This is a genomic window from Ruegeria sp. C10 (assembly GCF_056537805.1).
Genome location: NZ_JBQFSC010000001.1, coordinates 400,639 through 457,702, shown reverse-complemented (window position 1 = coordinate 457,702; position 57,064 = coordinate 400,639). Strand labels below are relative to the sequence as shown.

The window sequence follows — 57,064 nt, the reverse complement described above, 5'->3', positions numbered from 1 at the left end:
TTTCAAAGCTCACCTCACCATCGGCCATATTGTATTCACCACGGGCTTTGACATCGCGGCCGACATAGGTGCCGCTGGTGTCATGCAGATGGGTCCCATATTTATCCCACCAACCGCTGTGGCCATCGCCAGGTGATTTACCACCGGTCCAGACGGGAATATCAGGTTTGTTGCTGGCCACAGTCTCGTCGTCCGAGGCTGAATCTTCCCAGACGTAGTCCTGCAATTCGCTGCTTTCTTCCGACAGCAGACTAACCGGCGGGATCACGATAGGATCGTCATCCGTTTCACCAAGACCAACCGATATGTTGAGCGTGCTCGCCGAGTTGGGCTGGAATTTTGATTTGCTAACATGTTTCATGTCTTTCCTCCTGTTTCCTGGATGGTCGACACCCGAGGTTCGGGCCCATACGCATCACAGATCATAGGAAAGATGTGGTTTTTCAGGCTGTTGATCTCAACAGGTGAAAGCCAGTTAAGTTGTTACAAAGTATGACTAAAATGGAATCCACAGCCTGAGAAAACCAGCAATCCGGCTGGCGCCTGTTTCAGGCCCCAGCCGGTGAGTTTGGTTTTCCCTCTGTTTGCCCGGGCGTCCGTTTCAACAGGAACTAAGACGCCCGGATTTTGGTTGTGGAGCGATAGATGATCGCTGAGTTTTCGCCCCACTTAGGCAACCATATCGACAAAGAAGCTGTCGGTCGGAACGGGGGTTCCGCAGATGTCTTCGCCGCCTGCAGTCGGTACGATTTCGCACAGCGGCGGAGGCGCCATTTCCGTCAGGTCATACTCATCCTCCGGTACTTCGGTGCCGCATTTGGGCAGCGGCAGGATCGGGGGTACAGCGATGACGTCATCACCCTGATCCAGAACGATCGGATCAAAGGGCAGCGGGTTCACTGCAACCAGATCTTCATCGTCCTGAGGCACTTCGGTGCCGCATCGGGGATCAGGCATGATCGGGGAAACTGCGGTCACATCGTCACCTTCACCAGCAGGAACCGCACCATAAGGCAGCGGGGCTACTGCGATCAGGTCTTCACCATCCTGCGGAACCTCGGTACCACACCGGGGGTCAGGCATGATCGGGGAAACTGCGGTGACGTCGTCACCTTCACCGGCAGGAACCGCACCAAAAGGCAGCGGGTTCACGGCAACCAGATCTTCGATGGGATCGGCAACCAGCGGATCAATCGGCAACGGATTTACAGCCACCAGGTCTTCACCATCATTTGGCACCTCGGTTCCGCACTTTGGAAAAGGCTGAATCGGGGGCACGGCGATGACATCGTCGTTGGCTTTCTCGAAGCTCGTAGCGGTTACATGTTTCATTGTATTTCTCCTTGTTACACACTTTGTTTAGCACCCAAAAAAATCTTAGAAACTTCCTCCTCGGGTATAACAAAAAGGTGGTTATCCGGCCCCTTCATTACAACGCGAAAAAGGGGCTAAATTGTTACAAAGTATGACAAAAATAGGCTCTTAAGCCGGGCATCATCTCTTTTCAGACAGGACGCGCTTCCAAGATGTGGACCAGCACCCGCTCAGGTACCACCTTCGCCCCTCCTCGCCTTCAGGATCGAAAAAACCAGCGCCATTTCTGGCGCTGGTTTTAGCTGTTTCTTCCTATTGGGCAGCTCACATCATGCGGTCGATCAGACCTCCCGGAACGTGGTCCGGATTTGTTTACTGAGAGGATCAAGAAGGTACTGGAACAGGGTACGTTCGCCGGTTTCGATGAAGACGTCAGCCGGCATACCCGGCAGCAGGCTCAACTGGCGGTCAGACAAAAGTCCGACAGCCTCCTCGCTTAGTGCAACCCGCGCCTCGTAGTAGGGTAAGCCAGTCATCTGATCTGTTTTCAAATCAGCCGAGACAAACTCAACGTGCCCATCCAACCGAGGGGCAACATGTTGATCGAACGCCCCGATCATCACGCTCGCAGCCTGGCCCAAGGCGACATTGTTGATGTCCTGTGGCATGACACTAGCGGTCACCACCAACCCGTCATCCTCGGGCACGATCTGCATCAGCGTTTCGCCCGGAGACACTACGCCGCCGATTGTATGTACACCCAATTCATGCACGATGCCATCCGCCGGAGCCCGAAGGTCAACCCGCGCCAACTGCAACGCGGCCGCGCTCCGACGTTCTTTCAAGCCATCCAGTTCGACCTCCAGCGAGGAGATCTCGTTCATCACCTGCTCGCGGAAGGTCTTTTCCAGTTGCAGGATATGGATACGCGTCTCGCTGATACGACCACGGGCGACTGCGATCCGAGAGGTCAGGCCGCCACTATTACCGACAAGACTGCTTCTTTGACGCTGCAAAGTCGTCACCCGGGTGCCAGGCACTAAACCCTTTTCAAAGAGCTGCGTCAGACCCTCCAATTCGCTATCGATCAGTTTAATCTCTTCTTCGGAAGCTTCGCGCTGCGCCTCCAGGCCCACAATTTCCTGCTCTGCCTGTTCGATTTTCTCTTCCAAGGCCGCGACCTCACCATCCTGCGACAGACGACGTGCTTCCATCACCGCGCGCTGCGTTGCGATTGCGCGATCAACCTTGTCTTCGTCTTTGCGGGAAGCAAGTTCTTTGGACAACACTAGATCGTCCAGGCCATCGCGCTCGGCCGTGAGACGAACCAACTGCGCTTCAAGCGCCACGAGCCTGTCATCGACCAAGGCTTGGCTGCCTGACAACAGCTGATCATCAAGTGTCAGAACAACATCGCCAGCCTGAACCCTATCTCCGTTTTTGACGTGAATGGCGCCGACAATACCTCCGTCGGGATGTTGCACAGCTCTGAGGTCGGACGAGACCACCACACTACCAGCCGTCACGACCGCCCCGGACATCGGGGCTTTCATCGCCCAACCACCGAATCCTATGGCGAGCACTGCAATTGCGACCAGACCAAAGCCGATGGATCGGGCAGAACGATCCCTAAACCCTTCGGTCTTCGTGTTGGAATTCTTGTTGGTTTTCATGACTTCCTCCATTCATTCTGTTTACAGCGCCGGACTGGGTCAGCCCGTGGCGGCAACGATTTCTGTTTGTTGGGGTTGTTCGACGGTCTTCTGTTCAGCGGCAGGCTGTGCAGCTCCGGCGGCGGCCTGATTGCGTTGACGCAACCGCTCCATCACTTCTGTTCGAGGACCAAAATCTCCGGCGCGACCGTCTTCCATGATCAGAATCTTGTCGACTGAACCCAGCACGCTCGCCCGGTGCGCGATGACGATCACAATCGCCCCGCGTGCCTTGGCGGCGAGAATGGCATGGTTCAGTGCAGCCTCGCCCACGGCATCCAGATTCGAGTTGGGCTCGTCCAGAACTACCAGAAATGGATCACCATAAAGCGCTCGTGCAAGGGCAACACGCTGTCGCTGACCACCGGACAAGGCCGCGCCACGCTCGCCAACCGAGGTGGCATAGCCGTCTTTGAAGCTAGCGATCAGTTCGTGAACACCCGCTGCCTTGGCGGCGGCAATCACCATCTCGTCCGTCGCCTCGGGATCAAAACGCGCGATGTTCTGGGCGATCGTTCCGTCAAAGAGCTCAACATCCTGCGGCAGAAAACCGATCTGGGGGCCAAGCTCCTCAGGCAGGTACTGGTCGATCGGCACACCGTCGAGGCTGATGCTGCCTTTGGCCGCCGACCATGCACCAACAAGTGTGCGCGCCAAGGTTGATTTTCCGCTGCCGGTCGTCCCAATCACAGCCAGTGCCTCGCCTGCTTTCATATCGAAACCAACACCTTTGAGAACAGCGGCAGTGGCCATCGGAGGGGCAGCGATCAGGCCGTCAACGGTCAGCGACTTCTGTGCCTTGGGCATAGAAATACGATGGTCAGCTTCGTCACCAGAAAGAGTTTGCTTCAGCTGAGCCCATGCTTGCCGGGCAGCAACCAGATTGCGCCAACTACCGACCAGAGTCTCGATAGGCTGCAAGCCACGGGACATGATGACCGATGCCGCAACGATTGAGCCAGCCGATATATGTCCATGGATGGCAAGATAAGCGGCGACCGCAAGAACGGCGGACTGAAGTGCCAGGCGGAACACCTTGGTAAAGCTACCAGACACTCCGACAGTAGTGGCCGCCTTAGCACTCGCACCAAGGTGGAGATCATTCACATCTTGCCAGGTCTTGCCCAGATTGGACTGCATCCCCATCGCACGAACCATTTCGGCATTCCGGCGGCTGGCTTCTGCCAGACGGTTGCGCTTGGCCGAATGCTCAGACTGAACGCACGCGGCAGCGCGGACCTTGATATCCGTAACGATGGCAATGGCAACCAATGCCAGCGCGCCAATTACACCGACCATACCCAGCCACATGTGCATGGCAAAAACCAATCCCAGATAGACCGGAATCCACGGCAGATCGAACAAAGCTCCGGCACCCTGACCCGACAGGAAACCGCGAATTTTTTCGACATCTTGAATTGCCGCCGCAGGGTTGCCACCCGGACGGTTGCGCGACGGTTCGGACAAAGTGCAATCAAACGCTGTTCGAGTGAGCCTTTGTTCAAAGCGATGCCCCATGGCAACCAGCACACGGGTCCGCGCGCCGTCAATCAAGGCCATGAACAAGTACAGACCGGCGACAAGTGTGCTGAGCGCGACAAGCGTATTCACGCTTTGGCTAGACATCACGCGATCATAGATCTGAAGCATGAAAATCGGCCCTGTCAGCATCAATAGGTTCACAACACCGCTGAAAACGCCGGTGGCAATCAGATTGCCCCTCAGCGCGCGCCGGGCGCTGGCAAGTTGTGGATGAACGGATGAATGCTTTGACATAGCTGGCTCCCAATAAAAACTCTGTGGGTGATACTTGGAGACCAGCCGCCGATGCCCCAAGGGCTTGTCACACTTTGATTCAATTGACGAATTTGGCCGGTTGTTTACCGAGCTGACGAAACCGGGTGCCCGGAAGTGCGGTACCGGTGGGTGAAACCCCTTTGCATCATCAGCGGCATGGCGGTTGCAATTTCCGCTTGGGAATGCGGCGGTATTTGAATTAGCGTCCCAAGTCAGGGGGATGGGACAGGGAGCCTACGCGCAATGCGCTGGAATGATCTGACACTTCGAACACAAGTTATGAGCATCGTGCTTATCAGCTGGACGATTGTCGGTGTGTTCTCGGTAGTCACCGACGTGGTCCAGATCCGAAACTCTCGCGCTGAAGAGATCCGAAACAGGGGCGATGCCTTTCTTGCGCAGGTGGTTTCAACCCTGGCCCGCGTGCCTCCTGACAGCCGCTCCGAAGCAGCGCTTGGTTTCTTTCCTGCAGAATGGAGTGTCAGGGTCGACACGCAGGATGCAGCAACCACTTTGGCCAATGGCCGCGACCGCCCGAATCTGGCTAACTGGCTGACGGCGCGGCTGGAACACCGCGGGATCGCCGTCGCGGAACTGTCCGTGGCAGACACGGTCGTTGACGCCAAACACGACCAAAGCGCGCTGTTGCAACTGTTCAAGAGCCACTCGGGCGAACCTATCGATGCAGAAAGCGTTGACGCGTTTCTGGTGAGCGTTTTTTCGGTCCGGCTCAAGGATGATGACGAATGGCTGAACTGCTATTTGCTCATGAAAAACAAGAACATCGTACCTTTGGTCATCGTTGGCTCAATCGACAGTCTGGTCGCGCTTACCCTGCTTTGCGCACTTGCGTTTCTTATTCAGAAAGTGATGCGACCACTGAGCGCGATGGCCGTCAATGCCGAGTTGATCGGGCGGGGTGAAGAAGTCGGCCCACTCGTCGAGGCGGGTGCCATTGATATCCGCCACACAATTATTGCGTTCAATCGCATGGAAGCCCGGATTGTTTTGGCGCTTGAGTACAAGACAACCTTGCTTCGTAGCCTCGGGCATGACCTGAAGGGACCGATTGCCCGGATGCACGATGCGATCCAGAAATTGGAACCAACAGCACCCAAAGAGCAACTGCTCAAGCGGTTGGAAACCATCAGCGATATTGTAAACTCCGTCACCAACCTCAACCGCGAAACGCATCACGATGGAGAGCTTGCACGCCTGGATTTGCGCTCACTGGTTGAGGCGCTTGTAGATGAACAGGTTGAGGCGGGTCGCGATGTGACCTGCACAATCGAACAATCTGCGGTGGTCAAAGGAAGACATAACGCGCTTACCCGGGTTCTTAGAAACTTGTTGGAGAATGCGGTCAAATACGGGGGTCGAACAAATGTCTCTTTGACCGCGTCGAACGATTTGGCCGCAATTCACATAGACGATGAAGGACCAGGTATCCCAGCCGAACAACTTGAAACAGCGTTTGAGCCTTTCCAGAGACTTGGAGCCACCGAACCCGGCACAGGCCTCGGCCTTGCTATTGTCCGGGCGATTGTTGTCGATCAGGGGGGCACTGTTACGCTTGAAAACCGCCCTAGCGGGGGCCTTAGGGCTAATGTGCTTTTGCCGCTTGATTCCGGAGTTCAGCCTGGACGAAAGATGTAACCCTGCCCCCAGACCGTTCGAATATATTCCGGATTTGAAGGGTCGCTCTCAATCTTCGATCGCAACCGTTTGATCAGAGCATCAACGCTTCTGTCTCCTGCACCGCCATGCTGCCGCGTTCGAGCAACGGCAAGAAGGTCTTCTCGGGTACACAACACGTCCGGGTTTTCAGCAAAGAAGCGCATAACCCGCACTTCGCTTGAGGTGAGTGTGATGAGACGACCATCCTCGCTTTTGAGATGTCGCTCGTTTTCAACAAGCTCCCATTCTCCGAACCGGGTAACCCTGGATTTTCCCTGCGTTCCACCAGCACGCCTGCGCAGCACAGCACGCACGCGCGCGAGGAGTTCCAACTCGTTGAATGGTTTAATGATGTAATCATCCGCGCCCAGTTCCAGCAGGGAAATCCGCTCGGCGTCGTCATCAATCGAACTGATCATGATGATCCCGGCATCTATGCGCGAAGCGATCTCGTGACATAACACCTTACCACTAGTTCCTGGCATCACGAGGTCCAGCAGAAACAAGCTGTAGGTTTCATCAGCCATCATCAACCGCGCAGCGGGTACATCTTGCGCGTGTTCGATTTTGTACCCTTTGTCAGTCAGAAATGCACAAACACCCTGAGCAAACTCGATGTCATCGTCACAAATCAGAATGTGCTCATCATAGCCAGCGGATTGATCCGCGACGTCTTGCATAGCTCTTCTCCTCGGGACGATGCCTGTCGTTACGATAACAACATTTGCTATTCGAAGCTGTCAATGTTGCAGAGAACGATCAAACTGTCCGGTACGCAGCGACCGCAATCGCCACTCATGGCTAAACCAGACAATCATCCACCGAGGCATTCCGGGCGATTGAAAAGTTTGTCACGCCAAACAGCAAATTCCTCCCTCTTCCACCACTTTCCGCAGGTGGCTGAGTGCAACGAAGCAATATTCGTCAGAGACTTGGTAGCAGGCCTTGAATTTAGTGTATCGCGTGTGCCCCGACTTAAGTGCAGTTTTGATCGCGACAGCAGGCTCTGAACCAGATTTGGGTGCTTCAGAAACTCTAAATCGTTACTGCTGCGTCCATGCTACGATAGGGGCTCCAAGTCCGACAGAGTAATATCGTAGTCAGTTTCCACCAGGGCTATCTACGGCCTTGCGGAAATCCGGCTTAGACTGCTTCGATTGTCTCCAGCCAGCGCAGCAGCGCCGCCGTGGTTTGCTGCGGTTGTTCCAGAGTTGGCAAATGGCCCGCGTGTTCGATGACTTCCAACCGGCTTTGCGGCAACAGGTCATGCATCAATTCGTGGCGCTCGACTGGGCATAACGCATCATGACGGCCGCAAAGGACCAGCGCAGATCCCTTGAAAGCGCGCAATGTGTGACTTTGATCCGGGCGATCTCGTAGGGCCTTGGATTGATTAACAAAAATCTCCGGCCCCAAGGCCATAGCCATATCCATGCATAGGTCCAGAATTGCCTGTCGATCAGGGCCATCGGTCAGATAGTTGGGCTTCATTTCCTCGGCCATCACATCGCGTAGCCGACCGTTTTTAACCGCCTCAATCTGGGGCTCACGCCTCGCCTTGACCTGATCCACCTCTGCCAGCGGGTTGGTGTCCATCAACGCCATCCCCGCTACACGCCCCGGTGCTTGCCGCAGTATTTCCATCGCAACAATGCCTCCCATGGAAAGACCGGCCAATGCGAACCGGTCGGGCGCATGACTTATAACCTCGGCGGCCAAAGCCTGCATCGTATCATGCGCACCAATGGGGGCGACAAATATCGGATATCTGCCAGACAATGCACCAATTTGCGGCGAGAATAGCCGAGCATCGCACATCATGCCCGGCAAAAGGACAAGTGGTGTCATTTGACCAGAGCAGCCCCTTCGGCCAGCGCACTCAGTTTGGCATAGGCGATATCAGGATCGACAGCGCCAAACCCCGCAAAAGTGCCAAAACCGCAATCCGATCCGCCAATCACCCGCTCCGCTCCCACGATGTTCACGAACCGCTCAAGACGTTGCAGGACCAATTCAGGGTGTTCGACAAAGTTCGTGGTGGTATCGACCACGCCCGGCACAAGTACCTTGTCATCGGGTATCTCGGACTTGCGGTCGCGGAACACCGTCCATTCATGTGCATGGCGCGGGTTCGAGGTTTCAAACAGCACATAGCGCGACTTGGTTGACATCAAAGTCGAGAACACCTTGTCCATTCCGATATCGCAGCAATGCGGACCTTCGTAATTGCCCCAGCAGATGTGAACCCGAACCTTGTCGGCGGGCACATCCTGCAATGCATGGTTCAGCGCTTCGACATGCATTTCGGCAATACTGACAAATTCCTCGTCAGAAAGATCGGTGAACAGCATATGGCGCGACAGGGCAAGATCGGGACAATCCAATTGAAGATCCAGGCCCGCCGCGACGATGGTTTCATATTCGGATTTCATCGCATCGGCCAGCGCGGCCAAATACGCCTCGCGCGTCGGGTAATAGTCGTTCTGCAGAAAAAGAGAGATCACACCCGGGCTGGCAGCATTCATAAATCCGCGCTCAATCCCGTGCTCAGCCATGGCTCTTTTGAGGTTGTCGATATCCTTCTGCAACTCGCCCTGCCCTTTCGAGCGCACGTCGCCTACGCACATGGGCCGCGCGTATTGCGGAGTTCCGCCATCATTCGCCAAACGTTGAAGAAAGCCCGGAAACATCTTCAGATCAGCCGGAGCGTTGCGCGGGCTGTCGCCTGCAAACCCGGTGTAGCGGTCCTTGACGTAGGTCGCGTAAGAGATTTTCGAAGTCTCGCCATCTGATACAATATCGATCCCCGCTGCAGCCTGTTTGCCTACGGTCTCGGACACCGCGTTCGTCATGCAGGCATCAAAATCTGTCTGATCGAACGGTTCCTCCCGCTCACGCGCGAAGATGAAATCGACGACTTCCTGACTACGCGGCAGACTCCCCACGTGGGTGGTTGAAATTCGGGTCATCATGTCATCTCCAATTCAATTACTTCCCTGTGCCGAGTCCAAAGCGAAGAACGGGTCACATACTGCGCGCCCCGAAGGAGATCGGAGCGCGCAACTTTGCCTTTAAGCACCGGTCCAGGTAGCACCGGCGGGATCGTCCGTTGCCGTGATACGATACAGACCGGCCTCTCCGGTCATTGAGGGCACGATACTGTAGCTTTCACCTGACAGAATCAGCGCTGTGTCGCCTGCGGACAAAGTTGTTTCATAGCCATCGACTGTAATCCGCCAATGACCACTCGCAGGCATGAGGACGACGGGCATATGCGCCGCGACGGGTTCGTTCAAACAAGAGCCGCGCCCGAGGAAATCGACCTCAAACCCCGGCTTATCCTTGATCAGGGCATCTTCGCCAATAACTTTGGCTGGCTTGTTAGCGGAAAGCGCCATCAGATCCCAATAGCGTGCCACATATTTGCCGATAACATCTTCGACCGGAACTTCCGGATAGCTCTTAAGCTCTTCTTCGGTCAGCAGCGGCATGGGGCGCACGTTGTGGGGCAGTTCCTGACCCTTCTTGCTGTCATACAGCACGCCATTGTCGCCCAGCATCAGCCCATGCGCCTGCGCGTCTTCGATCACCTGTGGTGCCCAGGTGACACCGCCACCCGCATCATCGCCGCCCAGGATCGACATGATCATCCCATAATCCTGCCCGACATTTTCGAAACCGCGAAAGATGCCAGTTGGAATGTTAAATATGTCACCTTCCTCGGCAATAAACTCACCCGCAGTGCCATAGCGACCCCAGAAGAACCGCCAACGTCCTTTGGCGACAAAGAACACCTCGGCCGTGGTGTGGCTGTGCAGCGAATTCCGGCATTTCGGAGGTTGCCCCGCCGCGCCAATATTGAAACCGATTTTGTCGGTGATGTGGACATGCTGATCGGGGCTTTCGGATACGCCACCGCCTACGATGGTAAAGTTTTCCTTCTGGTCCGAACCAGGCGTGTGCGCGTCAATAAATGCGGTTTTACAAGGCTGCAGTTCGCCGTAGCGGACAATGCGTTGTTGGATCGTGCTCATAATAGTCTCCGTTCATTGAATTGGTACAAGAGGTCTCGATCCTCATGCACCCGGAGGGCGATTATTCAGCCGCCGCGCCCGCAAGGACGCCCGGTGGCCGTGGTACCGCCGGGTTCCTTCACTGGCATCCAATGCGACGCGCGTTTGAGGCATCAGAGATCCCCGGTTTCCAACAGAAGCTGTTTCCAGACCGCGGTTTCATCGAACAAGGTCCATTCGCGTCGCAGCCTGATGTCGCCTCCAACCAACTCGCCCCATTCGGCATGGCTGATCCCCAGCACATACAACTCAGCACCTGTTGGTTTGCCGAACACGCCCCAACCGTCATGCTTGCCATGCAAGCTCCAGCGCAGGGCCGAGCGGGGTGGCATATTCGGATCATCGCGCCCGATCTGATGATGGATGGTGAAGGTTGCGCTTGGCATGGCTGCACGCAAAGACATCCAGAACCGATCAGCCGAATCCCAGCCATGGCCCGTGACACCGCCGGGATATTCGGTCTGCACGCCTCGGTCATACTCTCGTTCAATCGCGCCCATATCTGCATTCATTATCCGTGTCAGCAGATCCGCGTGGCGGCGTCCCCATTCATTGTCATTGCCGTGCCCCTTGTAGGGGCCTTCGATGTCGTTCTTAGGTGACAGAGGCTTCACACTGGCCTCGGCCCCACCTTCACGCGTTATCAGATCGGCGGCATATTCCTTGGGATCCCAGCCCATTTGCCGGACAATCGCACCCTGATCTCGGATAAGCCATTCGTCATCGATCATGTTGTCGATGGCGTGGCAGTCGGCCAGAATTCGGTATCGCAAGCGTGTTCCGGTGGCTTTGCCATAGACACCATTGCCCCGATGCGTGGCGGTCGACAGGATACGATGCGAGCTCAGCATGCCTTCTTCCGGGGTGCCCGACCAGATCACATCCTCGCCCAGCAGCTGACGGTCGGGGAACTCGGCCAACGTGGCCATTGTTGCACCAATGACATTCTGGTTACCCAACACAACCGAACCGGGCGAGCGGACGACGATGTCTGGGCTGTAATATTGATGCAGAGTCGCAATGCCACGGTCTTCCCAAATCTCTTTGGTGATGCCGATGATATAATCCGGGAAATCTTTGAATTTGGGATCAAATCCCTTCATGTCTTCCATCCTTCAGGTATGCGGGCGGAGCCGCGAACGATCAAAGGTCCGTCAATCTCGGTGCGGCGGGGCGCAGCAGCGGGATTTTCGATCTTGCTAAGTAGAATATCGACGGTTTCGGCAACCATCCGATTGGCAGGCTGACGAATAGTTGTCAGATTGTAGGCTGGCCAAGAGGCAACGGCGACATCGTCATATCCCAGAACCGAGACGTCGGCCGGAATTTGCAGGCCCAACTCGAACCGCAGCGTGTCCATCACAGAGATCGCCATGTGATCATTGGCCACGAACACAGCGTCCGGTGGATCGGACGCGAACATGCGTAGCGTTGCCTCACGCGCCTGTTCTGCGATGAAGTTTCCGGCTCCACGGGCGTGCAGTTTGACACCCGCCTCTTGCAGGGCCGCTACGAATCCCGCTTCACGATCGCGCTGGGTCGAAGCGCCCTCCCACCCGGCGATATATCCGATCTTCTCATGACCGCCAGCCAGCAGAAACTCGGCTGCCTTTCGGCCACCGGCGACATTGTCGGATGTAACCGATGACATAGTGAGGTCATCCTGTGCCCGATTGAACAACACCATCGGTACACCCACGGTCCGACAACGTTCATACAAGGTCGACGACAGGGCCACCGATGCCGCGATTATGCCGTCGACTTGAAAGTCGAGCAATTCCTCAACCACGCTATCGACGTTTTCGGCCTGGTTCGACGCCATGAATATCATCACATGGTAGCCGCGCTCCTGCAGCGTATTCGTCAACCTTTCCAGTGCTTCAGGATAAAACTGATTATTCAGATACGCCACAACAAGCCCAATGATCCGGCTTTTGCCGGACACTACGGCACGCGCAAGGACGTTCGGCCGATAGCCCAGTTGCTTGGCGGCCTGACGCACCTTTTCAATCGTCTTCTTCGAGGCTGACGCCCCCGGAGTGAACACACGGCTAACGGCAGACTGGCTGACCCCGGCGAGGCGGGCGACCTCCATGGATGTAACTTTTTGCGCCGCCATCAGTCTGCTGTCCAACCTCCGTCTATCATCAACGCGGTGCCCGTCACCAAAGCCGATGCATCCGCTGCAAGATAAACCACTGCCCCCATGATGTCTTCGATCTCGCCCGGGCGGCCCAACTTGATCTTGTCCAATATCCATGCGCGCTTGTCCGGGTCATCAAAAGTCGACTTGGTCAAATCGGTCAGAATAAAAGTTGGGCAGATCGTGTTGACCCGAATTTTTGCAGGACCGAACTCCAGCGCCATCGCCTTGGAAAAGCCTTCGACTGCGAATTTTGACGCGCAATAGACGGCCCTTTCCCGCCCGCCCACATGGCCCATCTGGCTGGAGATGTTCATCAGCGATCCGGGGCGCCCAGCTTCTAACAGTCCTTTCGCCACCGCTTGGGTCAGAAAATAGGCTCCTCGGACATTGACATCCATTACCGCATCAAAATCCTCGGGCCGTGTGTCCACGGCCCTGCTGTGTCGGGCCAGACCGGCCGAGTTCAGCAGGATATCAAACGGCCCGTTTTGCGCCACAGCATCAGCAGTGCCTGCAACGTCAGAAACATCCAGTTCAAGTATATTCGCCAACCATCCCCGAGCGGTCATCTCTGTTGCCAGATCCTGCAACGCATCCTTGCGCCGCGCCGCCAGTGTCACTTCGGCACCATGCTCTGCCAGTGCTACGGCACAGGCCATGCCGATACCGGACGACGCGCCCGCGACCAATGCGCGTTTGCCGTTGAGATTGAAACTTGGGGTGCTGGGAAATTGGGACATATCAGACCTCGCCAACCGGAAATGGAATGCGGCCCGGAACGCGCGCCTTGTTGAACTCTCGCAAACGGGCAAAGACGTCAACACCCAGCTGGCGATAGGTATCCAGCAGATCAACCAGAACCCAGTTCTCGCGAATCTTGCCATTTTCAAGCCGCCAGAAATCGAGGCTGCGCAGCGTGATCTTCTTGCCCGACGGTGCGATCCCCATCCAGCCATCATTGGTGACAGTCTGGATCATGTTGGGCCAACCCGTAACAGCCGCATAGTCACCGTCGCCAAAGAAATGACAGGTGATGTCATCTACATCCTGCCCGCGATCCGGCATTGCGTTGAGGAATGGAATCTGATGCCAATTACGGAACCCCGCAATACCCCGCCCTGTGCCGATCCCCGAGGGGCCGTACCAGTTCATCCGAGGATGCCAGAACCGCTCCAACTCCATCACCTCCGGACCACCTTCTACGGGATGTTTGGTCAGATGATCCAGCATGTCGACAATGTGCTGGCAGGTCTCTTTGCCCTTGGCCTTGTCATACGGGCCGGGCACCAGCCCGTCCTGCGTCGCTGGTCCCGGAACATGCCATTCCCGCCCCAAACCGGGTGCCATGGGCCAGGCCTGCGCTTGCATCATCACTTCGGGGATATCCCAAAGCGCCTGCACCTCGGCGACTTTGCCATTTTCGATCCGGTAAAACTCGTGAAACCGCATGGTGACCTGATGGCCTGTCGGCGGAATCTCCAGCCATGGCCCCGCGAAAGTGCCGGTATAGTACCCGCCGCATCCAACCCAATCAGCCCCGAATTCATCAGGTCCAGCCATGACGATATAATCGCGGCGCTCAAGATCGGGCCATGCGGTCAGAAGATCGCGATAGCAACAATCGTAATAAGCACTACTCCCATTGGTGTCACCAAACGGATAGCTCAGATGGAACACAGCGTCGGGAGAACAAATCTGATCCAACGCCTGCCGGACACCGGCTTCGGTAAAGTCATACATCGCAGCCCTGATCTGTGCGATCAGGGTCTTGTGCTCAGTATGCCTGTCACTCATTCTGCGGCGTCCCTGTAAGGTGCAGGCGCGCCGTAGGGGACATTGATGCCGCCGTAACGCCGTACGCGGACGTTACATTGCTCGGCGTGCCCCACAAAACCTTCGAGCATACATAGGCGCGAGCCATATTCGCCGATCAAGGTTGCCGCCTCATCAGTCAGAACCTTTTGATAGCTATGTGTTTTCAGATATTTACCCACCCATAGACCACCAGTATAGCGGCCAGCTTTTTTGGTAGGTAGCGTGTGATTGGTGCCAATAACCTTATCACCGTTCGAGACATTGGTACGCGGTCCAAGGAACAATGCGCCATAACAAGTCATGTTCTCAAGGAACCAGTCGTCGCGATCGGTCATGACCTGCACATGTTCAGATGCAATGTCATCGGCGACCTGCAGCATCTCGTCATACGTATCGCAGACGATCACTTCGCCATATTCCTCCCACGACACTTTTGCAGTGCCCGCTGTCGGCAGAATGCCCAGCAGCCGGTCGACCTCGGCCATCGTGTCCTCGGCCAGTTTGCGCGAGTTGGTCAGCAAAACGCAGGGGCTGTTATAACCATGTTCGGCCTGACCCAGAAGATCGGTCGCGCATAGCTCGGCATCAGCGGCGGTCTCATCTGCGATTACCATGGTCTCGGTCGGGCCGGCGAACAGGTCGATACCGACGCGGCCGAAAAGCTGTCGCTTGGCTTCTGCGACAAACGCGTTGCCCGGACCGACAAGCATATGAACCGGATCAATCGTCTCGGTTCCCAACGCCATGGCGCCGATAGCCTGAATGCCGCCCATCACGTAAATCTCATGCGCCCCACCCAAATACATGGCGGCGATCACCGCTGCATTGGGTTTGCCCTGAAACGGAGGGGTGCAGGCGATGATGCGTGGTACGCCCGCCACCGAGGCGGTCGCCACCGACATATGCGCCGAGGCCACCATCGGGAATTTGCCACCGGGCACATAACAGCCCACCGATTGTACGGGGATGTTCTTGTGGCCCAAAATGACGCCCGGCAAAGTCTCAACTTCGATATCCAGCATCGAGTCGCGCTGAGCTTGTGCAAAGTTGCGCACTTGTTCCTGCGCGAATTTGATGTCCGCCAGCTCTCGATCCGTCAGCTGATTGATCAGGTCTTCGATCTGGTCTTGAGACAACCGAAACGATGCTGGCGAATAGTTATCGAACTTCTCGCTTAGCTCGCGTACCGCAGCATCGCCACGTGTTTCGATGTCTTTCAGCGTCGCTTCGACGACAGCGCGTGTTTTGGCGTCATCCTCGGCCCGGTCAGCATCGGACTTACCACGTTTCAGATACTCGATTGTCATTGTCCTAATCCTTAGTTTCAGGCCGGGGCGGAGACTTCTCACCCCGGTCAAATGCTTCCCAGCCTTCACCGTTAAACAGATCGACACCCAGCTGTGCCGCTACATGGGCGAAATCCACATTCACCCAATTGTCGACGATCTTGCCGTCGACCACTTTCCAGAAATCCATATATCGGATCTCGACCCGCTTTCCGGTGGGGGCGATCCCCAGGAACTCACCCGAATGGGTTGCTTCCTGTCGGCCAAACGCAGCCGCCCACTCGCCCATGTAAAGGCGCGCTTCGTCGATGCATGTCTTGTCCGAAAAAGCCGCCTGAAACGGGCGTTGCCAATTGTCCTGAAACTGTTTCAGGCCAGTTTTTGTGCCACAGCCCTGATTGCCCATCCAGCGGAAGCCTTCCGAGAAGAATTCGCCGATGTCATCGATACGGTGATCGTTCAGACCATCCACCATGGTTTCAATCACACGGCGGGTGTCTTCTGTTTTGTCGAGGTCCGTATCACGTGTCAGCACGGCCTGTTCCGGGCGGGAACCCTTCATCTTTCTCATCCTTGTATTAGTGCCAATAGAAATTCTGTCTTCATCGGGTAGCTCAATCAGCTGACAGAAAATCCCTCGGCATCCGGTTGAGCGCCGGGTGGCGGCCAACGGCGTTATGTCTTGCAGAGCTGCTCATGCGGCTTGCTCGGCGATGTCGGCAAAAAGGTCATATCCCAGCTGCAACAACACATGCGGGATGTCGACGAAAACCCAGTTTTCGACCAACAGATCGTCCTCTCGACGCCACCAGTCGCAGACCCGCATGAAGACGCGTTTTCCGCTTGCGGGCTGGTCGAGGAAGGGTTTCACCTGGACACCGGTCAAGGAAGGCCAGCCGCCCGAGCATACGTAATTGCCTTCGCCGAAGCGGGTGAAATGCGCAGTCATGCCATTTCCCGCACTGCCGCCGGACCAACCTTCGAAGGTGGCCTCGAAAGGCACCTGGAAGCTTGCAAAACTCTCGAGCCCGACGAAAGAACCGAAGGCGCCGGGGCCGTACCAGACCATGTTGTCATGCCAAAACGGGCGCCAGGCCTCGTTCTTGGTGGCAAGCTTGGCCAGCATTTCTGTGACCATACGATAGCTCTTGGCCCCCTCGACTGGGTCTTGCGGCGTGGTCAAGATGCCATCATGGCTTGCTGGACCCTGAATCATCCCGGTGAAGCCACGGGTCTTGCCCGGGCTATCGGTGATCGGCCATTGCCCTGCAGCCAGCATCAGTTCTGGGATATCGAAGAAGATATAGCTCTCCACCGCCTTGCCATCCTGCATGCGGTGGAACTCGCCGAAGCGCAGATAGGCAAGCTCACCTGTGGCGCGGATACCAAGCCAGTCGCGCGAGAACCGACCGACGAAATAGCCGGTGGCGCTGATCCAGCCCTGTCCTTCAAATACACCGGCCATGACGATATCATCGCGCCGAAAAAGCCCATCGAAGGAGGCTGCGAGCGGGGCGATGACGTGATCGTGCAGCCCGAGGCCACCTGCGACCTCGTTGAAAGGATGCACCACGTTGACATGTGCACCGGGGGCGAAGAATCCCTCATAGGCTGGCCGGAAATTGCCTGGATGGCGTTGCGCGGCGGTGAAATTCAGAAAGGGTTTACGGTCGAGGCGTTCCATTAACTTTGTCTCTATAGGATCTGTTCAAGGCGTCTGCGGAGAAACGCCCCGCAAGGCCCTGCGCGCATCAAAGCAAAAGGAATTCGCCCTGGTCGCCTTGCCCGGCACGCAGCCATATTCAGGCTGGCTGCGTGCGCATGGGCAAATACGGACTGAGGATGCGTGCGTCCCATCAGCGTCAGCCTTTCACAGCCCCGGCGGTCAAACCGCCCACAATCTGACGCTGGAAGAACATCACCAAGATGAACAGCGGAACCGTCGCAGAAACCACGGCCGCAACGGCGAACATTACGTTGCCCTCGGTTTGCGTTGTACCAAGGAACGCGGCGATGGCTGGAACCATTGTGCGGTTGCTTTCTGACAACAGCATCGCCCCAACGGCAAAGTCGTTATAGGCCAGAAGAAACGAGAACAGCCCCGTGGTGATCACACCCGGCCACATCACCGGAATGATCACGCGGCGGAAGGCCTGAAACTGGTTGCAGCCGTCGACCTTTGCGCTTTCGTCAAGCTCGCTGGGGATGTTCTTGAAGAAGGCGTGTAGCATCCACAGGGTGAACGGCTGGTTGATCGCGACAAGTACGATAATTGTCGTCGGAAGTATCCCCCAGATATTCCATTCAAAGAAGGGCAACAGATAACCCGAAACCAACGTGATCGGCGGCATCGCGCGGAAGATCAGCGCCGTGATCAAAAGCCAGAATGTGTAGTTATAGCTCGACCGCGAAAGCGCGTAGCCCCCCAGCGTTCCGATGGTCAGCGAGATGGCGACCACAAAGACGCAAACGATCCCCGTGTTCAGAACATTCCGCCAAAATTCTTCCTGAATCCAAGCCCCTTCGTAACCGGTGGTGGTAAAGGGTGAGCCATAAACTGCCTCGGTCCGCGCGCCGGTTAGTGCGTTCGTCCAATCGGCGATCGAGAAGAAATCCAGCTCTACCTTGAACGACCCCCAAACCGTCCAGAGGAACGGGAAAGCGGCCAGGATGAACCAAAGGATCACAAAAAGCGACGAAGCAATCCGAAGGCTTTTGGGCATTCTTTGCGCACGGCTGGCCATGTTATCTAGCTCCTTTGAAGTCACGCCAGGTGCGGACAAGCACGGGCGACAACAGAATGGCGACCCCGATAATCGTGATCACAGACGTAGCGGCTGCAGAGGACAGTTGTCGCGTTTCACCGCCGAGGTCGTTGAAGATGAAAGTGCTGAGCGATTGCGCATGGGCACCGGCGCTGAAGCCAATAATCGGTTCAAACACCTTGAAATTATCCATCAACTGGATCAGCGCAACAAACGTAACCAGCGGCATGAGATGGGGAACAACCACGAATTTGACCTGTTGCCAGCGGGTTGCCCCATCGATCTGGGCCGCCTCGATCTGATCTTTGGGCAAAGTTTGCAAACCGGCATAGAACACCACGAAGGCAAAGGGGGCCGAACTCCAGACGCCATAAACCATCAGCGCCACCCACATCAGCCCGGTCGAAGCCTTTAGACTGAAATCCGGATCTCCGGCCAAGTTTACAAGGGCGTTGCCGATGACGCCACGACTGTCAATCATCCAAAACAGAATGAGCGAGCCGATCAGCGGTGTCACAATCATGGGCAAGAGCGAGAAGAAGATCATCAAACCCTTGAGGTGCCGGTGCAGTGAGTTGACCGCCAGCGCAATCACCAGCCCCAGAATGATCGTGAGGGGTGTCACAATGAATGTGAACGTCAGCGTAAAGGCCATGGCCCGATAGAAGGGCAAGTTTCCGACCTCTGAGAAAAGGTCACCCCACGTGTCACTCGCCGCCCAGATTTCGCCAACCTCCTGTATCGCCAGGTGGCCGCGATCAAAGTAGATATCCAGCCCGACAAATCTGCCCAATGGTTGTTCGGCACGAAGCGCTGCGGTGGCTTCCTGATCGATGGTGGTCTCGGTTGTACACCCGACAAGCGGAGTACAGTTTTCGACTTCCACCAGAACCGCCGGGTGTGGGGCATAAATGGATTGGATCACCACCGAGACGATGGGCATTGCAATGAACAGCAGCATTGCAAGTCCTGTGGGCAGGAAAAACCAAAGGAATGTCTTATGGCGCATGTCGCAATTCCCGTGTCGGCTTGATTGGGCGGGTGCCCGAATTGGGCACCCGCGAGGGGCGTTTTACTGTAGGAAGCCCTGTTCGATTGCCGCGGCGCGATAGGCGGCCTCGACATCGGCCAGCGCCTGTTCAGCGCTTTCCTTGCCCTGCATGAAATCGGCAAGTTCATTGCCGAGTGCGCTGTGCATCAAACCCATGTAGGGCAGCATCGGATAAGGCGTCGTGCCCATTTTGGCAGCGTCAAATACACCCTGCGCGTCGTCTGCAGGTTCGTACCCTTCGATCAACCAGACTGCCAGCGGCGTGGTTTCATCGTTCAACATTTCGGGGCGGACGCCATGCGTCATCGCGACAAAAGTCGCCTCAGCCTCTTCATCCGAGATGTTCTTGCCGACGGTCCATCCGTCCCACCAAAGGGTCGAGGCCGGAGTCGTGCCGCCACCCACGGTCAGCGGCGCCGCAATTGCATGGCCATCGATTACTTCCTGCAAGACACCTTCGGTTGTGGTCTGCTGTGACGCCCGTGACCCCCACATATTCATGATCGCCACATTGCCCGCGCGGTATTCCGCGTTGGTGGCATTGGAATCATGGGTCAGAAAGTCGGGGTTCATATACTCGGACAAAGCCTTCATCATGTTCAGCGCTTTGACACCGGCCTCTGTATTGACGTTGGGCTCTGCGCTGCCGGGCTTGAAATGAGTACCTCCATAGCCAAGGAACATGTTGTTGAATTCCTGCGCCAGATTCCATCCCGCAGCGTAAGCACCACCAACCGGGTTTTGCATTATGCCCTGCGCGCGAATGGCTTCGGCCGCTTCGAGCAGTTCTTCATACGTGGTCGGCACTTCGACGCCTGCCTGTTCCAGAACGTCCTTGCGGTACATCAGGTGCTGAGCGTTGGCCATGAAGGCGATGGCCATGATGTCATCGCCGATCTTGATCAACTGTCCCGGCTGCAGGTTCTGACCATGTTTTTCGACCAGGTCATTGAGCGGTCGGATAACGTCTTCATTCATCAACGCCACAATCGAGCTGTTGGCGATGATGGCTGAGGTGTATTCCGACGGATTACCCGACAGACCGGCGACGTTGATGGTTTGGTGTTCGGATGTCAGGTTGGATTCAACAGATGCGCCCGTGCATTCCTTTGCAGCAGCGGCCACAGCCTGAATGGCGGCAAATTCGTTGCCGACGATGTTGACCCGATCCGTGATCTCGCAGGCATAACCCGCGCTCGCAGCAAAGGCGGTCAGTGACCCGGCCAATGCGATTTTCTTTAGAAACATTTTGATTCCTCCCTAGGTGATTGGGTGCATCTTCGAAGCCTGCACCCGAGATTGTCCCGTCATTGCGGGATTGGTTTTCGTCTCTCAGATCTCAAGGCGCGCGCCGGTTTGCGCATCGAACAGGTGACAGTGATCGGTATGGATATGAATCGACACCTGATCGTCGATTTCAGCACGATAGGTTTTGTCGGCCTTGACCGAGACCAGCGCTCCGCCGATCCGAACCGAGACCATGGTGCTGTCGCCCAGCAATTCCTGCGTATAGATGGGCGCGTTAATCTCGCCCCCGCTTTCTACGACATTGGCGTCCTCGGCGCGGAAACCCAAAGTTATTGGGCCATCCGGAGCATTCAGACCATGCACTTCGGTATTCTGCGCGCGGAACACACCGCCCTGAACATCGCCATCAACCAGGTTCATCGCCGGGTTGCCGATAAAGCTGGCGACAAACGTGTTCGCAGGCTCGTCGTAGATCGCCGTCGGAGAGCCAACCTGCTGGACAACACCCTGCTTCATGATCACCACGCGATCGGCCAGTGTCATCGCCTCGATCTGGTCATGTGTCACATAAATCGTAGTCACGGCTAGTTCATGGCTGAGGTTCTTGATCTGCGCGCGAGTCGAAACACGCAGTTTTGCGTCAAGGTTGGACAACGGCTCATCCATCAGGAACACGTTGGGCTCGCGTACAATCGCGCGCGCCAGTGCCACCCGCTGACGTTGACCACCTGACAGCTCTGCCGGCTTGCGATGCAGAAAGTCGTCCAACTCTACCATCGCCGACGCACGGCGCACTTTTTCGTCATGGGTGGAAGCGTCGATGCCACGTACCCTCAGCGGGAAACGAATGTTCTCGTAGACGTTCATGTTCGGATACAAAGCGTAAGACTGGAACACCATCGCGACGTCGCGGTCTTTTGGCTCCATATCGTTGACGCGGGTACCGTCGATCAGAATATCACCCTCGCTTGCGTCTTCCAAACCTGCGATCATGCGCATCGTAGTGGTCTTGCCACAACCCGACGGGCCGAGAAGCACCAGAAATTCCTTGTCGGATATTGTCAGGTCGAAATTGTCCACTCCAACAAACGAACCCCAACGTTTTCCAACATTGCGCAGTTGAATCTCGGCCATACTGTCCTCCCAGTTGCACCTGAGTGCATACGTTTGCAAAAGCATAGACATCCAAAGGAACATCTGGCAAGTATTTTTTGCAAGCGAATGCAAAAGCGCCCGCAATCTTGCTAAAGGCTGACGCTTCCCTCCGGGCAAAGCATTGAAAGTAAAAGATATGTCTTACGAAGCCGAGAAAGAAATTGTCCTGAACTTCTACAAAGCTCTGAGCGATGCAGAGGAATCAGCCCACTCTGATGTGATCGCTGAGTATTGCGCCGAAGACCTCCTGTGGCGCGGCTTTCACCCGTTCAACGAGCTGCGTGGCGCTAGCAACGTGGCGCAAAAATTCTGGCAGCCGCTGAATCACAGCCTAACTAACTTGCAGCGTCGGATGGACGTGTTCATGGCTGGTCAAAATGAAATCGACGGGTTCAATTCAGTCTGGGTTGTTTCGATGGGCCATCTCATGGGGCTGTTCGACAAGGACTGGCTGGGCATTGCGCCAACCGGAAAAATGGCCTTGCTGCGCTATTGCGAGTTCAACAGGATTGAGCGCGGTAAGATTGTCGAAACCGCGATGTATTTCGACATCCCGCATTTCATGATTCAGGCCGGGTTGCAGCCCTTCCCGCCGCAGACCGCCGCACAACTTGTCCAGCCCGGGCCCATGACCCATGACGGCCTGATGTTCACGCCTCAACCCGCCGAAGACGGCCAAAAGACATTGGCCGCTATCAACGCGATGATCTCCGATCTTGGGCGGTGGGACAGCGGGCTCAGCCTTGAAGATGAGTTGCGCCGCACATGGTGCGAAGACATGATCTGGTGGGGGCCATCCGGTATCGGTGCGACCTACACAATCGAACGTTACGCCAAACAACACGCTGGCCCGTTCCGTGCTGGGTTTGCCGACCGGTCAAAAACCAACCATATCTGCCGCATGGCTGAGGGTCACTATGGCGGCTTTTTTGGCTGGCCGAACTTTACCGCCCGACCAACCGGCGGGTTCATGGGGATGCCTGCCACTGACAAAGCCGGTGAGTTCCGGGTGATAGACATTTATCGTCGCAAAGGTGATAAACTGGCCGAGAACTGGATTTTCATCGATCTGCTTCATTTCTGGAAGCAACAGGGTGTCGATATTCTGGACCGCATGGCGCGAGTGGGCCTTTAGATCATGGCCAAACCCGTCATGTTGGTCGGAATACGGTAAACGGACGTGCAGGCAGTGATGTACAGCATGCTGAACCCGGCCCCACCAAAGCAGAAGTTGGTAGATTTCTGCGGCGTCAGAATGACACCAAGGCAGTGCGCTTGGGCATCAAACAGATGTACACCGCCGGGACCATTGCACAAAATCTGGCCGTCGCGGGTGCACTTCATACCGTCCGGTACCCCTTCCCCATCGCCAACAACATCGGCCCAGACCACCCCACCGGTCAGTGAGCCATCAGTGGCGACATCAAAGACGCGGATATGGCCACCCCAACTGTCATTGACAAACAGCCTTGTTTCGTCAGCTGACAAACACAACCCGTTGGGTTGCTGAAAATCATCCGCGACAAGGTGTAACGTGCCGTCGGGATCCAGCCGGAACACGCCTTGCACCGGCAGTTCCTGCTCTCTCAGAATGCCAAGATCCTCTCGGATACGACCAAAACTGGGATCAGTGAACCAAATCCGACCGTGCGAGTCGCAGATAACATCGTTGGGGCTGTTGAGTTCTTTGCCATCAAAATGCGTGGCTATCGAAGTAACCCGCTTGCCGCCGTGATCATGGCGTACCAAATGCGAACTGGCGTGCTCGCAAGAGATCACTGCCCCACTTTTGTCGAAGCAATTTCCGTTTGCTTGGTTGGAAGGGGTGCGAAAAACGCGAACTCCCTCACCCTCGCTCCACTTGTATTGATGGCTCTCCTGAATGTCCGAGAATACCAGCCAATGCTCTTCGGGGTGCCATATTGGCCCTTCGGTAAACCCCAGACCGCTAGCGATTTCTTCCAGTTGAGCGTCAGGGTGCACCAGATCTGTGAAGCATTTGGAACGGATATCGAATACCATGTGAACACCTTTTCAGAGTTGCGCCTGCCAACACTACCGGCAAGCCTCGACAAGAACAGCGTTTCAGGAGAAAACGCAATAACGACTGTTCGATAGTCTGGCCCTGCCAACTTCAATGCTCTACGCTATGGCCGATGTTTCCAAACCGCTTGGCTACCAATTGCCACGTGCCGCCCAAACAAAACCGTCAGGACTTTCCCATGAATTTCAAACAACGCATGCTTTCTGGCGAGCCTCTCGTCGGAACGTTTCTCAAGACACCAGCTCATGAACTGGTCGAGATAATTGCCAAGTCAAAACTGGACTTCTTGTGCCTGGATGCGGAACACGCACCCTTTGACCGGGGTCGGTTGGATGTTTGCCTCGCCGTCGCCCGGGCTCTGGGGTTGCCGACGTTGGTGCGGGTGCCGACTGGGTCGGCGGACGAGATTCTCAAGGCGCTCGACAGTGGCGCGACAGGTATTGTTGTGCCGCATGTTGACAGCGCCGAAAAGGCTCGTCGCATTGCGCGCGAGGGTCGTTTTGGCCATGGTGGTCGCGGCTATGCCGGATCAACCCGGTGGGCAGGGTTTGCGACTCGATCCATGGCTGATGTCCTCAAGCAAAGCGAAGAAGAGACAATTATCATTGCCCAAATCGAAGAACCAGAAGGCGTCGCAGAAGTTGATGATATCGCCGCGACCGAGGGCATCGACGGGATTTTTGTAGGGCCTGCGGATCTTGCGGTGTGCTACGGCGTGACCGATCAGTCCGACCCACAAGTTCTTGATGCAATGCGACGCTCGGGCGATGCAGCCAAAGCACATGGAAAGACGCTGATGACCTTTGCAGCCAGCGCAGAAGCCGGACTCAAGCTGCGCGACTATGGGGTGACCATGATCTTCGTCGCTTCGGAACACGCCTTCATGCTTCGCGCTGCAAACGCGGAAGCGGAGAACTTCCATGGCACCGCGAGGACGTGAAACGCACAGGGCTTTTTAGTGGAAAGGGCCTTGGCGTCGAAATATCCGCGGGCTGGTAAATGCTGCGACGACAGTACTTTCTTTGCTAGAAATGCGATGCGCGATTGCGGATTATTCGCTTCGCTGAATAGCGGTGTCCTGTCGGTTTTTCTCCAGTCCGCCGTACCCGCCTTGATCAGGCAAAAATCGCTAAACGGGCTAGGTTTAACAGTAAAAGTCGAGATCGGAAACTGCACGGCGTTGGCCCGAGATCAGTTCGTCTAGCAGTTCACCAGTCACCGTCGCTTATCCTAAACCGCACACGTTAATCCCCATAGATGTCCAGAGACCAGAGTTAAGAGTTTGCAAACGCGGCAGACCATCTGCCGCATCCGTAATGTAGCCGTTCCAGCACTATTTGATCGGCGATTCCGCCAGTAGCAGGAAAAACTCGACCACCTTACGCCGAACTGGTTCTTAGGGTTTATGATCGTCTGTTTGACGCAGAGGTTCGCGGCGGCCGGATAGGAAACGCTCGTCCGCCTCAACCCGGAAACTGTTGACCAGTTTTTCGAGATCCTCCGCAGATTTGCCACCAGCGCAACGCCATTAAGAAAAGGCGGTCGACGAATTCACTAAAGAAGAGACCAACGCCCGGCTTCATTGATTAAGATCGCACTGCATGCCTCACGGCATCGATAACGGAACTTTGAAATGCGTGATCTTTTCAGGCTGGCTGGCGGGCAGATCGCACGTCTAAGTCCTTCTTGCCGAACTCGCTTGGAAAGCCCCGGGTCGACGATAGGTGTGTATTTAACGGAATAATTTTCTTCAATCACAATGGCTTGCGCTGGTGTGGCGCTCCTGTCGCTTATGGCCCGTGCAGGACCCTCAACAGCCGACGGAAGCGCCGTTACAAACGGCAAAACCGCAACGAGATCATGTCCGACAGACTCAAGAGTTGGAGACGCGTGGCGACGCGCTTTGACCGATGTCCAAAGGTCTTGCTCGCAGCCGGCGCTCGCGGAAACCGTCATCTATTAGTATGGTATCATGAAGCTAATAAGGCTTGGGTATCGACTGCTTATGTAGGGTTAATCTGTAAAAATTTGCGTAGAAGAAGACTTCGAAATTTGATGGGAATTCGAAGTACATCACACACTAAGACAGCTGCGCGTATCATAGAATTGAAGGAAAGTGATTGCGCCAGCCTGTTTCGAACGGATTGGGATTCTCCCCTTCGATTGGAATTCGCTTTCGACCGCTCATTTCAAGATCGGGGACAGTAACTGGTAGCATTTGTGTGGGGATACTTAGGCTTGGAAAACAGATCCTCGCCGCCGGAATTCTCGGCCAGCCTAAACCTACACATTCTAAGCGAATATCGGTTCCTCACAGTCGGCTAGACGCAGGCATCGCCGCTCCTGTGTCCTATGTTTCAGCGGTTTGGGATTCCTTGAAGGAGAACAAGAAAGCGCCACGGATGTTCAAACCCAACCGAAGCTTTCAGGAATGAAATTAATCAACTGAGATAGAGTAATTTCACGTAACGGGTCGTGAGCCAAATGATCTGTGGAACGCCCCGTTTCAGACGAAACGGGGCGTTAAGATATCAATAGGTGCGCTTGATGTCGCTGTAGGCACCGCGCAGCTTCACGGTGATCGTGATGTCCTGCTTATCACGGTTGCGCCAGAACCAGCCGTGATTGCCGGTGAATGCGGCAACCACTGTTCCCTTTGCACCGGTTTTGCCACGGCCTTTCTCATAGCTGATGGATTCGTTAGCGTTGTCGCCATGGAGTTCAAAATTTGCCCGGCCGCCTTCGGCAACCCAATCAAATTCAGTCACAGCACCTTCATCCATGACCAGCTTCCACTCGATTCCTTCTCCAGGGGTCAGAGTGAACGAGAATTCATCCGCCCAGGGCTCGGCACTTTGCTGCGCATAGGCGGCGCCCACAAAGGCGCCAAAGATATCCTTAAACAAGCTGGATTGATCTTCTGGTGCCTGCTGCGCGTCCCGAGCGGCCTCTTCGGCCAGATCGGTCTTGATCTCTCCCATCTCGGTCAGACCAAGAACACTGCCGATCCGAGTGGGATCAATGCCATATTCTGCGGGCAGAACCACGGTCACCAGCAAAACCACAGCGGCCACGGCCGCAATGATAGTGGACTTGATCAACTGGGCCGAGCTAGGCAGTTCTTCTGGGCTTGGTTTTTCAGAATTGTACATGTGTATCTCCGTTTATTCAGGCTGAGACGAACAGGCCGGTCAGCTGATATCCCATCAGCACGAAACCAGCCGCTATCATCGCGACGTTGACGCCATAGGCGTGTTTCCAGAAGAATTTGGATTTGCGCCAAAACCCCATGAAGATCAGGATCAGGGCAAGGGCTATGAACTGGCCGATTTCGACGCCGACATTGAAGGCCAGCAAGTTGGGCAACAGCCCGTCTTCGGGCATATCATAGTCCAAAATCTTGGCTGCGAGACCAAGGCCGTGGAAAAAGCCGAAGATCAGCGTGGCCCATTTGGTATTGGGCTGATAGCCGAACCAACGCTGATACGCTCCCAGATTGTCCAGCGCCTTGTAGACGACAGACAAGCCGATGATGGCATCAATAATGTAAGCATTAACGTTCCAGCCGTAGTAGACGCCAAGCAGCATGGTCGTGGAATGGCCTAGGGCAAAGATGCTGACATAGGTGGCGACATGTTTGGCCCGGTACAGGAAAAACACGACCCCGAACAGAAACAGGATATGGTCATATCCCGTCACCATGTGCTTGGCACCCAGATAGGCGAAGGGGATCAGTTTTACACCCCAGATCTGTTGAATATAGCCGGCATCGCCAGCCGTGACGTTATGGGCTGCGGCATAAGACGCGCTGTAGGCGAGCGCCGCAAAGACAAGGGCTGCCAGCGTCAGGGATTGGCGCATAGCCTCCCCTAACCGGCCCCTTTGGACGGTTTGCATGAGATATTTCTCCGCTATGTTGTGTGATTGATCGTCAAACCCCGCAAAAGCGGGTTCGGTCACACGCGCGGAGGTCGGTCAAGCCGATATATGGGGTCAGGTTTGTCCAGAAACGGTTCCAGCGCATCAGGCAACCTAAATCTGTCGACCGATTCCGCCTCGGCAACCAGGAACAGGATCGCCGAGCTGTGATCATGATCGACCGCATCGTGACTATGGCCATGCAGCGCCCAGTAATTGTCCAGTGCTTCGCCATGGGAATGGCCGCGATCACCCATTATCTGGCTGCGTTCTGACACGCTAAGCAAATAGTTGGCAGAGTGTGTGAAAGACGGGGCCACTGACCAGGCGAATACGCACAGAACCATGAACGCTATAAACGCGTGTCTGACCCAATCAGCCAGTTGTCTGCCCGACACAATCTGCATCACTGTTCCTGCCCGCGACGGTTTTCCGTCCGTTTTTCTTCATGCGCTATCCTACTCACTTAGCGTCAATAATCGTTATCTCGCAACCCTGGATATCATTGTCAGCGGGAAGTCTCCGATCTGCCGAAAAGGCCGAAAGATCTCCTTCTCGACAGATCAGGACTTCAATTTGCGTGTTCTCGCGCTGCAGCCGAACCAGAAAAATAGCACGCAACTGCGTGTTCATTGTGTTGACCTGTGAGAATTGGCCCTTTTTGCCGGCATATGTCTTGCGCCCGCTGACAGCGCGTCTGGAAACGGCATCCGGGTGGCGGATCCATTGGGCTGGGCGGGTCACCGTGCAGTACGATGCGCTGCCTGGTTGCCTCAATACGCGGGTCGGGAGACGGGACAGCAGACAAAAGCGCTTGGGTATAAGGAGGTTGTGCATCGTTAAACAGGTTCTCGGTTGAACCTTTCTCCATCATGCGACCCAGATACATCACTGTCATGTCGCTACACATTTCCCGCACCACCGCCAAGTCGTGCGAGATCATCAGTACCGTCAGGCCGAGTTCCTGCTGCAGGGTTACGAACAGCTTCACGATCTGCGCCTGAGTCGAGACATCCAGCGCCGAAAGCGGTTCGTCACGGATCAGAATTTCGGGCTCTAGCATCAGGGAGCGAGCAATCGCGACACGCTGCCGTTGCCCGCCGGCCAGAGACCGTGGCAGACGCTCACCCGCCGTTTCAGGCAGCCCCATCAGATGCATCAGTCGGGCGATGCGCTGTTGACGATCCTTGCGACCGAACCTGTGGATCGAGAGGGGTTCCTCAAGCGACTGATAAACCGTCTGGCGACGGCTGAGCGCACCCAGCGGGTTCTAGAACACGAACTGCATCTGTTTTGCCAGCGCCTTACGGTCGCGCATCCCGTCGGCCAGATCCTGCCCCAGAATGCGCACCGAACCCGATGTGGCCGGTTGCAGCCCGACCATGGCTCGCGCCAGTGCGGTCTTGCCGCAGCCGGATTCGCCAACGATGGCGTGAAAAGCGCGCGCGATGGTCAGATCTACGCCATCCACCGCACGCACCATCCGGTCGGGGCCGCTGCCGGGGAAATGAACCTTCAGGTCGTGAACCTCGATTGCGTTTTGCGTCTCCATCTCAGGCACTTTCCAGTTCCGCCTGCGCCGCGTGGCAGGCTGTGACATGAATCCCGTCCTCAGGCACCGGGATGAGCGCCGGGCGTTGGGTGGCGCAGACCGGGAGCATGCGCGAACAGCGCGTATCGAACGGGCAACCGGTGCGCAGCCGCGACTGATCAGGGGACGATCCGGGGATGCCCTTGGGTACTTCGTTGCTGTTGGCCCGCAGATTAGGGACCGAGGCCAGCAACCCCTGCGTATAAGGGTGCACCGGTGCGGTTAGCACCTGCGCAACCGTGCTGCTTTCCACCACCCGACCCGCATAGAGCACCGCCACGCGGTCGGCGACCGAAGCGACCACGCCGATATCATGGGTGATCAGCACCACCGCGATATCTTCCTGTTGCTGGATATCCTTGATCAGTTCCAGAATCTGCGCCTGCACGGTGGCGTCCAGTGCCGTTGTCGGCTCATCCGCGATCAGCACGCGCGGATTGCCCGCCAGCACCCGGTCGGAGCGGTTCAGCAGCGATTGCCCGCCGCACACAGCACTGCCGCGAATATCGACTGATACGCCTTCGGGCAGAAGGCCCAACGGGCCCAACGTCATCACCGTTTTGCCCGATCCGCTTTCGCCGACAATTGCCAGAATCTCACCCGGCATCACCGACAGCGAGGCGGTATCGACCGCCCGGACCGAGACTTGCTCAGTGTAAAGATCGATCACAAGATCCTCGATTTGAAAGACGGGTTGGGTCATGCTTTGACCTCCTTGGCCTGAATCTCGGCCTCGTCGCCGAGGCGTTCCCGTTTTAGCTTACGCAAACGGCGCGGGTTCAGCGCGCGCGGCACTTTTTACAACGCGAAATGTTCACCCAGCAGGTTGAAGCTGACCACCACCATAGTCAGGGCAAGACCGGGCGCGATGACGAGGCGGGGATATTCCTCAAGATAGCTCATGCCGTCGACCAACATCTGGCCTCATTCCGGTGTGGGCGGTTCGACCCCCAAACCCAGAAAGGACAGCGTGGCAATCGCCAGCACCAGCGCGCCTGAATCCGCTGAGGCATAGACCACCACCAGCGCCAGCACATGCGGCAGGATATGGCGCGAGAATATGCGTACATGGCCCGCACCCATGATCCGCGCGGCCTCGATATACGGCTGATGCAGTTCTGATGCGACGACGGAGCGGCTCATGCGGGTATAGTTGGCCCACCATGCCATGGTCAGCGCCGCGATCAGGCTGGGCAGCGACAGTACGATGTCGATGGCGCTGATCAGCACAAGCTCGACCTTGCCGCCGGCATAGCCTGCTAACGACCCGATCACCACGCCAATCAACAACGCCGAGGCCAGCACCATAGAAATGGCAAACAGAGACACACTCGCGCCATTGATCAGACGGCTGAGCATATCGCGGCCCAGATAGTCGGCGCCAAGCCAATGGGCGGCACTAGGACCCTGCAGGATGGCGCCATAGTTCTGCGCAGTTGGATCATATGGGCTGATCCACGGAGCGAGAATGGCGATCAAGGTGAACAGGGCCACAGGGGTGATCACCAGCCACGGCAATTTTTTTTCAGGATATGCATTCTTCTGCCTCCGGATGCGGCGGTCGATCAGCATGCACAGCAGGTCGACAAACAGGTTAACGAACACAAAGAACACGATGAAGGTCAGCAGGATCGCCTGCATCGAGACGAAATCGCGGAACCGGATCGCCTCGATGAAGAACGCGCCGACGCCGTTTGAGGGCAAAGACCGTCTCGACCACGATCGACCCGATGATCATCAGCGTGAACTGCGCGCCGAATGTGGTCAGGTAAGGCACAGCTATATTGGGCAGCGCCTCGCGCAGCAGCACACCTGACCGGCCATATCCCTTGGCAAAGCCAGTGGTGGCGAAAGGGCGAGCCATCACCTCTTGCAAGCCGACGCGCACCACACGGCTGAGCACCGCGTCGGGAAACAGCGCAATGGTCAGGCACGGCATGATCCGGCTGGCCACGCCTGCGCCGCCAAATGCGGGCAGCCAGCCCAGCGTGACGGAAAACAGAATCACCAGCAGGGCCGCGACAAAGAAATTGGGGGGCGAGGCCGCCAGCAGCGAAAACGCCCGTAGCAGCCTGTCGATCCAGCCACCATTGCTGATTGCGCCCGCAAGGCCGACCAGCAGCGATAGGAAAAAGACGATCACACCACCCCAGATCAGCAGGGTGGCGGTTATGGGCAGGCGTTCGGCGAACTCCTGCCCGATGGGTTTGCCGAACCGCAGTGAGATGCCCAGATCACCGGTCAGTGCATCGCCCAGCCACCGGACATAGCGGACGGGCAGAGGGTCGTTCAGACCCAGCTCATCCTCGATCTGTGCAACCAGTTCCGCCGAAGCCAAAGGGCCGACGACACGCTCGGCCATCAGCGCGGCGCGGCGGGTAAGAATTGGCATTTCGATTCTCTAAAACTGTTGGGTCAGAAAGTCCGACGTCGATACTCAGAGCTTCTAATGTGACTTTTGATTGCGCATTAGATTGCCCGGGTGGGCGGACACTTCGCTATCAGTCTGAAGAAGATTTCAGCCCGAGCGATACGTGAACTTCATGCGTGCGATCACCCAAGTCTTGGAGGATGAAAAATGTCCGTTGACAGCTCAAACACCTGCGAACACCGTGACGACATAAGGCAGATCGATCGATAACCCCGCTCGGCCGCCGTCGCCATCTGAAATGCGACAAAAGGTACTTCATGTACATGCGTCGTGCTGTGGTTGACAGTGAGTTTTACCGGAGCACTGTCATCGTCCGAGGGTTTGTTACTTTGATTGTGCGACACATGTCGTGAAGCGAATTGAGCACCCAGCCCAGAAGCCACAGGAGCCGATTTGGCTGACGCTTCTGCCTGATGGGTGACTGCCGGATCTTAATGAACATGAGAACCAGCTACAAGTGAGGCTGTCAGACAATCAAAAAGCAGTCCAAAATACACTGTGCGGGCCCAGTATAGACAGCCCGTAAAGTGAAGCGGGGTGGTGCTTCTATACGTTTTACCTCTGCAACCAACTTCGCTCCCATCCATGGGTGGTTCAGACAAAAGGCGTTTACCTTTGGCACTGAATGCCTAGTGAAGACGGATAAACACGTCCAATACCATCTTTTATAAACATACAATATATCATTATGTCTACACATTTATTATTGGCTTTTCGAATCGCAGCACCTCATCGGCGATCAGAGGCTTGCACCGAGCGCGTCAGCTGGCGATGCAAACTGTCGACGATGATCACATGTTTGTGCGGCCCCGCACCTTTCAGGTGAGGGTGGTCGGGCGGCAAATCAGGATGCTCATGCTTTACAGGTAGATCTGCGTCTATTGGCCAGATACGCCATGCCGTAATTAAGCCGAGGCACGCCAGACCCGCCAGCACGAGCATCGTAACCAGGGTTCCGAATTCAGTGATCAACCAGCCGGAAACCGGGTAAAAGACCAACCAGCAGGCGTGTGACAATGCAAACTGCGCTGCAAACACGGAAGGCCGATCTTCAGGATGGGCGGACCGCGTCAGAACACGCCCCCCAGGAGTGAGCATTGCTGAGTACCCCGCGCCGATCGTAAACCAGCCAACCATGATGGTCGACATTGATATAGGAATGGCTACAACGCTGAGGGCCAATAGCGCCAATGCAAGTATGTTCAGTATTGCACCGGATAGCATGACCGCGCGCGCGCTGTGGTGATCCAGCAAGCTCGGGATAGTCATCGCCATCATCATTGACCCTGCCCCGAAAGCGGCAAGAACCAAAGCGACGGCACTTTCTGACAATCCCAAATCACTGCGGACAATGACAACTGTGTTGACAATGACCATGGCGCCCGTAGCAGAGATGACCCAATTTACCGCCAGCAATCCTCGCAATCGGGGCGATCTGAGATATAACCGCATTCCGCGTGTTGTCCGATCGTAGATACCTCTCGGTTTGGAAGGTTTCGGCGATGGCAGCAATACGGATGCAACCAGAACGGCTGATGCAATGAAGCCCAAGACGGTGCCCCAGAACAGATTGTCATAGCTCATGACCGTTAGCAGTGCGGCGGCCAAAATCGGGCTCAACAAGCTCTCCATATCCACGGCCAATCGCGAAAGAGAAAGTGCTTTGGTGTATTCTTTCTCATCCTGCAAGACATCAGGAATGGTTGCCTGAAAGGTCGGTGTGAACCCGGCGGATGCCGATTGGAGGATGAAGATCAGCACATAAATCTGCCATACCTCGGTAACAAAGGGCAACGCCAAGCCGACTGCCGCTCTGACCAGATCTAACGCGACCAACATTACGCGCCGGTCCAGACGTTCCGAGAATGCGGCAGCTAAAGGCGCCACTGTGACATATGCGACCATCTTGATCGTGAGCGCAGTTCCCAGCACCAACGCAGCAGAATCTTCGGCAAGCTGAAAGGCGAGCAAACCGAGAGCCACTGTTGCCAAACCAGTGCCCGACAACGCTACGATTTGGGCGAAGAACAGATGGCGATATGTTCGATTTTTCAGAACTGAAAGCATCGGATCAAAGATATTTGCTAATACTCTTCAATTCTTCCGCGGCTTGCCTGGAATCATCCCTGCCCGTCAGACAGTGATCGATATGGTCGTGAATAAGCGCTCGTTTTGCGTTCGTAACTGCTTTTTCAACCGCGTGTAGTTGCTGCGCAACGTCTGCGCAGGGACTCTGCTGTTCTAACATCTTGATGACTTTCGCAAGATGGCCTTCGGCCCGCTTAAGCCGCGCGATAATCGTTGGGTGTGAGGTGTGCTTGTGATTCATATCACAACCACATATCCCTACCAGGGGGATAGGACAATAGGAAATCCTGCCGCGTCAATATGGGTTCGAAATTTGACTCGATTATACTAGAGATCTGGTTCAAAGGCGCACTGGCATCAACGCTAGCTGACCAGCCCAGTCGCGCTCACAATGAAATTCCGCGTGTATTAATGGCAACTGCTACTCAGCGGCGCTCTTGAGTGAAGCCATAAGGTTGCGAAACTTCTCACCTTGTACGGCGACATGGTCACGCAGCGCATTCGCTGTTTCTTCCGGTACGCCTTTTTTCAGGGCTCTGACAATTTCTTCGTGTTCGGCCATGGACTGGGCCATACGACCACGGAACCGAAGCTGCTGTCGACGGAATGGTTTGAGCCTTCTGTGCAGCTTGGAAGTTTCTTGCTCTAAGAATGCATTGCCGGACTGTTGATAGATGATTCGATGGAACCGCTCGTTTTCCAGATAGTACGCATCGGGATTGCCCGCATCCACGGCCAGTTGGCATTTGCTGTTAGCTTCGGTCAGTTCAAGCAAAGCTTCATCGGAAATGCGCAACGCCGCAAGTCGACCGCAAACGGCTTCAAGCTCGGCCATGACCTCGAACATCTCCATCAGTTCCACCGGACCGGGCTGTCGGACAAAAGCGCCCCGCCGCGCTATCAGATCGACCAACCCCGACAAGGCAAGTCTCTGGAATGCTTCCCTAAGTGGCGTTCGTGAGACCCCGAACTGCTCAGCCAGTTTGACCTCATCTAGACGGTCACCGTCCGAAAATGTCCCGTCAAAAATCAGCTCTTCCAAATCCTGAGCGATGGTATCTGCAAGTCGTTGGTCCATAGGTTTCTGTTTTACTTGTGATTAGGCGAGAACTCAAGAAATCATATCTTGTATACAAAAACCTTGACTAAAAAAACATTACTGCCCTATGCTTCTATTCATCCCCGGCTCATCCGGGACTGAAAACGGGAGGAAAAAATGAAATCAGTGTTCAAAACGGCCGTCGCTGCGTTGGCGCTTGCATCCGCAGGTACATTGGTGTCAGCGGAGGAACTGCGCCTGTCACATCAGTGGTCGAACAAGGACATTCGCCATCAAGTAGCACAGATTGTTGCAGACGAGGTTGCGGCGGCGGACGTCGATCTGGAAATCAAGATTTTCGGCTCGAAATCGCTGTTCAAGCCGCGCGAGCAGTACAAGCCGCTCAGCCGCGGTCAATTGGATATGACCATACTGCCGCTGTCCTACGCCGGCGGTCAGCAGCCTGCCTATAATCTGACGCTGATGCCGGGATTGGTGAAAAACCACGATCACGCTGCCCGTCTGGCCGACTCGCCCTTCATGGAGGCGTTGGAAGAGAAAATGGCTCAGGACGACGTGATGGTGCTGGTGCATGGCTATCTGGCCGGTGGCTTCGCCGGTAAAGACAAGTGCATCACGAACCCTGAGGATGTCGCAGGCCTGCAGACTCGCGCGGCAGGTAAATCCTTTGAGCAGATGCTGGCCGGCGCTGATGCCTCGATCGCATCAATGGCGTCGTCGGAAATCTATAACGCCATGCAAACCGGCGTTTTGCAGGCGGCCAACACGTCGTCCTCGTCCTTTGTCAGCTACCGCATCTACGAGCAGGTTGCCTGCTATACCCCTGCGGGCGATGTGGCGCTGTGGTTCATGTATCAGCCGCTGCTGATGAACAAATCCACCTTCGACGGACTGAACCAAGATCAGCAAGCCGCATTGCTGGCTGCATCGGAAAAGGCACAGGCCTTCTATTTGGAAGAGGCCAAAAAACAGGACGCCAACTCGGCGAAAGTTTTTGCCGACGCCGGTGTTGAGATTGCGGAGATGAGCGCCGAAGACTTCGAAGCATGGCGTACGCTGGCAATGGAAACATCTTACAAGGCCTTCGTAGAAGAGGTTCCTGATGGGCAGGACCTGCTGGACAAGGCTCTGGCAGTCGAATGACCCCATCTTGCCGGGCGGCCTGCCGCCGCTCGGCATCCGATCTTGGTTCTGATCTTCTCTGATCTTCAGACTTAATTGCATCTCAATCACAGGAGGCGCAAATGGCCGGTCATAGCTCTGCCGTTGCTTCCCACACAGGGAACAATCCCTTCCTTCGCTTTGTCGCTGCGCTTTCAACTCTGGCTGGATGGTGTTCCGCAGGCATGATCGTCGCTGCTGTCGCCATCACCTGCCAGATGATCATCGTGCGCTTCGTGCTGAATCAATCGACCATTTGGCAAACCGAAGCGGTCATTTATCTGGTCATCGCCGCAACCCTGGTCGGTCTGCCTTATGTGCAGCGCCTGCGCGGTCACGTGAATGTTGACCTGATCCCGATTTCGCTCGCACCTCGAGCCCGCTTTTACATGGCGATCCTGACTTCGGTTCTGTCCATCGCCATCGTCTCAGTCATGCTGTTCTACGGCTACGAGTATTGGCACTTCGCATGGGAGCGCGGATGGAAATCCGACACCGTTTGGGGCGTTCGCCTGTGGATCCCCTACCTCGCCATCCCAGTTGGCTTTGGTCTGCTGTTGTTGCAACTGATCGCCGATCTCGTCGCCGTCCTGCTTGGCATCGATAAACCATTTGGTCTGGAGTAAAGCCGATGGATCCCCTTCTGCTCGGCGCTATTGTCGCCATCGCCACCATCCTTGTTCTTTTCTCGGGCGTGTCCGTGGCCATCGGCCTGCTGATCGTCTCGGCTGGGTTCCTAATCGTCTTCGACGGCCCGCGCTCGCTGGAACTGATGCCGGAAATCCTGTTCGGCAAACTCGATAACTTCGCCCTTCTGTCGATCCCGATGTTCATCATCATGGGGGCCTCAATCGCCTCTACAAGAGCTGGAGCGGATTTGTACGAAGCGCTGGAACGCTGGCTGACCCGTGTTCCCGGCGGTCTCGTCGTATCAAACCTCGGTGCCTGTGCCCTATTTGCGGCTATGTCCGGTTCGTCACCCGCGACCTGTGCCGCCATCGGCAAGATGGGTATCCCGGAGATGCGCAAACGTGGCTATCCTGACGGCGTCGCCGCCGGTTCGATCGCTGCAGGCGGTACTCTGGGCATCTTGATCCCGCCATCGGTCACCATGATCGTTTACGGTATTGCCACCGAAACCTCGATTGGCCGTCTGTTTCTGGCCGGTGTGATCCCGGGCCTTATGCTGGTGGGTCTTTTCATGGCCTGGTCGCTGTATTCGACCTGGAAATCCGGTGACGCGACTCGTCTGGGTTCGGGCAGCTACACCTGGGCCGAACGGTTCGAGATCCTGCCGCGCGTGCTGCCCTTCCTCGGCATCATTCTGGGTGTGCTTTACGCCATGTATGGCGGTATCGCCACCCCGTCGGAAACGGCTGCTGTCGGTGCCCTGCTCTGCCTGTTGATCGCGATGATCATCTACAAGCTGTGGAACCCCAAGGACATCTGGGTCGTGCTGCGCGACAGCACCAAGGAAAGCGTGATGATCCTGTTCATCATCGCCGCTGCCGGTGTGTTCTCGTACATGCTCAGCTCGCTGTTCATCACACAGGCGATTGCCGAATGGATCGGTACGCTGGACGTGAACCGTTGGGTTCTGATGGGTGCGGTCAACGTGTTCCTGCTGATCGCCGGGTTCTTCCTGCCGCCCGTCGCTGTGATCCTGATGGCAGCACCGATCCTGCTGCCGATCATCACCACCGCTGGCTTCGATCCGATCTGGTTTGCGGTTGTACTGACCATCAACATGGAGATTGGCCTGATCTCGCCCCCTGTCGGCCTGAACCTTTATGTGATCAACGGCATCGCACCGGATATCTCACTGAAGACCATCCTGACAGGCTCTCTCCCCTTCGTGGCCTGCATGGTGATCGCGATTGTCCTGCTGTGCCTGTTCCCCGGTCTGGCCACATGGCTGCCTGACCTGGTGATGGGAGCAGCGGTATGACCCTGCTGGCGGATCTTCTATCCACCGTGTTCGAGCGGCGTTACCGCCGCGACGGCGCGGTGGCTCCGGATGGCCGACCGCTGACCGAACTGGCCGACGCGCTGGTTGGGTCAGCGGGAGAAACTTCTGGGCTGGCGCTGGCCGAGGAAATCCTGACCCGGTTCGATACGCTGAGTGATGACGACAAGCTGGAGTTCTTCCGCTATCTCGCCACCGCCATGAATATCGATCCCGAGGCGGTACGTTCGTCACTGGACGAATACGAGCGCAACCCATCGAAAGCGACCTATCGCAGCTTTGCGGCTGCGGTGGAACCGGCGCGGCAAGAGATGATCCGCCGTCTGAACCGGGTACCCGGTGCCACCGGAGCGCTGGTTCAGATGCGCGCCGACCTATTGCGACTGGGCGGCAAGGAGCCTGAATTGCAGGCACTTGATCTGGATTTCCAGCACCTGTTCGCCAGCTGGTTCAACCGTGGCTTTCTGGTGCTGCGCCCGATCAACTGGGAAAGCCCGGCGCATATTCTGGAAAAGATCATTGCGTATGAGGCGGTCCATGCCATCGACAGCTGGGACGACCTGCGCCGCAGGCTGGAACCCACTGACCGGCGCTGCTTTGCCTTTTTTCATCCCTCGATGCCTGATGAGCCGCTGATCTTTGTCGAAGTGGCGCTAAACAGCGGTATTCCGGGTTCCGTACAGGCCTTGCTCGCCGAAGACCGCGATCCCTTGCCCGAAGATCAGGCCGATACGGCTGTGTTCTACTCGATCTCCAACTGTCAGGCCGGGTTGGCCAGCATCTCTTTCGGCAATTCGCTGATCAAACAGGTGGCCTCGGACCTGTCGGCTGAGTTGGCGGGGCTGAAAACCTTCGTCACGCTCTCGCCAATTCCGGGGCTGACCAAATGGTTGTCGCAGGAAGGCATCGATTGGAACATCGAAGAGCCCGATCAGATGAAAGCACTGGCCGCACATTACCTGTTGAACGCCAAAGGTCGGGGCGATCTGCCGTTCGATCCGGTGGCACGGTTCCATCTTGGCAACGGTGCGCTGGTCCATGCGGTTCATGCCGACGCAGATGTTTCGGACAAGGGCCGGGCACAGTCCGGTGGCACCATGGTCAACTATCTTTATGACCTTGGCCGCGTAGCGCAGAACCACGAACAGTTCGCCAACACCCGCGAGATAATCGCCTCGTCCGAGGCCAAATCGCTTGCCGCGTCAGCCTCTCTCACCACGACACAGGAAAGGTAACCCTTATGGCCAATCCTCTCTATGACGGTTTGTTCGGCGCACATGCCGGTAAAGACACAGCCTTTTTGCAGTTGCTCGACGGAACGACCATCACCCATCAGGACTTCCTGAGCACCGCCGCACAAATCGCCCATGTGGCGACGCAGCTGGGCCTGAAACCCGGCGACCGGGTTGCGGCACAGATCGAGAAATCGCCCGAAGCGCTGGCGCTATATGCTGCCTGTGCGCAGGCAGGTCTTGTATTCCTGCCGCTCAATACCGCTTACACTGTGGATGAATTGACCTATTTCATCGAAAACAGTGGCGCCTCGCTGATCGTTTGTGACAGCCGCAGCGAAGAGAAACTCGCCCCGGTTGGTGCGCAGCTAGGCGCGAAGGTGGAAACCCTGAACGCTGATGGCAGCGGCAGCCTGATGGAGCAGGCTGCAGCAATGCCTGCCAGCTTTGAGACCGTTGACCGTGATGGCGACGATCTGGCCGCATTCCTCTATACATCGGGGACTACAGGCCGATCGAAGGGTGCGATGCTGACCCAGAACAACCTGTTGTCGAATGCACAGACGCTGGTCAAAGAATGGCGCTTCACATCCGACGACGTGCTGCTGCATGCGCTGCCGATCTTTCACACTCACGGACTATTCGTGGCCACCAATGTCACGCTGGCTGCAGGCAGTAGCATCGTTTTTATGCCCAAGTTCGATCTGGATGAGATCATCGGGCGGATGCCCAATGCCACGACCATGATGGGCGTGCCAACCTTCTACACCCGCCTTCTGGACGATGACCGCTTCACCAAGAATCTGGCCGCACATATGCGCCTGTTTGTTTCAGGCTCGGCACCCTTGCTGGCCGAAACCCATGTACAGTTCGAAGAACGCACCGGCCATCGCATCCTTGAACGCTATGGCATGACCGAAACTAACATGAACACCTCGAACCCCTATGACGGTGACCGCCGCGCAGGCACGGTGGGCTTTCCATTGCCTGGGGTCGAGCTGCAGATCTGTGATTCAGACGGCAATGCGCTGGCTCAGGGCGAGATCGGCGAGATCGAGGTGCGCGGGCCCAACGTGTTCAAAGGTTACTGGCAGATGCCGGAGAAGACTGCCGCCGAACTGCGCGAGAACGGGTTTTTCATCACTGGCGATTTGGGTCGGATCGACGAAGACGGCTATGTTCATATTGTTGGCCGCAACAAAGACCTTATTATTTCAGGCGGTTACAACATCTATCCCAAAGAAATCGAGCTGATTCTGGATGACCAGTCCGGCGTGCTGGAAAGCGCCGTTGTGGGCGTTCCACATCCCGATTTCGGCGAAACTGTTCTGGGCGTGATCGTTGCAGAGCGGGGCCAAACCCCCGATCTGGACGCAATGATGGAGGCCGTGCGCGGTAGCTTGGCGCGGTTCAAGCATCCACGCAAACTGATCCTGCTGGACGAACTGCCCCGCAACACCATGGGCAAAGTTCAAAAGAACATCCTGCGCGACCGATACAAAGACATGTTCGTGGCAGCGTAAGATGACCCTCCCCGGCCCAGTAGCCCCTCTTCTCGATAATGCTACGGGCCTAACTTCAACAACCAGGGCAGGCGGACCTGTTCCCTTCTCTGGTTGTTGAATTTTTCTACCTGCTGGAGAACCAGAAATGTATGGAAATATTCTAGTCCCTGTTTCCTTTGATACCGACCGCGACGCGCAAAGAGCGCTGGATGTCGCACAAACTCTCCGCTCGGATGGTGGTCATATTACTCTATTGCATGTCATTGAGCACCTTCCGCAATACACAAGCGACCTGCTTCCTGAAAACCATCTGGATATCGCAAAGACCAGCGTTACTGACAAACTGGGCCCACTAGTCGACGGGGTTGCGGACTCCAAAATTGAAATTGTCGAAGGACAGCCGGGCCGTGGAATTCTCGATTATGCAACGAATAACAATGCAGACTGCATCGTTATCGCAAGCCACCAGCCTGGATTGCAGGATTATCTTCTGGGGTCCACAGCGGCACGCGTAGTCAGGCATGCAAACTGTTCTGTACATGTGGTGCGATAGTCTGGTCTACGGACCAGACGCAACGCCCACACACGACAGTCATACACCGCTAATACATCTGAAATGGCACTGAGCGGTCTATTCCAAGTCGTGTTTACGATATTCTCTAAGAGGAAAAAGAGTGACCAGCCCGAATACGTCTAAAGTGTTAATCCTTCTGGGCCCTCCTGGTGCCGGTAAGGGAACGCAATCCCGACTGCTTGAGCAAAAATTTGACTTGGTTCAGTTGTCGACAGGCGATTTGCTCCGCAGATCGATTGAAAGCGGCAGCGAAACAGGCAAGGCGGTGGAATCTATCATGGCTGAAGGCAGGCTCGTCGGAGATGACATCGTCATTTCGATCTTGCGTGACCGTATGAGCGATTCGGACTGTGCCGGAGGGGTGATATTAGACGGATTTCCACGCACGCTTAGTCAGGCGCGCGCATTGGATCAACTATTGGCGGAAACGGGGCAGCAGATCAGTGCTGTCGTCAGTCTTGCGGTGGATGACAAAAAAATGGTCGACCGCATTTCCGGTCGCTTTACCTGTGCAGGATGTGGCGAAGGTTACCATGATACATTCAAACCGCTTGAGGCAGCGGAACGCTGCGACAATTGCGGAGGCTCTGAGTTTAAGCGCCGTGCTGACGACAAGGCCGAAACAGTCGCTGCACGTCTGATTGAATATCGTGAACAGACTTCACCCTTGATCGACTACTATAGCCATATGGGCGTTTTGGCGAGTGTTAACGCAATGGGACCGATCGAGGCAATCAATCGAAGCATCGAGGCCGCCATATCGTCAAGGTCGTGATTACAAAAGAAAGCAGAGGTATCAGACCTTCGCAATTACGCTTGGCCAAAGCAAAAACAGACCCAAGAAAGGCTGTTCAGACGTCATTTTCTTAAATGCGAAGCGTCTTTGAGAAAAGAAAAGCGCTTGCGGTAATCTCCCGGCGAGAGGTCGACTACTTCGTGAAACATTCGGCGGAATGCTGAAACATCCATATACCTCATATCCCGCGCGATGGTTTCGATACTGGACTGGGATAGTTCCAGCCTCTGACAGGCATTGGTGATGCGAAGCTGTCGCAGGTATTCCGATGGCGTGAAACCCGTGGCCGTCAGGAATCGGAATCCAAAAGTGCGCAGCTCAAGTCGAGCGGTGCGGGCCAATTCGGAAACCGGGATCGGGCCCGCATAACGCATTTGCACCCAATGCTGCGTTCGAAGGATTGCGTTGCCCCCATGAGTCAGGTTGGGCGAAAACGAGATGTAATAGCTCTGCGCCCGCTCGCCAGGGTCGATCAGAAAAAAACCGGGCGACCTGCATCAGTGGTCGCGGTGCGAGCAGGTTGGTGGGCAAAGTGCTACTACCACCTCCAACGAACAAGACAGGGGATGCCAGATTGAGATCGACGTTCACTCGGTCCCAGATCTATTGTTCATAAGGCATCACCAAATTGGACGATGTCGTGCTAGGAGGTTTAGTCGATAAGATCTTTGCGACGCATGTAAGGTGCGCTCTGCAGCATTCCAGCCACTACTTGAGCACCCATTACGGAGAGCAGTCCCATGACCGTCGGAGATGATGCCATTGGGACAGTCATCACGACAGGCGCCGCTCGCACATTATTGATCGCAGCCTTGCACTCGTATTTTGCGACAAGGCTTCGCGCGCACTGTCTGAGGAAAACCCGGCGAGGAAGGTTGTGATGACTGCAGCCCATGTCACCAATGGGGTGTCGAAGAACGGGGCAATTACACGGCCTGCGGTGACCTCAAGTATCAACCCTATGGCAGCCCAAAAGAGGATCGAACTGATTGTGAACAAGAACATCAATGCGATCCAGTCAAAAGCCACCTTAATTCGCGAGTTGCTCCTGAGTTTCAGGTTATCTGCGTATCGATCTATTGTTATGCCGGTAAAAAAGAGTTTCGGAATACAAGCAAAATGAGAAGTCCACTGCGACTGAGCTTCGCAAGTGTTGTTATTGCCCGCGCCTACGCAGTGTCATGTTTTGTATTTAAGTGATTTTCTTTTCGCTCTTTCAGCAGGTTCGTCAACCAATCCGGGTCCATCTCGGGAACCGAACTTAGCAGCAGCTTTGTATAGTCCGGGAAGGGTTCGGATAGAACGGTATTCTTCAATCCCTGCTCGACGACTTGACCATTCAGCATCACAACAATCTCGTCCGAAATAGCCTCGACCGTGGCAATGTCATGCGTGATGAACAGATAGGAAATTCCGCGCTCCTTTTGTAGGCGCATCAGCAATTGCAGTATGCCTTCCTGCACAATCTGGTCCAGTGCGGACGTCACTTCGTCACAAATAATCACCTCAGGGTCGGCGGCCAGAGCGCGAGCAATGCAAATTCTCTGTTTTTGTCCGCCGGACAATTCGCTGGGAAGACGATCATAGAAGTCTTCCGACAACTCGATGGCTTCAAGCAGTTCGATGACCCGGTCCTCCTGCGCCCGGCCCCGCAGACCATGATAAAATTCCAGCGGACGTCCAATGATTTCGCCTACGGTTTGACGCGGGTTCATCGCGGTATCGGCCATCTGATAGATCATCTGAATTCTGCGCAGCTGATCACGGCTGCGGTTTTTCAGTTCGTTTGGCAGGACCTCGCCATTGAACGTGACCTGCCCGCTTGTGGCGGGCAGCAAGCCGGTGATCACCCGCGCCGTGGTCGATTTACCAGATCCGGATTCGCCGACAATCGACACCGTGCGCCCGCGCGGCAGGCTGATTGACACATTGTGCAACACCTTGGCGCTCTTGCCATAGGCCGCATCCACACCGTCAATTTTAAGGATGATATCATCCGAAGTCTCGGCTTGTTTTTGCAACAGACGCACGGACCAGAGGGATTTGGTATACTCTTGCTCGGGCGCAGACAGCATTTTGCGCGTTTCCGCCTCTTCTACCTCTTCTCCATAGCGCAGCACCTTGATCCGGTCCGCCATCTGCGCGACCACCGCCAGGTCATGGGTTATGTAGATTGCGGCGGTATGAAATTCTTCGACGATCCGGCGCATAGCAGTCAGAACTTCGACCTGGGTCGTCACATCCAGCGCAGTTGTCGGTTCGTCGAAAATGATCAGATCGGGACGGGGTGACATCGCCATGGCTGTCATGATCCGCTGTAACTGGCCACCGGAGACCTGATGCGGATAGCGGTCACCAATCGTTTCGGGATGCGGTAACGACAACGAGGCATAAAGCGCGCGGGCATCCTCACGCGCGACATTCTCGGGTTGCAGTCCTTCGCGCACCGTTGCAGCAACGGTCTGATCCAACAACTTATGCGCCGGGTTGAACGACGCAGCCGCCGATTGGGCCACATAGGCTATCCGCGATCCCCACAGATGCTGCAGCGCGTGGTCGTCCAGATCCCGCAACTCCTGCCCCTTGAACCGGATCGAACCGCCCGTGATACGACAGCCGGGCTGCGTGTATCCCATAGCCGCTTTGCCCAGCGTCGACTTGCCCGCGCCACTTTCGCCTATCAGGCCCAGCACCTCACCGCGCTTCAGGGTCAGGTTGACACCTTTGATGATCGGATTCCACTTTTCGTCCGAGAACCCCTCGATACGGATGTCGCGCATATCCAGCAGAAGGTCAGTCTCAGTGTTCATCGCGTAATCCGCTTGTTTTGTGCAAGAACCAGTCGACGACAAAGTTGACCGCCACAGTGATCAACGCGATCGAGGCAGCGGGCAGCAGTGGCGTGATCCCGGCCTTGAAATCATATTTGGCGAACTGGATCAGGTTGGCGGTCTCGCGCACCATGGTGCCCCAATCGGCGGTGGGGGGCTGAATACCGACGCCCAGAAAGCTGAGCGCAGCGATGGTTAGGAACACGAAACAGAATCGCAGCCCGAACTCGGCCACCAGCGGAGGCATGATGTTGGGCAAAATCTCGCGACGCATCACCCAAGGCAGTTTTTCGCCGCGCAGCCGGGCTGCCTCGACATAATCCATCACTGCCACGTTCACCGCCACAGCGCGAGTCAGGCGGAACACGCGGGTTGAATCCAGAATCGCAATAATCAAAATCAACGACAGCGCCGACGAGCCGAAAATCGACAGCAGCATCAGCGCGAAAATCAGGCTGGGAATGGCCATAAATACATCTACGCCCCGGCTGATCAATTGATCCAGCCAACTGCGGTTAATCGCAGCGATCAGCCCCAGACCGCCTCCGATGAAGAACGCCAGCAGCGTAGTGAAAAAAGCGATACCGATGGTGTTGCGCGCGCCATAGATCAGCCGCGACAGGATATCACGCCCGATCTGGTCGGTACCCAGCCAATGCTCGGACGACCAGGGTGCGTAAGGCGTCGGGAATACCTCGGCCTCACCATAAGGCGCGATGACCGGCGCTCCGATTGCCATGATTAGATAGAACAGGATCACAAACATGCCGAAAATTGCTGTCGGCGGCGCTTTCTTCAGCTCGATCCAAATACGCTCGCGCTTGCTGCGACGGGTCCGCACGCGACCCACCTCGGCGGCGGCTGAATATGTCTTGCTTGTCTGGCTCATTTTGGGTGCAGAAGCCTCGGGTTGGTGACGATTCCAATGATGTCGGCAATCAGGTTCAGAAGGACATATGTGGCGGCGAATATCAGGGCGCACGCCTGAACCACCGGGATATCGCGCGAGCTGACAGCATCGACCATCAGTTGGCCGACGCCGGGATAGACGAACACCACCTCGACCACGACCACTCCAACTACCAGATAGGCCAGGTTGAACGCGACCACCGTTGAAATTGGCGCCCACGCATTGGGCAGCGCGTGATGCAGAACCACGCGGCGGGCGTTCTCTCCTTTCAACCGCGCCATCTCGACATAGGGTGAAGCTAGAAGACTGATCAGCGAAGCCCGCGTCATACGCATCATGTGCGCGACGATTACAAGTGTCAGTGTAAGCGCAGGTAATATGCATTTGACGATCCGCTCGACCAGCGGCATCCCTGGCTCCACATTGGCCAACGACGGCAACACCGGCCATAGCGTTCCGAACAGCAAAATCAGGATATAGGCCACGAAGAACTCGGGGAACGAGATCGCCGTCAAGGTGCTGGCGCTGGCCAGCTTATCATAGAGCGAATTGCGCCACAGCGCGGTGGTGATACCCAGAAACAGCGCTAGCGGAACCGAGATCAGCGCCGCCATACCCGCAAGAAACAATGTATTCCATAAGCGCGGTGCGACCAGTTCCACTACCGGACGTGATCGATCCACACCCGAACTCGCCCGACCTGAGAACGACGTTCCAGATCCCCGGTCGCCAACGCACCGATCCAGTCGAAATATCGGATATAGGCAGGTTTATCGAGGCCAAGCTCGGCCCGGATCACCTTTCCTGTCCTCTCAGATGCAGAAACTGCAGAGCGGCCGGATTTCGCGTCGTATCTTCATATCAAGCGCTCTGGCTGCGGGCCTTGCCATTCCGGCGGCACTGAGCCTATCCGGACAAGCACTTGCGCAGGTCCCTAAAAAAGGCGGAGCGATCAAATTTGGCTTTGGCAGCGGTTCGACTACCGACTTTTTAGACCCAGCAACCTATGAAGGCACGATCAAAACCGCTGTCGCCTATCTGTTCGGCAACAACTTGGTCGAATTAGACGCAAACGGAAATTTAGTGCCCGAACTCGCGACCGAGTATTCCTCGAACGACGCAATCACTTGGGTATTCACCCTGCGTGAAGGGGTCGAGTTCCACAACGACCAAACCCTTACCCCTGCCGTTGTCATCGCCACAATCGACCACCACTGTGGCGAAGGATCGAAATCTGCGGTGAACGGTTTGGTTGCCCAAATCAAATCGATGCGCGCCGATGGCAACAACGTGGTGTTCGAGCTGGATCCGGCAAATGCCGACTTCCCATCATCCTGTCTGGCTATCACTTAGTCATTATGCCTTCGACCGATGGCAAATTGACCGACCCACAATCCGGAATTGGCACCGGTGGCTAATTCATTGAGGTGTACGAGCCTGGCGCACAGGCGAAGCCGCCGATCGCTTCAACGCCATCGTGGTCGAGGCCCGCGCAGAGCTGGACGACGCCAAACGCCGCACACTGTATGCCGAGGCGCAGACTTTGGTTCATGATGATGGTGGTGCGATCGTTCCGATGTTCGCCAATCATATCATGGGTGTTGCCAAAACCGTCGCCCAGGGCGAGATCGCCGCGAATTGGGAAATGGATGGTGCCAAAGCCCCTGAACGCTGGTGGCTTGCCTGATCGAGCGCTCGCCGTCTGACGGCCCGTTTCGGCAGATTTCGGGCCTGCTACGCCGAAAGATGTCGCTTGCAGGCCTTTCTGTCGCAATCCAGCTTGCTGCGGCTATCTTGAAACTGCACATTTCGCCCATGACACAGACTGATATTCCGAATCCTACGGACCGCCGCGCAACCGGCTGTGATCTTGTGATCCTTGCATAAAGCAGGGCCTCGGGCCTTTTGCTTCACGCTGCGATTATAGAAATTTCGGAAGACCTCATGACAACTCAAACGCTGCGCCTGGCCATCGATATTGGCGGCACCTTCACCGATACGGTTCTTGTCTCCGGCGAAGAGACAATCCTGGCCTCCACCAAGACCCTGACCACCCATCAGAACCCTGCCGACGGCGCCATGGAAGGGGCCGCGCGAGTAGTGCAGCAATCGGGCCGGACGCTGGATCAGGTGACCGGCTTTATCCACGGCACCACCCTGGCGACCAATGCGCTGATCGAACGTCGCGGCGCGGTGGTGGCGACGGTGACCACCGAAGGCTTTCGCGACATCCTGGAAATCGCGTATGAGCGGCGTTATTCGCAATACGATATCAACCTCGAGAAGCCTGACCTGCTGGTGCCGCGCGAGCGTGCTCTGACCGTGCGCGAACGCATGTCGGCGGGTGGTCAGGTATTGATCGAGCTCGAAGACTCGGCCATCGACGCACTGCTGGCCGATATCGACGCGAGCGGCGCAGAGGCCATAGCGATCTGCCTGATGCACGCTTATGCCAACCCCGCCCATGAACGCCGCCTACGCGATGTGCTGGCTGAGAAGCGGCCCGATCTGACCGTCTCGATCTCGTCCGAGGTCAGCCCCGAGGCGCGCGAGTTCGACCGGCTGTGCACCACCGTTGCCAATGCTTATATCCAGCCGCTGATGCAGACCTATCTGGCCCGTTTCGTCGACCGGTTCGAGGCCGAGGGCGTGACCTGTCCGATCCTGATGATGACGGCGGGCGGCGGCATGTGCACCGTGCGCACCGCCGCGCGTTTTCCGATCCGGCTGGTGGAATCCGGCCCCGCCGGAGGGGCCATTCTGGCCGCCCGCATCGCCGCCCGCACCGGGCTGGATCAGGTGCTGTCCTTTGACGTTGGCGGCACCACCGCTAAGATGTGCCTGATCGACAAGGCCCGCCCGCAGACCTCGCGCCAGTTCGAGATCGCCCGCGCCGCGCGGTTCATAAAGGGCTCGGGCATGCCAGTGCGCATCCCGGTGATAGAGATGATCGAGATCGGCGCGGGCGGTGGGTCCATCGCCGGGGTTGACCGGCTGGGACGCCTGACCGTGGGTCCGAAATCGGCGGGGTCTGAACCCGGACCCGTGGCCTTCATGCGCGGCGGCACCGAGCCCACTGTGACAGACAGCGACATTACGCTGGGCTACATCGTGCCCGACACATTTGCCGAGGGGCATATCAAGCTGGACCCCGAAGGCTCGAAACAGTCGCTGAGCCGGGTGATCGGGTCGAAACTAGATCTCGATGCCGTTGGCTCAGCCGACGGCGTCAGCCGCATCGTCGACGAAAGCATGGCCAGCGCGGGCCGGATGCACGCGGTGGAATCGGGCAAGGATCTTGGACCGCGCACGATGATTGCCTTTGGCGGCAACGGGCCGTTGCATGCCAGCCGGGTGGCACGGTCCGCCGGGGTCAGCCGCATTGTAATCCCGCCCAATCCGGGCGTGGGGTCTGCCGTGGGCTTCCTGTTCGCACCCGTGTCGTTCGAAATCGTCCGCTCGCGCTATTCGCTGTTGGACAGCATGGACATGGATGAGATCAACGCGCTGTTCGACGCAATGATTTCCGAAGCCAAAGGCGTGGTTGCCCAGGGCGCGGGCAATGCCCCGACCGAAACCCACCGCACAGCCTTCATGCGCTACAACGGTCAGGGTCACGAGATCGAGATCACTCTGTCCGACCGGCATCTGACGGCAGACGATATTGCACCGCTGACCACCGCCTTTGAGGAAGAATATCGCAAGCAGTTCTCACGCCCGGTGCCGGGGATGCAGATCGAGATTCTCAACTGGGCGGTGCGCGTCGCCACAAGCGACTGCGCCGTGCCGCCAGTACCGGAAACTCCGGCGTTGGCTACTATCACCGCAACCGAATCCCGCCCGATCACCTGCGATGTGGACGGGGCGCTGAGACAAGCCGCATTCGTGGCGCGGGCTGACCTACACCCCGGCGATCGCATACAAGGCCCCGCCCTGATCCACGAACCGCAGACCACCACGCTGGTCTCGGCCGATTTCTCGGCCCATGTGGATGCCATAGGAAACCTCGTCCTGGTTCAGGACCAGAAAGGAGGCGCATGATGACGACCGATCTGTCCCCCGCCCGCCTACAAGTGATGTGGAACCGTTTGCTGGCGGTGGTCGAGGAACAGGGCCAGACCCTGATCCGCGCCGCCTTTTCGCCCATCGTGCGCGAATGCGGCGATATCTCCGCCGGGATCTTCGACGTCAACGGCCGGATGCTGGCACAGGCGGTGACCGGCACGCCGGGCCATATCAACACCATGGCCGAAGCGGTGCAGCACCTGCGCGCCGCCTTCCCGGTTCAGACCATGAAACCGGGCGATATCTACATGACCAACGATCCGTGGCTGGCCTCGGGGCATTTGAACGACTTCCTGCTGATGATGCCCGCGTTCAAGGATGGCAAGGTAGTGGGCTTCACCTCATGCACCTCGCATCTGGTTGATCTGGGTGGTCTGGGCATGGGGCCGGAAGGGTCCGACATCTATGACGAGGGGCTGCTGATTCCGCCCTGTAAACTGGTCGAGGAAGGCATCCCCAACGCGCTGCTGCTGGACATCATCCGCGCCAACAGCCGCGAGCCCATCGCCAACGAGGGCGACATCTATGCCCTGATCGCCTGTTGCGAGGCCGGGGTGAACCGGCTGGTCAGTATGATGGAAGAGTTCGGCCTGACCGATCTGGATGCGCTGGGGTCCTACATCATCGACACTTCGCGCCGTGGCACGCTTGAGGCCATCGCCGAGGTGCCCAAAGGTATCTACAAAAACGTCCTGAAAATGGATGGCTATGAGAATGAGCTGGAGTTGCACGCAACCCTGACCGTCAGTAAATCGGGGATGCATGTGGATTTCACCGGCACCTCGGGTTGTTCGCGCAAGGGCATCAACGTGCCGCTGAACTATGCTACCGCCTATACGGTGTTTGCGCTGCGCTGCATCGTCGGCTCGGACATCCCCAACAATGCCGGATCGCTGGAGCCGTTCACCGTCGACGGCCCCAAGGGCTGCATCCTGAACGCACAGCGCCCGGTGCCGGTGGCGATGCGGCACACGCTGGGTCAGGTGACACCCGATCTGGTGCTGGGCTGTCTGCATCAGGCACTACCTGATGAAGTGCCCGCCGAGGGCGCAAGCTGCATGTTCGACCTGCCCATGCGCCACGCCCCCGAGGTGGCCCGCGATGGTGGGCGCGAATTCGCAGTGGAACCGGTACATAATGGCGGCACCGGCGCGCGGCCTCATGCGGACGGGCTGTCAGCCACCGCCTACCCCTCGGGCGTGTTCGGTTCGCAGGTGGAGATCACCGAAAGCGTCGCGCCCGTCACCATCTGGCGGCGCGAACTGCGTGCGGATTCCGGCGGCGCGGGCAAGTATCGCGGCGGGCTGGGGCAGCGGATCGAGATGACCTCGTCCAACGGTGCGCCCTTCATCGTGTTCCTGTCGGTCGAGCGGCTGAAATTCCCCGCCCTGGGCCGCATGGGCGGTCAGCCCGGCGCGCCGGGGCGCATCCGGTTCCGTGATGGCGACAGCGACATTCCCGGCAAGGGAGAGCTGCGGGTCGAAGGCGGCGATTATCTGATCTTCGACACTCCCGGTGGTGGCGGTTTCGGCGATCCGGGCGACCGCAACTCGGATGCGCTGGCGCTGGACCTCAAACGCGGTTTGGTCAGTGCCGAGGGGGCCAAAGCTTACGGAGGTGACACATGATCCGTCCGGTTTCTTATGTCGGCGCCATGGGCGCCTATGCGCTGGCCGATCTGGGTGCCGAAGGCACAATCTCGCTGGCGCAGAACGAAAGCGCCTTTCCGGCCAGTCCGTCCGCCGTGGCGGCCGGGCAGGCAGCGCTGGCTGATCTGACGCTCTACCCTGATCCCGAATGGCCCGACATGCGCGCGGCCATTGCCGGGGTACACGGGGTCGACCCGGCGCGGGTGCTGTGTGGCGCGGGCTCGATGGAGCTGATCGGCTGCCTGATCCGCGCCTTTGCCGGGCCCGGCGATCACGTGCTGGGCACGCAGTATGGCTATGCCTTCGTGGCCTCGGCCACGGCGCAGGCGCAGGCCAAATACGTCGCCGCGCCCGAGGTCGATCTGACCGTATCCGTCGACGCGGTTCTGGCCGCCGTCACCCCGGCGACCCGTATCGTGTTTGTCTGTAACCCGGGCAATCCCACCGGCACCCTGATCCCGAATGCCGACATCCTGCGCCTGCGCAACGCGCTACCCGGCGACGTGCTGCTGGTGGTCGATCAGGCCTATGCCGAGTTCGCCGACCAAGCCAACGATCCAGCAGAGATTTTCGCGCTGGCTGATCGGGGGGATACCGTGATCACCCGCACCTTCTCCAAGGCTTACGGGCTTGCCGGGGCGCGCGCCGGGTGGGGCTATTTCCCCACCGACATCGCCAGAGAGCTGCGCAAGCTGTTGAACCCCAACAACATCTCGATTGCCTCGCAGGCTGCGGCAGCGGCGGCGATGCGCGATCAGGCGCATATGCGGGACGTGGTCGCGAAAACGGCAACCATTCGCGATCGGTTCGCGGAGGACTGCCGCGATCTGGGGCTGATCGTGCCGGACAGCCACACCAATTTCGTGCTGATCCACTTTGCCTCGACCGAGCAGGCGCACCAGGCCGACGCTGCGCTACGGGCCGAGAAACTGCTGATGCGCGGTATGGGCGGCTATGGTCTGTCCGACTGCCTGCGCGCCACGATCTGCAACACACCGGTGATGGATCGCTGTCTGGCCGTTCTGAGAAAGGTAACGTCATGAGCCACGAAACGCGTACCCGGGCCAAGATCGGCGTTCTGGTGCCCTTCACCAACACCAACCTCGAGGCCGATATGGCCTTGATGCGCTGCCCGCACACCACCGTGCATTTCCAGCGCATGGGTGGTTATGATGTCGATGAAATCCCCGGTTCTGACCAGATGGCGGGGCTTGGGGCCTCGGACATCAGCCACGATTTGCGGATGATTTCGGGCGTGCGGCCAGATGTGGTGTTGTACGGCTGCACCTCGGCCACGCTGACCCATGGACCGTCTTTCGACGCCGGTCTGGCGCAGCAGATCAAGGCCGGATCGGGAGCGCAATCGCTGACAGCCGCCGGATCGCTGATCGCCGCCATTCAGGCGCTTGGGGTGACGAAAGTGGGCTTTTCCTCGCCCTATCTGGGCGAAATCAACACGCAGGCGATGGATTTCATGGCCGCAAACGGCATCGAAACCGTGCGCTGCGCCGATGTTGGCCGCGAGCTGGGCAATTACGGGCAGGGAGAGCTGACCCCGGACGAGGTTTACGACCTCGCCTGTGAGGCAGACCACCCGGACGCGCAAGCCGTCGTGCTCAGCTGCACCGACATGCGCGCAGTCGAGGCCATCGCGCAGATCGAGGACACGCTGGACAAGCCGGTAGTGACCTCAAATCAGGCGATGATGTTCTGCATGATGCGGGCGCTGGGTCTGCCACGCCACGAGGCGCTGCCGGGCCGGTTGTTCGATCTGCTGTAACCGAACCGGGGCAGCGGTCGACCCCCCTGCCCCGATATTCCATCAGGGTTCGCCGCTGCCGATCTCTTCCTTGCGTTTGGCGATATAGGCATCCAGCTCCTCACGCACGGAGGGATCCATCTCGGGCATCTGATACTCGCGTAGCGCCTGCTGCCAAACCTCGGTGGCGCGTTGCAGGGCGTCCTTGGCTCCGGCCGCCTCCCAGTTTTCATAGTTCTGCCAGTCGGACAGCATCGGTTTGTAGAACGCGGTTTCATAGCGTTCCATCGTGTGATCGACGCCAAAGAAATGGCCGCCAGTGGGCACCGATTTGATGGTGTCCAGGCCCAGTTCATCCGTGTTAAATTTCATCGGTTTGAGGAATTCCATCATGTTCTGGATGATCTCGATATCCATAACGAATTTCTCGTAAGATGCGGTCAGCCCGCCTTCAAGCCAGCCGGCGGCATGATAGACGATATTAGCCCCTCCCAGAACCGCGCCCCAGGTGGCCATCATCGTTTCGTATGCCGCCTGCAAATCCACCACGTTGGACGCATTTGCATTCGATGTCCGGTACGGAATGCCATAGCGCCGCGCCAACTGCCCGCCGACAATATTCGCCTTGGCATTCTCCGGTGTACCAAAGGCCGGAGCCCCAGATTTCATGTCCACATTCGAGGTGAACGAGCCATACATGACAGGCGCTCCCGGGCTGACCAACTGCGTCAGCACCACACCGAACAGCGCCTCGGCGTTCTGTTGCGCCAGCGCGGCAGGCAGCGTGACCGGTGTCATGGCCCCCATCAGAGTGAACGGCGTGACCGTCACCGGTTGACCATACTCGGCCATCGCGATCAGGCCGTCACCCATGGCATCGTCGAACAGGCGCGGAGAGTTCACCGAAATGATTGTGATCACCCCCGGATCGCCGCGCATGTCCTCGGGTTTCTGACCGCGCGAAATCGCCATCATGTTGATGCCATCCATCGCCCGCCCGCGCCCGATAGCGGTGCAGTGAAAGCTCAGGTCGCTATAGCTCAGGTTGGCGTTGTAGGTGTCCAGATGGCGGTTGTTGGCGGGCATTTCGATCGGGGCCATCACCTGATTGCCGATCAGATGGATAGCGTTGAAGTGATGCGCCAACCGGATGAAGTTGCAATAGTCATCATAATTACCCTGACGGCGGCCATTGATACAGTCATGTACGTTCGGCGGCCCGGCAACCAAACCAAAATTCACATGATCGCCGCCCAGCGTAATCTGTTTCGCGCGGTTGCGAGAGGTCAGCGTGAATTCCGAGGGCACCGTTTTCAACGCTTCGGCGACAATGGTTTCGTCCATACGGATGGTCTTGGTGTCGCGGTCTACGATGGCCCCCGCGCGTTCGAAAATGTCCATAACATTGTCGCCCATCACCCGGATACCGGCCTCGGACAGAATGCGCATCGAGGTTGTATGCAGCTGATCCATCTGTTCAGGGTTCAACAGCTCGAACGGCGGATAGCTGTTGCGCACCTGTTGCCAGGGCAGCTGTTCGATTCCCGCCGCCGCGCGCCCGGATTTGCCGCGTCGCCCGCCGCTGCGTCTGTCTCGTGCCATTGACCTAGTATCCCCGTTGTGGATTTACGATGTTGTTCAGCACCTCGCCCTTGCGATAGCGCATCAGGTTCTCGGAAAACATGCGGACCGATTTCAGATCCCAGCCGTCATAGACCGAGCTGCAGTGCGGTGTGACGATCACGTTGTCCAGTTCCCAGAACCTGTGCCCCTGAGGCAGCGGTTCGGTAACGAACACGTCCAGCGCCGCGCCTCTGATCCGGTTCTGTTCCAGCGCGGCCAGTAGAGGTGCTTCGTCAATTACCCCACCTCGCGAGACGTCGATTATCACCGTCGTCGGTTTCATGGCGGCGAAGGCCTCCGCCCTGACCAGACCGCGCGTGCTGTCCAACAGTGGTACGCAAACGACGATAAAGTCAGCGCGTGGCCAGAGATCAGGCAAAGCCTCCATCCCGTGTACCTCGTCCACGTTGGGGGTCGGTTTCGGGCGGGCCCGTACACCGATTGTGTTCAGCCCCATAGCTTTGGATCGTGCCGCAACAGCCTCTCCTGTTTTGCCAAGGCCGATGATCAGCACCGTCTTGCTGTCGATGGGCTCGACTTTGCCGCCGATCCAGTCCCGCCGCGCCTGCGCGGCACGAAAGCCGGGGAAATCCAGCGTGAAATGCAGCATCGCCCCCAGCGCATATTGTGCCATCATATCGGCGGCGACCCCGGCGGCATTTGTCACCGTTACCTCATCAGGGTTCCAAGGGTTCAGGTGATCGGTGCCCGAGCCGCCGACCGAAGCCCATTTGATTTGCGGGTTCTCGACCAGTGCTGCGCGTGGAAAGCCGGGGGTGCCCGCAAAGCGAACGGAATAGACAACTTCGGCCCCTGTATCCTCGATCAAACCCGTGAGCGCCTCGTAGCTGTCGCAGGTGTGGATCGGCAGATCGGGATGACCTTCAGCAAGAACCGCACGGGCAGCGTCGGGGTTATCGGTGTGCAAGATCACGGTGGGGGATTTCATGCGGGTACCTCCGGTTGGAACTCAGCGCTGGCAATGGCTACCGCGTTGGCGAAAAAAGCAGTGGCGGCGACGTCGAAAAGGACATCGAACCCCACACCTTTGCGGTCGTTGCGCCATGTGATTGCCTCGACATAGCCCACGCGGGTCTGGGCGATCTTTCCCACTGGAAAGGCACCGGGCGACAGGTCGACCGGGCAAATCTTGGCCAGCAGATCGAACAGGCGCGGGCCGGTCAGGTGCATCATGGCCCAGGTTTCCTCGCGCCAGGAATAATAGCCCTTTGGCGTGGCGGCGACCTGCCACCGGGCATACAGGTCTGCAGGCGCATCCAGTACCACCACCTCTTCCTGACCCAGACGCATAAGGCCATCGGCGGTTTCGTTGACGTCTGGTACCTTCAGGCCCCGCGATTGCAAAAACGCCACGGTGCCTCGGCCCTTGAGGCCAAAACGCGGCGTGTGGGTCAGGTCCTGCACGATAATCTGCCCGGAAACCAGCAGTGTGTTTTCAGCAGCGCCCTTTGGGTCAAGCGGATAGGTTCGCATCATCACACCTCCTGCCGTTTGTTTTCAGGATCAAAAAAGGTGTGGCCGCGCACAGTTGTAACGACGCGCTTGCCATTGCGGCACTTCACCGTGACCTGCGATCCTTGCGTAGCGTCATCGCCATGCACATATGCCAGCGCGATATGGGTGTTCAGCGTCGGCGACCACAGGACCGAGGTCACATGCCCCACGGGTACATCATTCCTCAGTACCAGACAGCTTTCCCCCGGTACATCTGGCCCGTCGAATGTCAGCCCGACCAGCTTGCGCGGCAGGCCTTTGTTTCGGCGCATCTCGGTTGAGCGCTTGCCCACGAAAAACGGCTTGG

At 57.0% G+C, this 57,064-nt stretch carries 54 protein-coding genes and 3 pseudogenes (2 of these 57 running past the window's edge); 18 read left to right on the top strand and 39 right to left on the bottom strand.

The features are described 5' to 3' along the window. From ACR0DE_RS02075 to ACR0DE_RS02060, 4 genes are all read right to left on the bottom strand, one after another. Positions 1-361 carry the 5' portion of a calcium-binding protein gene (locus tag ACR0DE_RS02075; RefSeq protein ID WP_480751498.1) on the bottom strand. Its footprint begins 2,537 nt before the window's first position, so 361 of the gene's 2,898 nt are visible here — the first part of the coding sequence; it begins with the start codon at positions 359-361; its stop codon lies off the left edge, out of view. Positions 362-669: 308 nt separating this feature from the next. Next, the gene (locus ACR0DE_RS02070) at positions 670-1,332 is read right to left on the bottom strand and encodes a hypothetical protein (RefSeq protein ID WP_480751495.1); all 663 of its coding nucleotides are present in this window, start codon (positions 1,330-1,332) and stop codon (positions 670-672) included. 323 nt (positions 1,333-1,655) lie between these two features. Then, positions 1,656-2,987 carry an HlyD family type I secretion periplasmic adaptor subunit gene (locus ACR0DE_RS02065; RefSeq protein ID WP_480751493.1) on the bottom strand — a complete coding sequence of 444 codons (1,332 nt, stop codon included), beginning with the start codon at positions 2,985-2,987 and terminating at the stop codon, positions 1,656-1,658. Positions 2,988-3,026: 39 nt separating this feature from the next. Continuing rightward, positions 3,027-4,802, bottom strand: a complete 1,776-nt coding sequence (locus ACR0DE_RS02060) for a type I secretion system permease/ATPase (RefSeq protein ID WP_170646844.1) — start codon at positions 4,800-4,802, stop codon at positions 3,027-3,029. Positions 4,803-5,102: 300 nt separating this feature from the next. Between ACR0DE_RS02060 and ACR0DE_RS02055 the strand changes: the two genes are divergently transcribed. Next, on the top strand, positions 5,103-6,479 hold the full coding sequence (locus ACR0DE_RS02055; protein WP_480751490.1) for a sensor histidine kinase: 1,377 nt from the start codon (positions 5,103-5,105) through the stop codon (positions 6,477-6,479). Here the strand turns inward: ACR0DE_RS02055 and ACR0DE_RS02050 are convergent. From ACR0DE_RS02050 to ACR0DE_RS01980, 15 genes are all read right to left on the bottom strand, one after another. Next, positions 6,458-7,180, bottom strand: coding sequence for a response regulator (locus ACR0DE_RS02050; RefSeq protein WP_170394071.1), 723 nt, complete (start codon positions 7,178-7,180; stop codon positions 6,458-6,460). The two genes, ACR0DE_RS02055 and ACR0DE_RS02050, sit on opposite strands and share 22 nt — an antisense overlap. A gap of 463 nt (positions 7,181-7,643) precedes the next feature. Beyond that, positions 7,644-8,348, bottom strand: a complete 705-nt coding sequence (locus tag ACR0DE_RS02045) for an alpha/beta fold hydrolase (RefSeq protein ID WP_480751488.1) — start codon at positions 8,346-8,348, stop codon at positions 7,644-7,646. After that, positions 8,345-9,469, bottom strand: a complete 1,125-nt coding sequence (locus ACR0DE_RS02040; RefSeq protein ID WP_170394075.1) for a cobalamin-independent methionine synthase II family protein — start codon at positions 9,467-9,469, stop codon at positions 8,345-8,347. The genes ACR0DE_RS02045 and ACR0DE_RS02040 overlap by 4 nt, the downstream gene beginning before the upstream one ends. A 102-nt stretch (positions 9,470-9,571) precedes the next feature. Further along, positions 9,572-10,534 carry a cupin domain-containing protein gene (locus ACR0DE_RS02035; RefSeq protein WP_170394077.1) on the bottom strand — a complete coding sequence of 321 codons (963 nt, stop codon included), beginning with the start codon at positions 10,532-10,534 and terminating at the stop codon, positions 9,572-9,574. 152 nt (positions 10,535-10,686) lie between these two features. Next, positions 10,687-11,676, bottom strand: a complete 990-nt coding sequence (locus ACR0DE_RS02030) for a nuclear transport factor 2 family protein (protein ID WP_170663398.1) — start codon at positions 11,674-11,676, stop codon at positions 10,687-10,689. Further along, positions 11,673-12,692 carry a LacI family DNA-binding transcriptional regulator gene (locus ACR0DE_RS02025; RefSeq protein WP_170465610.1) on the bottom strand — a complete coding sequence of 340 codons (1,020 nt, stop codon included), beginning with the start codon at positions 12,690-12,692 and terminating at the stop codon, positions 11,673-11,675. Before ACR0DE_RS02025 ends, ACR0DE_RS02030 begins: the two co-directional genes overlap by 4 nt. Beyond that, positions 12,692-13,459, bottom strand: a complete 768-nt coding sequence (locus ACR0DE_RS02020; RefSeq protein ID WP_480751485.1) for an SDR family NAD(P)-dependent oxidoreductase — start codon at positions 13,457-13,459, stop codon at positions 12,692-12,694. Before ACR0DE_RS02020 ends, ACR0DE_RS02025 begins: the two co-directional genes overlap by 1 nt. Position 13,460: 1 nt before the next feature. Continuing rightward, complete coding sequence (locus ACR0DE_RS02015) at positions 13,461-14,513, bottom strand: ester cyclase (protein WP_480751483.1); 1,053 nt, start codon at positions 14,511-14,513, stop codon at positions 13,461-13,463. Continuing rightward, positions 14,510-15,841, bottom strand: a complete 1,332-nt coding sequence (hisD, locus tag ACR0DE_RS02010) for a histidinol dehydrogenase (RefSeq protein ID WP_170407060.1) — start codon at positions 15,839-15,841, stop codon at positions 14,510-14,512. The genes ACR0DE_RS02015 and hisD overlap by 4 nt, the downstream gene beginning before the upstream one ends. A 4-nt stretch (positions 15,842-15,845) precedes the next feature. Then, positions 15,846-16,382, bottom strand: coding sequence for an ester cyclase (locus ACR0DE_RS02005; RefSeq protein ID WP_170407056.1), 537 nt, complete (start codon positions 16,380-16,382; stop codon positions 15,846-15,848). A gap of 132 nt (positions 16,383-16,514) precedes the next feature. Then, positions 16,515-17,504, bottom strand: coding sequence for a nuclear transport factor 2 family protein (locus ACR0DE_RS02000; protein ID WP_170407053.1), 990 nt, complete (start codon positions 17,502-17,504; stop codon positions 16,515-16,517). Between the two features lie 178 nt (positions 17,505-17,682). Continuing rightward, positions 17,683-18,564, bottom strand: coding sequence for a carbohydrate ABC transporter permease (locus ACR0DE_RS01995; RefSeq protein ID WP_170394093.1), 882 nt, complete (start codon positions 18,562-18,564; stop codon positions 17,683-17,685). Position 18,565: 1 nt separating this feature from the next. Then, on the bottom strand, positions 18,566-19,594 hold the full coding sequence (locus ACR0DE_RS01990) for a carbohydrate ABC transporter permease (RefSeq protein WP_170394095.1): 1,029 nt from the start codon (positions 19,592-19,594) through the stop codon (positions 18,566-18,568). A 63-nt stretch (positions 19,595-19,657) separates the two neighbouring features. After that, the gene (locus ACR0DE_RS01985; RefSeq protein WP_170394097.1) at positions 19,658-20,884 is read right to left on the bottom strand and encodes an extracellular solute-binding protein; all 1,227 of its coding nucleotides are present in this window, start codon (positions 20,882-20,884) and stop codon (positions 19,658-19,660) included. 84 nt (positions 20,885-20,968) lie between these two features. After that, a complete protein-coding gene (locus tag ACR0DE_RS01980) occupies positions 20,969-22,018 on the bottom strand; it encodes an ABC transporter ATP-binding protein (protein ID WP_170394099.1) in 1,050 nt (349 codons plus the stop codon). Positions 22,019-22,175: 157 nt separating this feature from the next. On the opposite strand from ACR0DE_RS01980, the gene ACR0DE_RS01975 reads away from it, so the two are divergent. Continuing rightward, positions 22,176-23,174, top strand: coding sequence for an ester cyclase (locus tag ACR0DE_RS01975; RefSeq protein ID WP_480752560.1), 999 nt, complete (start codon positions 22,176-22,178; stop codon positions 23,172-23,174). Here the strand turns inward: ACR0DE_RS01975 and ACR0DE_RS01970 are convergent. After that, positions 23,171-24,061, bottom strand: a complete 891-nt coding sequence (locus ACR0DE_RS01970; RefSeq protein WP_480706012.1) for an SMP-30/gluconolactonase/LRE family protein — start codon at positions 24,059-24,061, stop codon at positions 23,171-23,173. The genes ACR0DE_RS01975 and ACR0DE_RS01970 overlap by 4 nt on opposite strands. A 200-nt stretch (positions 24,062-24,261) precedes the next feature. Here ACR0DE_RS01970 and ACR0DE_RS01965 point away from each other — a divergent pair, with 200 nt between their 5' ends. Continuing rightward, positions 24,262-25,023, top strand: a complete 762-nt coding sequence (locus ACR0DE_RS01965) for an aldolase/citrate lyase family protein (RefSeq protein WP_170611464.1) — start codon at positions 24,262-24,264, stop codon at positions 25,021-25,023. A gap of 884 nt (positions 25,024-25,907) precedes the next feature. Further along, positions 25,908-26,046: pseudogene (locus ACR0DE_RS01960) on the top strand (IS5/IS1182 family transposase); the annotation flags it as partial. A gap of 568 nt (positions 26,047-26,614) precedes the next feature. Here the strand turns inward: ACR0DE_RS01960 and ACR0DE_RS01955 are convergent. From ACR0DE_RS01955 to ACR0DE_RS01905, 11 genes and pseudogenes are all read right to left on the bottom strand, one after another. After that, entirely contained in the window at positions 26,615-27,235 is a 621-nt protein-coding gene (locus ACR0DE_RS01955) for a transmembrane anchor protein (protein ID WP_480751478.1), read from the bottom strand. Positions 27,236-27,251: 16 nt separating this feature from the next. Next, positions 27,252-27,980, bottom strand: coding sequence for a HupE/UreJ family protein (locus tag ACR0DE_RS01950; protein WP_480751473.1), 729 nt, complete (start codon positions 27,978-27,980; stop codon positions 27,252-27,254). A gap of 59 nt (positions 27,981-28,039) precedes the next feature. Next, entirely contained in the window at positions 28,040-28,408 is a 369-nt protein-coding gene (locus tag ACR0DE_RS01945; protein ID WP_480751471.1) for a hypothetical protein, read from the bottom strand. 164 nt (positions 28,409-28,572) lie between these two features. Continuing rightward, positions 28,573-28,872: an oligopeptide/dipeptide ABC transporter ATP-binding protein gene (locus tag ACR0DE_RS01940; protein WP_480752558.1), complete on the bottom strand. Its 300-nt coding sequence runs from the start codon at positions 28,870-28,872 to the stop codon at positions 28,573-28,575. Between the two features lie 165 nt (positions 28,873-29,037). Continuing rightward, positions 29,038-29,484, bottom strand: a pseudogene (locus ACR0DE_RS01935) (ATP-binding cassette domain-containing protein); the annotation flags it as partial. Between the two features lie 70 nt (positions 29,485-29,554). Continuing rightward, positions 29,555-30,295, bottom strand: coding sequence for an oligopeptide/dipeptide ABC transporter ATP-binding protein (locus ACR0DE_RS01930; RefSeq protein ID WP_480751469.1), 741 nt, complete (start codon positions 30,293-30,295; stop codon positions 29,555-29,557). Positions 30,296-30,516: 221 nt separating this feature from the next. Further along, complete coding sequence (locus ACR0DE_RS01925) at positions 30,517-31,233, bottom strand: ABC transporter permease (protein WP_480751467.1); 717 nt, start codon at positions 31,231-31,233, stop codon at positions 30,517-30,519. Then, positions 31,187-31,984: an ABC transporter permease gene (locus ACR0DE_RS01920; protein WP_480751464.1), complete on the bottom strand. Its 798-nt coding sequence runs from the start codon at positions 31,982-31,984 to the stop codon at positions 31,187-31,189. The genes ACR0DE_RS01925 and ACR0DE_RS01920 overlap by 47 nt, the downstream gene beginning before the upstream one ends. Positions 31,985-32,752: 768 nt before the next feature. Next, positions 32,753-34,090, bottom strand: a complete 1,338-nt coding sequence (locus ACR0DE_RS01915; protein ID WP_480751462.1) for an MFS transporter — start codon at positions 34,088-34,090, stop codon at positions 32,753-32,755. 4 nt (positions 34,091-34,094) lie between these two features. Then, entirely contained in the window at positions 34,095-34,352 is a 258-nt protein-coding gene (locus ACR0DE_RS01910; RefSeq protein ID WP_170465639.1) for a metal-sensing transcriptional repressor, read from the bottom strand. A 180-nt stretch (positions 34,353-34,532) separates the two neighbouring features. Continuing rightward, positions 34,533-35,189: a GntR family transcriptional regulator gene (locus ACR0DE_RS01905; protein ID WP_170423179.1), complete on the bottom strand. Its 657-nt coding sequence runs from the start codon at positions 35,187-35,189 to the stop codon at positions 34,533-34,535. A gap of 138 nt (positions 35,190-35,327) precedes the next feature. On the opposite strand from ACR0DE_RS01905, the gene dctP reads away from it, so the two are divergent. The 7 genes from dctP to ACR0DE_RS01870 all read left to right on the top strand — a co-directional run bounded on the left by dctP (position 35,328) and on the right by ACR0DE_RS01870 (position 42,384). Next, on the top strand, positions 35,328-36,314 hold the full coding sequence (gene dctP, locus ACR0DE_RS01900) for a TRAP transporter substrate-binding protein DctP (RefSeq protein WP_170423177.1): 987 nt from the start codon (positions 35,328-35,330) through the stop codon (positions 36,312-36,314). A 101-nt stretch (positions 36,315-36,415) separates the two neighbouring features. Next, positions 36,416-36,958, top strand: coding sequence for a TRAP transporter small permease (locus ACR0DE_RS01895; RefSeq protein WP_170423175.1), 543 nt, complete (start codon positions 36,416-36,418; stop codon positions 36,956-36,958). A gap of 5 nt (positions 36,959-36,963) precedes the next feature. Then, positions 36,964-38,280: a TRAP transporter large permease gene (locus ACR0DE_RS01890; RefSeq protein ID WP_170423173.1), complete on the top strand. Its 1,317-nt coding sequence runs from the start codon at positions 36,964-36,966 to the stop codon at positions 38,278-38,280. Further along, positions 38,277-39,533, top strand: coding sequence for a malonyl-CoA decarboxylase (locus tag ACR0DE_RS01885; protein WP_480751458.1), 1,257 nt, complete (start codon positions 38,277-38,279; stop codon positions 39,531-39,533). The genes ACR0DE_RS01890 and ACR0DE_RS01885 overlap by 4 nt, the downstream gene beginning before the upstream one ends. Before the next feature lie 5 nt (positions 39,534-39,538). Beyond that, the gene (locus ACR0DE_RS01880) at positions 39,539-41,053 is read left to right on the top strand and encodes a malonate--CoA ligase (RefSeq protein WP_170465649.1); all 1,515 of its coding nucleotides are present in this window, start codon (positions 39,539-39,541) and stop codon (positions 41,051-41,053) included. Between the two features lie 127 nt (positions 41,054-41,180). Then, positions 41,181-41,588, top strand: a complete 408-nt coding sequence (locus ACR0DE_RS01875) for a universal stress protein (protein WP_480751455.1) — start codon at positions 41,181-41,183, stop codon at positions 41,586-41,588. A gap of 121 nt (positions 41,589-41,709) precedes the next feature. After that, positions 41,710-42,384 (top strand): adenylate kinase, encoded by a 675-nt coding sequence (locus tag ACR0DE_RS01870; protein ID WP_170511624.1) that lies wholly within the window; start codon positions 41,710-41,712, stop codon positions 42,382-42,384. A gap of 83 nt (positions 42,385-42,467) precedes the next feature. On the opposite strand, the gene ACR0DE_RS01865 is transcribed toward ACR0DE_RS01870, so the two are convergent. After that, complete coding sequence (locus tag ACR0DE_RS01865; protein WP_480454537.1) at positions 42,468-42,779, bottom strand: helix-turn-helix domain-containing protein; 312 nt, start codon at positions 42,777-42,779, stop codon at positions 42,468-42,470. A 506-nt stretch (positions 42,780-43,285) separates the two neighbouring features. On the opposite strand from ACR0DE_RS01865, the gene ACR0DE_RS01860 reads away from it, so the two are divergent. Continuing rightward, entirely contained in the window at positions 43,286-43,528 is a 243-nt protein-coding gene (locus ACR0DE_RS01860; protein ID WP_170511620.1) for a hypothetical protein, read from the top strand. Between the two features lie 46 nt (positions 43,529-43,574). On the opposite strand, the gene ACR0DE_RS01855 is transcribed toward ACR0DE_RS01860, so the two are convergent. The 3 genes and pseudogenes from ACR0DE_RS01855 to ACR0DE_RS01845 all read right to left on the bottom strand — a co-directional run. Continuing rightward, entirely contained in the window at positions 43,575-45,215 is a 1,641-nt protein-coding gene (locus tag ACR0DE_RS01855; protein WP_170511618.1) for an ABC transporter ATP-binding protein, read from the bottom strand. Next, entirely contained in the window at positions 45,205-46,125 is a 921-nt protein-coding gene (locus ACR0DE_RS01850) for an ABC transporter permease (protein ID WP_223118569.1), read from the bottom strand. The genes ACR0DE_RS01855 and ACR0DE_RS01850 overlap by 11 nt, the downstream gene beginning before the upstream one ends. After that, a pseudogene (locus ACR0DE_RS01845) lies at positions 46,122-46,945 on the bottom strand (ABC transporter permease); the annotation flags it as partial. The pseudogene ACR0DE_RS01845 and the gene ACR0DE_RS01850, both read right to left, overlap by 4 nt. A 17-nt stretch (positions 46,946-46,962) precedes the next feature. On the opposite strand from ACR0DE_RS01845, the gene ACR0DE_RS01840 reads away from it, so the two are divergent. The 6 genes from ACR0DE_RS01840 (at position 46,963) to ACR0DE_RS01815 (ending at position 53,640) form a co-directional block, all read left to right on the top strand. Continuing rightward, a complete protein-coding gene (locus ACR0DE_RS01840) occupies positions 46,963-47,499 on the top strand; it encodes an ABC transporter substrate-binding protein (protein ID WP_480751448.1) in 537 nt (178 codons plus the stop codon). 124 nt (positions 47,500-47,623) lie between these two features. Further along, the gene (locus ACR0DE_RS01835; protein ID WP_480439034.1) at positions 47,624-47,833 is read left to right on the top strand and encodes a hypothetical protein; all 210 of its coding nucleotides are present in this window, start codon (positions 47,624-47,626) and stop codon (positions 47,831-47,833) included. Positions 47,834-48,090: 257 nt separating this feature from the next. Further along, positions 48,091-50,187 carry a hydantoinase/oxoprolinase family protein gene (locus ACR0DE_RS01830; RefSeq protein WP_480751444.1) on the top strand — a complete coding sequence of 699 codons (2,097 nt, stop codon included), beginning with the start codon at positions 48,091-48,093 and terminating at the stop codon, positions 50,185-50,187. Beyond that, on the top strand, positions 50,187-51,839 hold the full coding sequence (locus ACR0DE_RS01825; RefSeq protein WP_480436452.1) for a hydantoinase B/oxoprolinase family protein: 1,653 nt from the start codon (positions 50,187-50,189) through the stop codon (positions 51,837-51,839). The genes ACR0DE_RS01830 and ACR0DE_RS01825 overlap by 1 nt, the downstream gene beginning before the upstream one ends. Next, positions 51,836-52,903: a pyridoxal phosphate-dependent aminotransferase gene (locus ACR0DE_RS01820; RefSeq protein ID WP_480751440.1), complete on the top strand. Its 1,068-nt coding sequence runs from the start codon at positions 51,836-51,838 to the stop codon at positions 52,901-52,903. Before ACR0DE_RS01825 ends, ACR0DE_RS01820 begins: the two co-directional genes overlap by 4 nt. Further along, entirely contained in the window at positions 52,900-53,640 is a 741-nt protein-coding gene (locus tag ACR0DE_RS01815; RefSeq protein ID WP_480751436.1) for a maleate cis-trans isomerase family protein, read from the top strand. The genes ACR0DE_RS01820 and ACR0DE_RS01815 overlap by 4 nt, the downstream gene beginning before the upstream one ends. A 42-nt stretch (positions 53,641-53,682) precedes the next feature. Here ACR0DE_RS01815 and ACR0DE_RS01810 read toward each other — a convergent pair whose 3' ends face one another. The 4 genes in view from ACR0DE_RS01810 to ACR0DE_RS01795 are tightly spaced (at most 4 nt apart) and all read right to left on the bottom strand, a layout consistent with a single transcriptional unit that may run on beyond the window. Beyond that, a complete protein-coding gene (locus tag ACR0DE_RS01810; RefSeq protein WP_480568324.1) occupies positions 53,683-55,221 on the bottom strand; it encodes a trimethylamine methyltransferase family protein in 1,539 nt (512 codons plus the stop codon). 4 nt (positions 55,222-55,225) lie between these two features. Beyond that, complete coding sequence (locus ACR0DE_RS01805; RefSeq protein WP_480751434.1) at positions 55,226-56,191, bottom strand: D-2-hydroxyacid dehydrogenase; 966 nt, start codon at positions 56,189-56,191, stop codon at positions 55,226-55,228. Further along, positions 56,188-56,739 (bottom strand): hypothetical protein, encoded by a 552-nt coding sequence (locus ACR0DE_RS01800; RefSeq protein WP_480751432.1) that lies wholly within the window; start codon positions 56,737-56,739, stop codon positions 56,188-56,190. The genes ACR0DE_RS01805 and ACR0DE_RS01800 overlap by 4 nt, the downstream gene beginning before the upstream one ends. Continuing rightward, a protein-coding gene (locus ACR0DE_RS01795; RefSeq protein ID WP_480751430.1) for a 2Fe-2S iron-sulfur cluster-binding protein crosses the window boundary here: on the bottom strand, positions 56,739-57,064 show its 3' end. The gene runs 2,512 nt beyond the window's last position; 326 of the gene's 2,838 nt are visible here — the last part of the coding sequence; its start codon lies off the right edge, out of view; the stop codon is at positions 56,739-56,741. Before ACR0DE_RS01795 ends, ACR0DE_RS01800 begins: the two co-directional genes overlap by 1 nt.

Coding starts and splice junctions, on each gene's coding strand:
- ACR0DE_RS01895 (WP_170423175.1), top strand. CDS start 36,416: ATGGCCGGTCATAGCTCTGCCGTTGCTTCCCACACAGGGAACAATCCC.
- ACR0DE_RS02015 (WP_480751483.1), bottom strand. CDS start 14,513: ATGAGTGACAGGCATACTGAGCACAAGACCCTGATCGCACAGATCAGG.
- ACR0DE_RS01915 (WP_480751462.1), bottom strand. CDS start 34,090: ATGCTTTCAGTTCTGAAAAATCGAACATATCGCCATCTGTTCTTCGCC.
- ACR0DE_RS01940 (WP_480752558.1), bottom strand. CDS start 28,872: ATGGAGAAAGGTTCAACCGAGAACCTGTTTAACGATGCACAACCTCCT.
- ACR0DE_RS02060 (WP_170646844.1), bottom strand. CDS start 4,802: ATGTCAAAGCATTCATCCGTTCATCCACAACTTGCCAGCGCCCGGCGC.
- ACR0DE_RS01970 (WP_480706012.1), bottom strand. CDS start 24,061: ATGGTATTCGATATCCGTTCCAAATGCTTCACAGATCTGGTGCACCCT.
- ACR0DE_RS01905 (WP_170423179.1), bottom strand. CDS start 35,189: ATGGACCAACGACTTGCAGATACCATCGCTCAGGATTTGGAAGAGCTG.
- ACR0DE_RS01800 (WP_480751432.1), bottom strand. CDS start 56,739: ATGATGCGAACCTATCCGCTTGACCCAAAGGGCGCTGCTGAAAACACA.
- ACR0DE_RS01975 (WP_480752560.1), top strand. CDS start 22,176: ATGTCTTACGAAGCCGAGAAAGAAATTGTCCTGAACTTCTACAAAGCT.
- ACR0DE_RS01865 (WP_480454537.1), bottom strand. CDS start 42,779: ATGCGTTATGCGGGCCCGATCCCGGTTTCCGAATTGGCCCGCACCGCT.
- ACR0DE_RS02070 (WP_480751495.1), bottom strand. CDS start 1,332: ATGAAACATGTAACCGCTACGAGCTTCGAGAAAGCCAACGACGATGTC.
- ACR0DE_RS01830 (WP_480751444.1), top strand. CDS start 48,091: ATGACAACTCAAACGCTGCGCCTGGCCATCGATATTGGCGGCACCTTC.
- ACR0DE_RS01815 (WP_480751436.1), top strand. CDS start 52,900: ATGAGCCACGAAACGCGTACCCGGGCCAAGATCGGCGTTCTGGTGCCC.
- ACR0DE_RS01945 (WP_480751471.1), bottom strand. CDS start 28,408: ATGCAGATTGTGTCGGGCAGACAACTGGCTGATTGGGTCAGACACGCG.
- ACR0DE_RS01840 (WP_480751448.1), top strand. CDS start 46,963: ATGCAGAAACTGCAGAGCGGCCGGATTTCGCGTCGTATCTTCATATCA.
- ACR0DE_RS01925 (WP_480751467.1), bottom strand. CDS start 31,233: ATGCAGGCGATCCTGCTGACCTTCATCGTGTTCTTTGTGTTCGTTAAC.
- ACR0DE_RS01885 (WP_480751458.1), top strand. CDS start 38,277: ATGACCCTGCTGGCGGATCTTCTATCCACCGTGTTCGAGCGGCGTTAC.
- ACR0DE_RS02045 (WP_480751488.1), bottom strand. CDS start 8,348: ATGACACCACTTGTCCTTTTGCCGGGCATGATGTGCGATGCTCGGCTA.
- ACR0DE_RS01805 (WP_480751434.1), bottom strand. CDS start 56,191: ATGAAATCCCCCACCGTGATCTTGCACACCGATAACCCCGACGCTGCC.
- ACR0DE_RS01820 (WP_480751440.1), top strand. CDS start 51,836: ATGATCCGTCCGGTTTCTTATGTCGGCGCCATGGGCGCCTATGCGCTG.
- ACR0DE_RS02040 (WP_170394075.1), bottom strand. CDS start 9,469: ATGACCCGAATTTCAACCACCCACGTGGGGAGTCTGCCGCGTAGTCAG.
- ACR0DE_RS01855 (WP_170511618.1), bottom strand. CDS start 45,215: ATGAACACTGAGACTGACCTTCTGCTGGATATGCGCGACATCCGTATC.
- ACR0DE_RS02005 (WP_170407056.1), bottom strand. CDS start 16,382: ATGAAGGGTTCCCGCCCGGAACAGGCCGTGCTGACACGTGATACGGAC.
- ACR0DE_RS01990 (WP_170394095.1), bottom strand. CDS start 19,594: ATGCGCCATAAGACATTCCTTTGGTTTTTCCTGCCCACAGGACTTGCA.
- ACR0DE_RS01810 (WP_480568324.1), bottom strand. CDS start 55,221: ATGGCACGAGACAGACGCAGCGGCGGGCGACGCGGCAAATCCGGGCGC.
- ACR0DE_RS01920 (WP_480751464.1), bottom strand. CDS start 31,984: ATGCCAATTCTTACCCGCCGCGCCGCGCTGATGGCCGAGCGTGTCGTC.
- ACR0DE_RS01930 (WP_480751469.1), bottom strand. CDS start 30,295: ATGACCCAACCCGTCTTTCAAATCGAGGATCTTGTGATCGATCTTTAC.
- ACR0DE_RS02065 (WP_480751493.1), bottom strand. CDS start 2,987: ATGAAAACCAACAAGAATTCCAACACGAAGACCGAAGGGTTTAGGGAT.
- ACR0DE_RS01850 (WP_223118569.1), bottom strand. CDS start 46,125: ATGAGCCAGACAAGCAAGACATATTCAGCCGCCGCCGAGGTGGGTCGC.
- ACR0DE_RS02000 (WP_170407053.1), bottom strand. CDS start 17,504: ATGGAACGCCTCGACCGTAAACCCTTTCTGAATTTCACCGCCGCGCAA.
- ACR0DE_RS02055 (WP_480751490.1), top strand. CDS start 5,103: ATGAGCATCGTGCTTATCAGCTGGACGATTGTCGGTGTGTTCTCGGTA.
- ACR0DE_RS01985 (WP_170394097.1), bottom strand. CDS start 20,884: ATGTTTCTAAAGAAAATCGCATTGGCCGGGTCACTGACCGCCTTTGCT.
- hisD (WP_170407060.1), bottom strand. CDS start 15,841: ATGACAATCGAGTATCTGAAACGTGGTAAGTCCGATGCTGACCGGGCC.
- ACR0DE_RS01995 (WP_170394093.1), bottom strand. CDS start 18,564: ATGGCCAGCCGTGCGCAAAGAATGCCCAAAAGCCTTCGGATTGCTTCG.
- ACR0DE_RS02030 (WP_170663398.1), bottom strand. CDS start 11,676: ATGAAGGGATTTGATCCCAAATTCAAAGATTTCCCGGATTATATCATC.
- ACR0DE_RS01825 (WP_480436452.1), top strand. CDS start 50,187: ATGACGACCGATCTGTCCCCCGCCCGCCTACAAGTGATGTGGAACCGT.
- ACR0DE_RS01860 (WP_170511620.1), top strand. CDS start 43,286: ATGACTGCAGCCCATGTCACCAATGGGGTGTCGAAGAACGGGGCAATT.
- ACR0DE_RS01965 (WP_170611464.1), top strand. CDS start 24,262: ATGAATTTCAAACAACGCATGCTTTCTGGCGAGCCTCTCGTCGGAACG.
- ACR0DE_RS02020 (WP_480751485.1), bottom strand. CDS start 13,459: ATGTCCCAATTTCCCAGCACCCCAAGTTTCAATCTCAACGGCAAACGC.
- ACR0DE_RS02050 (WP_170394071.1), bottom strand. CDS start 7,180: ATGCAAGACGTCGCGGATCAATCCGCTGGCTATGATGAGCACATTCTG.
- ACR0DE_RS01875 (WP_480751455.1), top strand. CDS start 41,181: ATGTATGGAAATATTCTAGTCCCTGTTTCCTTTGATACCGACCGCGAC.
- ACR0DE_RS02025 (WP_170465610.1), bottom strand. CDS start 12,692: ATGGCGGCGCAAAAAGTTACATCCATGGAGGTCGCCCGCCTCGCCGGG.
- ACR0DE_RS01910 (WP_170465639.1), bottom strand. CDS start 34,352: ATGAATCACAAGCACACCTCACACCCAACGATTATCGCGCGGCTTAAG.
- ACR0DE_RS01880 (WP_170465649.1), top strand. CDS start 39,539: ATGGCCAATCCTCTCTATGACGGTTTGTTCGGCGCACATGCCGGTAAA.
- ACR0DE_RS01890 (WP_170423173.1), top strand. CDS start 36,964: ATGGATCCCCTTCTGCTCGGCGCTATTGTCGCCATCGCCACCATCCTT.
- ACR0DE_RS02035 (WP_170394077.1), bottom strand. CDS start 10,534: ATGAGCACGATCCAACAACGCATTGTCCGCTACGGCGAACTGCAGCCT.
- ACR0DE_RS01980 (WP_170394099.1), bottom strand. CDS start 22,018: ATGGCCGAGATTCAACTGCGCAATGTTGGAAAACGTTGGGGTTCGTTT.
- ACR0DE_RS01955 (WP_480751478.1), bottom strand. CDS start 27,235: ATGTACAATTCTGAAAAACCAAGCCCAGAAGAACTGCCTAGCTCGGCC.
- ACR0DE_RS01950 (WP_480751473.1), bottom strand. CDS start 27,980: ATGCAAACCGTCCAAAGGGGCCGGTTAGGGGAGGCTATGCGCCAATCC.
- dctP (WP_170423177.1), top strand. CDS start 35,328: ATGAAATCAGTGTTCAAAACGGCCGTCGCTGCGTTGGCGCTTGCATCC.